This window comes from Candidatus Shikimatogenerans bostrichidophilus, assembly GCF_033372575.1.
GTDB lineage: Bacteria > Bacteroidota > Bacteroidia > Flavobacteriales > Blattabacteriaceae > Shikimatogenerans > Shikimatogenerans bostrichidophilus_L.
In genome coordinates this window covers 57,672-115,342 of the sequence record NZ_CP104094.1, presented here as the reverse complement: position 1 = coordinate 115,342, position 57,671 = coordinate 57,672, and the positions used below count along the sequence as shown (strand labels likewise).

Annotated in this window: 50 protein-coding genes, 11 tRNA genes, 3 rRNA genes and 1 other RNA gene (2 of these 65 cut by a window edge); 26 read left to right on the top strand and 39 right to left on the bottom strand. The window is 16.5% G+C overall.

What is annotated here, in order from left to right; translation table 11 throughout:
* Positions 1–16, bottom strand: partial view of a proline--tRNA ligase gene (gene proS / locus N2590_RS00650; protein ID WP_318165740.1) — the 5' end (the start) only. 1,415 nt of this gene lie to the left of the window's left edge; 16 of the gene's 1,431 nt are visible here — the first part of the coding sequence; the start codon lies at positions 14–16; its stop codon lies off the left edge, out of view.
* Positions 17–56: 40 nt separating this feature from the next.
* Between proS and N2590_RS00645 the strand changes: the two genes are divergently transcribed.
* Positions 57–1,490, top strand: a complete 1,434-nt coding sequence (locus N2590_RS00645) for a cysteine--tRNA ligase (RefSeq protein ID WP_318165739.1) — start codon at positions 57–59, stop codon at positions 1,488–1,490.
* Here N2590_RS00645 and N2590_RS00640 read toward each other — a convergent pair.
* Positions 1,487–2,122, bottom strand: a complete 636-nt coding sequence (locus N2590_RS00640) for an O-methyltransferase (RefSeq protein ID WP_318165738.1) — start codon at positions 2,120–2,122, stop codon at positions 1,487–1,489. The two genes, N2590_RS00645 and N2590_RS00640, sit on opposite strands and share 4 nt — an antisense overlap.
* Before the next feature lie 57 nt (positions 2,123–2,179).
* Here N2590_RS00640 and N2590_RS00635 point away from each other — a divergent pair, with 57 nt between their 5' ends.
* A complete protein-coding gene (locus tag N2590_RS00635; protein ID WP_318165737.1) occupies positions 2,180–2,455 on the top strand; it encodes a DUF3127 domain-containing protein in 276 nt (91 codons plus the stop codon).
* Positions 2,456–2,518: 63 nt separating this feature from the next.
* Here the strand turns inward: N2590_RS00635 and N2590_RS00630 are convergent, their stop codons facing one another.
* Genes N2590_RS00630 through aspS form a run of 4 tightly spaced genes read right to left on the bottom strand, consistent with a single transcriptional unit; the run spans position 2,519 to position 7,392 of the window.
* The gene (locus N2590_RS00630) at positions 2,519–3,397 is read right to left on the bottom strand and encodes a sigma-70 family RNA polymerase sigma factor (protein WP_318165736.1); all 879 of its coding nucleotides are present in this window, start codon (positions 3,395–3,397) and stop codon (positions 2,519–2,521) included.
* Positions 3,378–5,471 (bottom strand): polyribonucleotide nucleotidyltransferase, encoded by a 2,094-nt coding sequence (locus N2590_RS00625; protein WP_318165735.1) that lies wholly within the window; start codon positions 5,469–5,471, stop codon positions 3,378–3,380. Before N2590_RS00625 ends, N2590_RS00630 begins: the two co-directional genes overlap by 20 nt.
* Entirely contained in the window at positions 5,472–5,696 is a 225-nt protein-coding gene (locus tag N2590_RS00620; protein ID WP_318165734.1) for a 30S ribosomal protein S15, read from the bottom strand.
* A gap of 16 nt (positions 5,697–5,712) precedes the next feature.
* A complete protein-coding gene (gene aspS / locus N2590_RS00615; RefSeq protein ID WP_318165733.1) occupies positions 5,713–7,392 on the bottom strand; it encodes an aspartate--tRNA ligase in 1,680 nt (559 codons plus the stop codon).
* Between the two features lie 54 nt (positions 7,393–7,446).
* Between aspS and N2590_RS00610 the strand changes: the two genes are divergently transcribed.
* Positions 7,447–7,520, top strand: a tRNA-His gene (locus N2590_RS00610).
* A gap of 6 nt (positions 7,521–7,526) precedes the next feature.
* Here N2590_RS00610 and mutL read toward each other — a convergent pair.
* Entirely contained in the window at positions 7,527–9,113 is a 1,587-nt protein-coding gene (gene mutL, locus N2590_RS00605; RefSeq protein WP_318165732.1) for a DNA mismatch repair endonuclease MutL, read from the bottom strand.
* Between the two features lie 48 nt (positions 9,114–9,161).
* Between mutL and def the strand changes: the two genes are divergently transcribed.
* Positions 9,162–9,602: a peptide deformylase gene (gene def / locus N2590_RS00600; protein WP_318165731.1), complete on the top strand. Its 441-nt coding sequence runs from the start codon at positions 9,162–9,164 to the stop codon at positions 9,600–9,602.
* A 32-nt stretch (positions 9,603–9,634) separates the two neighbouring features.
* A complete protein-coding gene (locus N2590_RS00595; RefSeq protein ID WP_318165730.1) occupies positions 9,635–10,699 on the top strand; it encodes a chorismate mutase in 1,065 nt (354 codons plus the stop codon).
* A 21-nt stretch (positions 10,700–10,720) separates the two neighbouring features.
* Here N2590_RS00595 and N2590_RS00590 read toward each other — a convergent pair whose 3' ends face one another.
* The 11 genes from N2590_RS00590 to argS all read right to left on the bottom strand — a co-directional run bounded on the left by N2590_RS00590 (position 10,721) and on the right by argS (position 21,119).
* A complete protein-coding gene (locus tag N2590_RS00590) occupies positions 10,721–11,149 on the bottom strand; it encodes an SsrA-binding protein (RefSeq protein WP_318165729.1) in 429 nt (142 codons plus the stop codon).
* 9 nt (positions 11,150–11,158) lie between these two features.
* Positions 11,159–11,232: transfer RNA gene (locus tag N2590_RS00585), tRNA-Arg, on the bottom strand.
* 15 nt (positions 11,233–11,247) lie between these two features.
* A tRNA-Pro gene (locus N2590_RS00580) sits at positions 11,248–11,323 on the bottom strand.
* A 2-nt stretch (positions 11,324–11,325) separates the two neighbouring features.
* A tRNA-Ser gene (locus N2590_RS00575) sits at positions 11,326–11,409 on the bottom strand.
* Positions 11,410–11,434: 25 nt separating this feature from the next.
* A complete protein-coding gene (lepA, locus tag N2590_RS00570) occupies positions 11,435–13,210 on the bottom strand; it encodes a translation elongation factor 4 (RefSeq protein WP_318165728.1) in 1,776 nt (591 codons plus the stop codon).
* A 95-nt stretch (positions 13,211–13,305) separates the two neighbouring features.
* Positions 13,306–14,919: a chaperonin GroEL gene (groL, locus tag N2590_RS00565; protein WP_318165727.1), complete on the bottom strand. Its 1,614-nt coding sequence runs from the start codon at positions 14,917–14,919 to the stop codon at positions 13,306–13,308.
* A gap of 55 nt (positions 14,920–14,974) precedes the next feature.
* A complete protein-coding gene (miaB, locus tag N2590_RS00560) occupies positions 14,975–16,330 on the bottom strand; it encodes a tRNA (N6-isopentenyl adenosine(37)-C2)-methylthiotransferase MiaB (protein WP_318165726.1) in 1,356 nt (451 codons plus the stop codon).
* Positions 16,327–17,487, bottom strand: coding sequence for a cysteine desulfurase family protein (locus N2590_RS00555; RefSeq protein WP_318165725.1), 1,161 nt, complete (start codon positions 17,485–17,487; stop codon positions 16,327–16,329). The genes miaB and N2590_RS00555 overlap by 4 nt, the downstream gene beginning before the upstream one ends.
* The gene (gene asnS, locus N2590_RS00550) at positions 17,477–18,823 is read right to left on the bottom strand and encodes an asparagine--tRNA ligase (RefSeq protein WP_318165724.1); all 1,347 of its coding nucleotides are present in this window, start codon (positions 18,821–18,823) and stop codon (positions 17,477–17,479) included. The genes N2590_RS00555 and asnS overlap by 11 nt, the downstream gene beginning before the upstream one ends.
* Positions 18,820–19,371 carry a ribosome recycling factor gene (locus tag N2590_RS00545; RefSeq protein WP_318165723.1) on the bottom strand — a complete coding sequence of 184 codons (552 nt, stop codon included), beginning with the start codon at positions 19,369–19,371 and terminating at the stop codon, positions 18,820–18,822. The genes asnS and N2590_RS00545 overlap by 4 nt, the downstream gene beginning before the upstream one ends.
* 2 nt (positions 19,372–19,373) lie before the next feature.
* Complete coding sequence (gene argS, locus N2590_RS00540) at positions 19,374–21,119, bottom strand: arginine--tRNA ligase (protein ID WP_318165722.1); 1,746 nt, start codon at positions 21,117–21,119, stop codon at positions 19,374–19,376.
* On the opposite strand from argS, the gene N2590_RS00535 reads away from it, so the two are divergent.
* Together N2590_RS00535 and N2590_RS00530 are read left to right on the top strand one after the other, a co-directional pair.
* On the top strand, positions 21,120–21,596 hold the full coding sequence (locus tag N2590_RS00535; RefSeq protein WP_318165721.1) for a hypothetical protein: 477 nt from the start codon (positions 21,120–21,122) through the stop codon (positions 21,594–21,596).
* A gap of 194 nt (positions 21,597–21,790) precedes the next feature.
* Positions 21,791–22,591: a TrmH family RNA methyltransferase gene (locus N2590_RS00530; RefSeq protein WP_318165720.1), complete on the top strand. Its 801-nt coding sequence runs from the start codon at positions 21,791–21,793 to the stop codon at positions 22,589–22,591.
* Here the strand turns inward: N2590_RS00530 and clpX are convergent.
* Both clpX and N2590_RS00520 read right to left on the bottom strand, forming a co-directional pair.
* Positions 22,581–23,594, bottom strand: a complete 1,014-nt coding sequence (clpX, locus tag N2590_RS00525; protein WP_318165719.1) for an ATP-dependent Clp protease ATP-binding subunit ClpX — start codon at positions 23,592–23,594, stop codon at positions 22,581–22,583. The two genes, N2590_RS00530 and clpX, sit on opposite strands and share 11 nt — an antisense overlap.
* Entirely contained in the window at positions 23,569–24,123 is a 555-nt protein-coding gene (locus tag N2590_RS00520; RefSeq protein ID WP_318165718.1) for a ClpP family protease, read from the bottom strand. Before N2590_RS00520 ends, clpX begins: the two co-directional genes overlap by 26 nt.
* Before the next feature lie 11 nt (positions 24,124–24,134).
* Here N2590_RS00520 and N2590_RS00515 point away from each other — a divergent pair, with 11 nt between their 5' ends.
* Entirely contained in the window at positions 24,135–25,424 is a 1,290-nt protein-coding gene (locus N2590_RS00515) for an alanine--tRNA ligase-related protein (protein ID WP_318165717.1), read from the top strand.
* 3 nt (positions 25,425–25,427) lie between these two features.
* Here the strand turns inward: N2590_RS00515 and rrf are convergent.
* From rrf to N2590_RS00490, 5 genes are all read right to left on the bottom strand, one after another.
* Positions 25,428–25,540: ribosomal RNA gene (rrf, locus tag N2590_RS00510) — 5S ribosomal RNA — on the bottom strand.
* An 80-nt stretch (positions 25,541–25,620) separates the two neighbouring features.
* Positions 25,621–28,548 (bottom strand): 23S ribosomal RNA (locus N2590_RS00505).
* Between the two features lie 77 nt (positions 28,549–28,625).
* Positions 28,626–28,698: transfer RNA gene (locus N2590_RS00500), tRNA-Ala, on the bottom strand.
* A 23-nt stretch (positions 28,699–28,721) separates the two neighbouring features.
* A tRNA-Ile gene (locus N2590_RS00495) sits at positions 28,722–28,795 on the bottom strand.
* Between the two features lie 73 nt (positions 28,796–28,868).
* Positions 28,869–30,434 (bottom strand): 16S ribosomal RNA (locus N2590_RS00490).
* Together the 16S, 23S and 5S rRNA genes with 2 tRNA genes alongside form the textbook arrangement of a ribosomal RNA operon.
* 115 nt (positions 30,435–30,549) lie before the next feature.
* Here N2590_RS00490 and N2590_RS00485 point away from each other — a divergent pair.
* Both N2590_RS00485 and N2590_RS00480 read left to right on the top strand, forming a co-directional pair.
* On the top strand, positions 30,550–31,617 hold the full coding sequence (locus tag N2590_RS00485; RefSeq protein ID WP_318165716.1) for an S-adenosylmethionine:tRNA ribosyltransferase-isomerase: 1,068 nt from the start codon (positions 30,550–30,552) through the stop codon (positions 31,615–31,617).
* An 8-nt stretch (positions 31,618–31,625) separates the two neighbouring features.
* Positions 31,626–31,853, top strand: coding sequence for a 50S ribosomal protein L31 (locus N2590_RS00480; protein WP_318165715.1), 228 nt, complete (start codon positions 31,626–31,628; stop codon positions 31,851–31,853).
* On the opposite strand, the gene tsaD is transcribed toward N2590_RS00480, so the two are convergent.
* Positions 31,850–32,884 (bottom strand): tRNA (adenosine(37)-N6)-threonylcarbamoyltransferase complex transferase subunit TsaD, encoded by a 1,035-nt coding sequence (gene tsaD / locus N2590_RS00475; protein WP_318165714.1) that lies wholly within the window; start codon positions 32,882–32,884, stop codon positions 31,850–31,852. The genes N2590_RS00480 and tsaD overlap by 4 nt on opposite strands.
* Before the next feature lie 10 nt (positions 32,885–32,894).
* Between tsaD and tyrS the strand changes: the two genes are divergently transcribed.
* Both tyrS and N2590_RS00465 read left to right on the top strand, forming a co-directional pair.
* Positions 32,895–34,163, top strand: a complete 1,269-nt coding sequence (tyrS, locus tag N2590_RS00470) for a tyrosine--tRNA ligase (protein WP_318165713.1) — start codon at positions 32,895–32,897, stop codon at positions 34,161–34,163.
* Entirely contained in the window at positions 34,156–35,691 is a 1,536-nt protein-coding gene (locus tag N2590_RS00465; RefSeq protein WP_318165712.1) for a glutamate--tRNA ligase family protein, read from the top strand. The genes tyrS and N2590_RS00465 overlap by 8 nt, the downstream gene beginning before the upstream one ends.
* Positions 35,692–35,716: 25 nt before the next feature.
* Here the strand turns inward: N2590_RS00465 and N2590_RS00460 are convergent, their stop codons facing one another.
* Entirely contained in the window at positions 35,717–36,949 is a 1,233-nt protein-coding gene (locus N2590_RS00460; RefSeq protein ID WP_318165844.1) for a peptidase U32 family protein, read from the bottom strand.
* Between the two features lie 44 nt (positions 36,950–36,993).
* On the opposite strand from N2590_RS00460, the gene N2590_RS00455 reads away from it, so the two are divergent.
* From N2590_RS00455 to trmD, 5 genes are all read left to right on the top strand, one after another.
* A tRNA-Asn gene (locus tag N2590_RS00455) sits at positions 36,994–37,066 on the top strand.
* Positions 37,067–37,070: 4 nt separating this feature from the next.
* Positions 37,071–37,373, top strand: a complete 303-nt coding sequence (locus N2590_RS00450; RefSeq protein WP_318165843.1) for a hypothetical protein — start codon at positions 37,071–37,073, stop codon at positions 37,371–37,373.
* Positions 37,280–37,855 carry a DUF2797 domain-containing protein gene (locus N2590_RS00445; protein WP_318165845.1) on the top strand — a complete coding sequence of 192 codons (576 nt, stop codon included), beginning with the start codon at positions 37,280–37,282 and terminating at the stop codon, positions 37,853–37,855. Before N2590_RS00450 ends, N2590_RS00445 begins: the two co-directional genes overlap by 94 nt.
* 54 nt (positions 37,856–37,909) lie before the next feature.
* A tRNA-Met gene (locus N2590_RS00440) sits at positions 37,910–37,983 on the top strand.
* Positions 37,984–37,998: 15 nt separating this feature from the next.
* On the top strand, positions 37,999–38,652 hold the full coding sequence (trmD, locus tag N2590_RS00435) for a tRNA (guanosine(37)-N1)-methyltransferase TrmD (protein WP_318165842.1): 654 nt from the start codon (positions 37,999–38,001) through the stop codon (positions 38,650–38,652).
* Here trmD and N2590_RS00430 read toward each other — a convergent pair.
* A tRNA-Cys gene (locus tag N2590_RS00430) sits at positions 38,652–38,722 on the bottom strand. The genes trmD and N2590_RS00430 overlap by 1 nt on opposite strands.
* 28 nt (positions 38,723–38,750) lie before the next feature.
* Here N2590_RS00430 and gltX point away from each other — a divergent pair.
* A complete protein-coding gene (gene gltX, locus N2590_RS00425; RefSeq protein WP_318165841.1) occupies positions 38,751–40,280 on the top strand; it encodes a glutamate--tRNA ligase in 1,530 nt (509 codons plus the stop codon).
* Between the two features lie 3 nt (positions 40,281–40,283).
* On the opposite strand, the gene mnmE is transcribed toward gltX, so the two are convergent.
* The 10 genes from mnmE to N2590_RS00375 all read right to left on the bottom strand — a co-directional run bounded on the left by mnmE (position 40,284) and on the right by N2590_RS00375 (position 49,746).
* Positions 40,284–41,669: a tRNA uridine-5-carboxymethylaminomethyl(34) synthesis GTPase MnmE gene (mnmE, locus tag N2590_RS00420; protein ID WP_318165840.1), complete on the bottom strand. Its 1,386-nt coding sequence runs from the start codon at positions 41,667–41,669 to the stop codon at positions 40,284–40,286.
* Positions 41,670–41,685: 16 nt separating this feature from the next.
* Positions 41,686–41,771, bottom strand: a tRNA-Leu gene (locus tag N2590_RS00415).
* Between the two features lie 3 nt (positions 41,772–41,774).
* The gene (locus tag N2590_RS00410; protein ID WP_318165839.1) at positions 41,775–42,863 is read right to left on the bottom strand and encodes a ribonuclease E/G; all 1,089 of its coding nucleotides are present in this window, start codon (positions 42,861–42,863) and stop codon (positions 41,775–41,777) included.
* A 42-nt stretch (positions 42,864–42,905) separates the two neighbouring features.
* Positions 42,906–44,609 carry a translation initiation factor IF-2 N-terminal domain-containing protein gene (locus N2590_RS00405; protein WP_318165838.1) on the bottom strand — a complete coding sequence of 568 codons (1,704 nt, stop codon included), beginning with the start codon at positions 44,607–44,609 and terminating at the stop codon, positions 42,906–42,908.
* Positions 44,584–45,453, bottom strand: a complete 870-nt coding sequence (locus N2590_RS00400) for a hypothetical protein (protein ID WP_318165837.1) — start codon at positions 45,451–45,453, stop codon at positions 44,584–44,586. Before N2590_RS00400 ends, N2590_RS00405 begins: the two co-directional genes overlap by 26 nt.
* 26 nt (positions 45,454–45,479) lie before the next feature.
* An RNA gene (rnpB, locus tag N2590_RS00395) (RNase P RNA component class A) lies at positions 45,480–45,797 on the bottom strand.
* Positions 45,798–45,805: 8 nt separating this feature from the next.
* Positions 45,806–45,970, bottom strand: a complete 165-nt coding sequence (locus tag N2590_RS00390; RefSeq protein WP_318165836.1) for a hypothetical protein — start codon at positions 45,968–45,970, stop codon at positions 45,806–45,808.
* Positions 45,971–45,978: 8 nt separating this feature from the next.
* Positions 45,979–47,229 carry a serine--tRNA ligase gene (gene serS / locus N2590_RS00385; RefSeq protein ID WP_318165835.1) on the bottom strand — a complete coding sequence of 417 codons (1,251 nt, stop codon included), beginning with the start codon at positions 47,227–47,229 and terminating at the stop codon, positions 45,979–45,981.
* The gene (gene der / locus N2590_RS00380) at positions 47,198–48,544 is read right to left on the bottom strand and encodes a ribosome biogenesis GTPase Der (protein ID WP_318165834.1); all 1,347 of its coding nucleotides are present in this window, start codon (positions 48,542–48,544) and stop codon (positions 47,198–47,200) included. The genes serS and der overlap by 32 nt, the downstream gene beginning before the upstream one ends.
* A 302-nt stretch (positions 48,545–48,846) precedes the next feature.
* Positions 48,847–49,746 (bottom strand): DUF3276 family protein, encoded by a 900-nt coding sequence (locus N2590_RS00375; RefSeq protein WP_318165833.1) that lies wholly within the window; start codon positions 49,744–49,746, stop codon positions 48,847–48,849.
* Positions 49,747–49,789: 43 nt separating this feature from the next.
* Between N2590_RS00375 and N2590_RS00370 the strand changes: the two genes are divergently transcribed.
* From N2590_RS00370 to N2590_RS00360, 3 genes are all read left to right on the top strand, one after another.
* Positions 49,790–50,443 (top strand): transcription antitermination factor NusB, encoded by a 654-nt coding sequence (locus N2590_RS00370; RefSeq protein WP_318165832.1) that lies wholly within the window; start codon positions 49,790–49,792, stop codon positions 50,441–50,443.
* Positions 50,409–51,161, top strand: a complete 753-nt coding sequence (locus N2590_RS00365; protein ID WP_318165831.1) for a pseudouridine synthase — start codon at positions 50,409–50,411, stop codon at positions 51,159–51,161. The genes N2590_RS00370 and N2590_RS00365 overlap by 35 nt, the downstream gene beginning before the upstream one ends.
* Positions 51,162–51,573: 412 nt before the next feature.
* Positions 51,574–52,599 carry an RluA family pseudouridine synthase gene (locus N2590_RS00360; protein ID WP_318165830.1) on the top strand — a complete coding sequence of 342 codons (1,026 nt, stop codon included), beginning with the start codon at positions 51,574–51,576 and terminating at the stop codon, positions 52,597–52,599.
* Here the strand turns inward: N2590_RS00360 and N2590_RS00355 are convergent.
* The gene (locus N2590_RS00355) at positions 52,578–53,573 is read right to left on the bottom strand and encodes a GTPase (RefSeq protein WP_318165829.1); all 996 of its coding nucleotides are present in this window, start codon (positions 53,571–53,573) and stop codon (positions 52,578–52,580) included. The two genes, N2590_RS00360 and N2590_RS00355, sit on opposite strands and share 22 nt — an antisense overlap.
* On the opposite strand from N2590_RS00355, the gene ybeY reads away from it, so the two are divergent.
* The 5 genes from ybeY to ileS form a co-directional block, all read left to right on the top strand.
* A complete protein-coding gene (gene ybeY, locus N2590_RS00350) occupies positions 53,572–54,015 on the top strand; it encodes an rRNA maturation RNase YbeY (protein WP_318165828.1) in 444 nt (147 codons plus the stop codon). The two genes, N2590_RS00355 and ybeY, sit on opposite strands and share 2 nt — an antisense overlap.
* Positions 54,012–55,832, top strand: a complete 1,821-nt coding sequence (gene mnmG / locus N2590_RS00345) for a tRNA uridine-5-carboxymethylaminomethyl(34) synthesis enzyme MnmG (protein ID WP_318165827.1) — start codon at positions 54,012–54,014, stop codon at positions 55,830–55,832. The genes ybeY and mnmG overlap by 4 nt, the downstream gene beginning before the upstream one ends.
* Positions 55,833–56,050: 218 nt before the next feature.
* Positions 56,051–57,088: a 3-phosphoshikimate 1-carboxyvinyltransferase gene (locus tag N2590_RS00340; RefSeq protein ID WP_420095088.1), complete on the top strand. Its 1,038-nt coding sequence runs from the start codon at positions 56,051–56,053 to the stop codon at positions 57,086–57,088.
* Between the two features lie 40 nt (positions 57,089–57,128).
* Positions 57,129–57,200 (top strand) — tRNA-Glu (locus N2590_RS00335).
* Between the two features lie 29 nt (positions 57,201–57,229).
* Positions 57,230–57,671 carry the beginning of an isoleucine--tRNA ligase gene (gene ileS, locus N2590_RS00330; RefSeq protein WP_318165826.1) on the top strand. The gene runs 2,768 nt beyond the window's last position, so the window shows 442 of its 3,210 coding nt (coding positions 1–442); the start codon lies at positions 57,230–57,232; its stop codon lies beyond the right edge, outside the window.

Genomic DNA, 57,671 nt, shown 5'->3' with positions numbered 1-57,671 from the left:
ATTTTTTATTATTCATTTTATTTATAAAAAATAATTTTATTTATATAAAAATAAAAATGAAAAATATTAAAAATTATGCAAAAAATAATATATTTATATATAATTCTTTAACTAATAAAAAAGAAAAATTTATTCCTATTGAATATAATAAAATTGGAATGTATGTATGTGGACCTACAATATATAACAATATTCATTTAGGTAATTTAAGAACATTTATATTTTTTGATATATTATACAGATATTTAAAACATTTAAATTTTAAAGTAAAATATATTAGAAATATAACTGATATTACTCATTTAGAATTTAAATTTAATTTGGGTAATAAACCAATGGAAATAATACAAAAATATTTATTAAATTTTTATTTTATTTTAAATAAATTTAATATTTTATCCCCTAATATAGAACCTAGAAGTACTGGGCATATAATAGAACAAATTATAAATATTAAAAATATTTTAAAAAAAAAATTTGCTTATATAAATAAGGGATCTATTTATTTTGATATAAATTATTATAATAAAATTTTTGGAAATTATGGCAATATATTAAACAATATAGATATAAATAAAGAAGTTAATTTAAATAATAAATTTCTTGAAGAAAAAAAAAATTATTATGATTTTGCAATTTGGAAAAAATCAAATTCTGGTATGAATTGGGAATCTCCATGGGGAAAAGGAAATCCAGGATGGCATATAGGTTGTTCAACAATGAGTAATAAATATTTAGGCAATTATTTTGATATTCATGGAGGAGGAATAGATTTAAAATTTCCTCATCATGAATGTGAAATTACACAATCTAATATTATTAATAATAACCACTACAATTTAGCTAAATATTGGATACATACTAATTTGTTAACTATTAATAATAAAAAAATGAGTAAATCTTTAAATAATTTTATAATTCCTAATGATATAATTAATGGAAAATTAAAAATTACTAATTATAAAAAAATAAATCCAATAATAGTTAGATTATATTTTTTACAAACTCACTATAGAAAAATAATTAATATATCAAATAAATCATTAATTAATACTGAAAAAAATTATAAAATTTTATTTAATATTTTAAATAATATAAAAAAAATAAAACCAAATTTAAAAACATCCTCAGAGATAAACATTAATAATATATACAAAATATTTTATTTATCAATTAATGAGGATTTTAATATCCCTTTATTAATCTATAATTTATTTAAAATTAATAAAATAATAGAAAAATGTATTAATAAAAAATTAAATATTAATTTAAAGGATATTAAATTATTATATTCATTAATTAAAATATTTTTAATTGATATTTTAGGATTAAAATTTAAAAAAAAAAATAAATCTATTAATTATAATAAAATTATAAATAAAATTTATGATATTAGAAATGAAATGAGAAAAAATAAATTATATTATTATTCAGATAAATTAAGAAATATATTAAATAATTATTTAAATATAAAAGATAATAAAATTTAATTTTTAATTATTATATTTAATCCATCTCTTATTGGAATTATAATACTATTTATATTTTTATATTTTTTAATAGTATTATTAAAGTGTTTAATTGATTTTGTTATATTATCTTTATTATAATTATATATTATATTACCTTTCCATAATACATTATCGCATATAATTAATCCATTTCTTTTGACTTTATTAAATATTAATTTAAAATAATTTAAATAATTTTTTTTATCTGCATCTATAAATACAATATCAAAATTATATTTTAATTTTGGAATTACATTTAAAGCATTACCATATAATATTTTTATATTTTTATTATATTTAGTTGTTTTAAAATTGATTTTTGCATATTCTATATATTTTTTATTTTTTTCTATTGTAATTAATAATCCATTCTGTTTTAACCCTTCTGATAAACATAATGTAGAGTATCCTAAAAAAGTACCAATTTCTAAAATATATTTAGGATTTTTAAGTCTAGATATTAAGCTTAAAAATCTACCTTGTAAATTATCAGACATCATTTTAATATTCTTTTTGTTATTATAATATTTTTTTATATTTTTTAAATAAACAGGTTCGTAATTTTTTATTAAATTATTTATATATTTATATATTTTATTATTAATTATCATATTAATAATAAAAAAATAAAATAATTTTAAAAATAATTTTTATTATTATATTAATATATGTATTTAATTGGTAAAATAAAAATAATATTTGATATTCAAAGATTTAAAAATAATTTTAAAAAAAGAAGTATAATTTTAGAAACTGAAGAATTATATCCACAAAAAATTTTAATTGATTTTATCCAAGATAAAATAGATTTATTGAATATTATAAATATAAATGATAAAGTAAAAATTTATATAAATATTAGAGGTAAAGAATGGGTAAATAAAGATGGAATAACTAAATATATTAATTCTATACAAGGTTGGAAAATTGAAAGTGAAATATAATAATAAATTAAATTAAATTAAATTAAATCAGGGGAAGGTAAAAAAAATTCCCCTGTAAATTATTTAATCACCTCCTAAATATGATTTTAAAATATTACACATATTATATTTTCTTAATTTTTTTAAAGAATTAATTTGAATTTGTCTTACTCTTTCTCTAGTTAATTTTAATAATTTAGAGATTTCTTCAAAAGTCATTTTTTTATTACCAAATAATCCACAATAAAATATTATTATATTTTTTTCTCTTTTAGATAAAATCTTAAAACATTTCTTAATATCATTATTAAATGATTCTTTTTTAATTTTATTGTCAGGATTAGGAAAATCTTTTGATATAATAACATCATATAAATTAATTCCTTCACCTTCAATTAAAGGTGCATCTAATGAAATAGGTTTACTAGAATATTTTAATACATTTTCAACATCTTTTTCTTTAACTGATAAATAATTAGCTATTTCTTTTGTTGTTGGAGTTTTATGTAATTTTTGTTCTAAAATAAGAAATGCTTTATTGATTTTATTTAAAAAAGCTATTTTATTTGTAGGGGATCTTACACATTTTGAATAATCCGCTATAGCTTGTAAAATACTTTGTTTAATCCACCATACTGCATAAGATATAAATTTATATCCTCTATTAACATCAAATCTTATTGCTGCTTTAATTAATCCTAAATTACCTTCATTAATTAAATCTAATAAACTTAATCCTTGATTTTGATATTTTTTAGCAACAGAAACTACAAATCTTAAATTAGATTTAATTAATATTTTTAATGCATTTTTATAATTTTTATTTTTTATATTATTACAATTTTTTATTATATTAGTTAATTTTATTTCTTTTTTATAATTTAATAAAGGAATTTTACTAATTTCTTTTAAATATTTATTTAAAGTTTCAGATTCGTCATTATTAATTTTTATTTTTTTCATAATTTAATGATAATTTTATTTTTCCAGTATTTTTATCTATTCCTAAATATTTTACTTTTATTATATCACCTATATAAATATTAAAATTAATTTCTGAATAATGTAATAATCCTTCTACTCCTTTTGATAATTCTATAAATACTCCAAAATTTTTTATACTTATTACTTTTCCTTTATATATATTTCCTATTTTAGGAATAAAAATTATATTTTTAATAATTTTAATAGCTTTATCAATATTTTTTTTTTTACCAAATATTTCTATTATTCCTTGATTATTTTTTTCTGTAATAATTATATTAGTATCTGTTCTTGATTGTATATCTTGTATTGTTTTACCTCCTCCTCCTATTATAATTCCTATATATTGTTTAGGAATTTTAATTAAAGTTAATATAGGTGATGTAGATTTAATGTTATTTCTAGGTTTAGATAAAATATTATTCATTATATTTAAAATTTTTAATATTCCTTTTTTAGATTTTTTTAAAATTTTTTTTAATATATTTATATTCACAATATTTATATTTTTTATATCCATTTGACAAGCAGTTATTCCTTTTATAGTTCTAGTTATTTTAAAATCCATATTTCCATAATGATCCTCTTCCCCTAATATATCATATAATATAATATTTTTTTTTTTATTTTTTATTAATCCCATAGATATACCTGCCACTGGATTTTTTATTTTTATACCAGCATCCATTAATGCTAAAGATGCTGCACATACAGTTGCCATAGAGGATGATCCATTAGATTCTAATATATCTGATACTATTCTTATTGTATATGGATTATTAAGTGGAATAATATTTTTAAATGCTTTTTTAGCTAATGTTCCATGTCCTATTTCTCTTCTAGATATACCTGTTATTAATTTTACTTCTCCAGTTGAAAAAGGATGAAAATTATAATGTAAATAAAATTTTTCATTAGATTCTATTACTACATTATCAATTTTATTTACATCTAATGAAGAACCTAAAGTAACAGTAGTTAATGATTGAGTTTCACCTCTTGTAAAAATTGCTGAACCATGTACTCCTGGTAAATAATTTATTATTCCCCATATATTTCTTATATCTTTTGGGTGTCTTCCATCTAATCTAAGATTTTCATTAATTATTAATTTTATAATTATTTTTTTTTTAAAATAATAAAAATATTTTTTTATATAATACTCATTGTAGTTATTAAATAAATATATTATATACTTTAATAAAATTTTTAATTTTTTATTTCTATCTTTTTTCTTTTTATATTTTTTAATAATTTTATAAATTTTGTAATATATTAAATATTTAATTTTTTTTTTAAATATTGATTTTTTATATTTATTTAACTTATTTTGTTTAAAATTAAATAATTTTATTTTTTTAATTGTTATATATTTTTTTACTTTTTTTAAAAATTTTATTTGTAAATTAATTAGTTTAATTATTACTTTATGAGCAAATTCAATAATTTTTATTAATTCCTTATTAGTAATTTCTTTCATTTCCCCATCTATCATTATTATTGATTTTAAAGTTCCACCAATAATTAAATTTATATCTGATTCTTTAATTTGATTTATATTAGGATTAATTATAAATTTATTGTTAATTCTGGCTAATCTAATTTGAGATACTGGTCCTTTAAAAGGAATTCCTGAAATTAATAATGCGGCAGATGATGCTAAACCAGCTAATCCATCTGGTAATACTTTATAGTCATATGATAATAATGTTATTATTATTTGTATTTCGTTAATTATTTTTTTAGATAAAAAAGGTCTTATTAATCTATCTACTATTCTCATAGTTAATATTTCTTGATCTGATGGTTTTCCTTCTCTTTTAATAAAACCACCTGGTATTTTTCCTATAGCAAAATATTTCTCTCTATAATCAATTGTTAAAGGAATAAAATCACTATTTTTTTTTATTCTTTTACCTAATACTACTGTAGATAATAAAATAGTATTTCCTATTCTTAATAAAACAGAACCATCTGATTGAGTAGCAATTAAACCAGTTTCAATTATAATTGGTTTTCCTTTACCTAATAAAATTTTTTCTTGTATAAACATTTATTCTTTTATTTTAAGTTTATTTTTAATTGTTAAATAAATTTTATAATATTTTTTTTTTATATAAGTAAAAATTTTTTTTCTTTTATAAACTTTTTTAATTAAAATTCTTTCAGAATTATAATCTTTATTATTATTATTTAAATGTTTATTAATATTTAAAATTTTATTAGTTATTAAATTAATTTGATTTAAATAATAATTATATAAATATTTTTTTTTCATATTATATATATATTAATTATATATTAATTCCTAGTTGAAATAATATTTTATCATTAATTATTGATGGACAATTTAACATTATATCTTTATTATAATAATTTTTAGGAAATGGTATAATATCTTTAATATCTTGTTTATTTAATAATAATAATATTAATCTATCTATTCCTATTCCTATACCTCCATGAGGAGGAGTACCATAATCTAAAGCATTTAAAAAAAAATCAAAATTATTATTTATATCTTTTTTATTAAATTTTAATAAATAAAAAATTTTTTCTTGTAATTTTTTATTATTTATTCTTATTGATCCACTTCCTATTTCTATACCATTTATAATTAAATCATAAGCTTTTGATAATGATTTATAAGACAATTTATTATTTTTTTTTGGTGATGTGAATGGATGGTGAAAAGAATAATATTTTTTATTATTAATATCATATTTAAATAAAGGATAATCAATTAGCCATATTGGAATTAATATATTTTTTTTATATATTGCATTAAATAGTAATTTATTAATTTTATTAAATATTTTATTACAATTTATATTAGAATTATTATGTAATAATATTATTAATATATCGTATTCAGAAAAAAATTTTTTTTTAATAATATATTCAATAATTTTATTATTTTTAAAAAAATTATTAATTTTATTATTATTATCAATAATAAATATTTTATTAATTTTAATATATATTAATATTATATTTATTATATCTTTAAAATTTACATTTTTTATATTTAAAAAATTAGGTAATATAAAACTCAATATATTATAATTATTATATAATTTATTAATTATATTTTTTTTTATTTTTATTTTATATATTTTATTTGTTAAATCTGGTTTATCGGTTTTATAATATTTAATAGATTTATTATACTTAATAATTTTGAAATTTATTATTTTTTGATTAAAATATTTATTTACTAAATATTTAATTAATTTTTCTATTATATTAATTATATATTTACTTTTATTAATAAAAGACATTTCTATATCTAATTGTAAAAATTCAGGTTGTCTATCTTTTCTTAAATCCTCATCTCTAAAACATTTTACAATTTGAAAATATTTATCTATCCCACCAATCATTAATAATTGTTTAAATATCTGTGGTGATTGAGGTAAAGAATAAAATAATCCTTTATAATTTCTAGAAGGAATAATAAATTCTCTAGCTCCTTCTGGAGTACTTTTTACTAAAAAAGGTGTTTCTAATTCAATAAATTTTTTTTTAAAAAAAAATAATCTAATCTTATTAAGAATAGTAGATTTAAAAATTAAATTATTTTTTATTTCTTCTCTACGAATATCTAAATATCTATATTTTAATCTTATTTTTTTACTTACTTTAGGATTATTTTCAATATTAAAAGGTAATATATTAGATTTATTAATTAAAGTAACATAATTTACTTTTACTTCTATTTCCCCAGTAGATAATAATAAATTTTTTTTTATTCTTTCATTTACAATACCTTTTACTTTTATTATAAATTCATTATTTATTTTAAATAAAATATATTTAATATTTATAAATAATTGAGTAATGCCATAAAAATCTCTTAAATCAATAAAATAATATTTACTAAATTTTCTAATATTTTGTACCCATCCGGATAATATTACTTTTTTATTAACATCTTTTATATTTAATTCTCCACAATTATGGGTTCTATACATTTTATTAAATTTATATTATATTTATATATAAAATATAATTATTATATGTTAATGGTAGACGTAGCTCAATTGGTTAGAGCATCAGATTGTGGTTCTGAAGGTTGCTGGTTCAATTCCAGTCGTCTACCCATTTATTAATTTTTATTAAAAATATAAAAAAGTTTTTTATTATTTATAGAAATAAAATAATTTTTACATCTAAATAGTTTAAATAATAAATATTTAATATTTTTATTTTTAAAAAAAAATTTTTTATTTTTACATAAAAATAATAAATTTAATTTATATAAATTTATAATTTTATTATTTTTTAATAATAAAAAAATAATATTAAAATAATTAAATAGATTATTGTAATTTAAAAAATATGGAATTGAATAAATAAATAAATATTTTTTTTTAAATTTAATATTAAAAAATTTACTAATTTTATTATTTAATATATTAAATTTTTTAATATTAAAAGGAATTTTAAATTTAATAGGAAATAATAATAATTGTTTATAATTAATTTTAATTTTTGATTTTAAATAATAATTATAAAATATTTTTTCTTTAGCTTTTTTAATATTAAAAATTAATAATTTATTCTTTATAATTAAAAAAACATAATTATTATTTATTTTTAATGTTTTAATATTTTTTTTATTAAAATTAAAAAAAAAATTATTAATATAATTAATTTCTTTATTATTATATATATATAATTTTTTTTTTTTTTGTTTTAAATTAAAATAATTTATTATTTTTTTATTATAAAAATAATTTTTATTAATAAAAAATTTTAAAAATAATTTAATAATTTTATTAATTTTAATATTATAATTAAATAGAACTTTATTTTTTTCTGAATTAATATTAAAATTAACATATTTATTATTAATTGATATAAATAATAAAAAATTAATTGTTTTTTTATTATAATATTTTAATAAATAATTATTTATAATTTTATAATATTCATTATTATTAATAAATTTATTATTTACATAAATATATTTATTATTTTTAGAAAATAATAAAAATAATTTTAATTTTAAATATTTATATTTTTTTTTATAAGTTAAAATATTATTATTATTATTTTTATAATAAATATTATATATTCTTTCTAATTTAGAAGAACTTTTAAAAATAAAAATTAATTTATTATTATGATATAATTTAAAATTTATTTTATTATTTCCTATTATTAGTTTTTTTATTTCATATTTAATTTTTTTATATTCTTCTTTATTAGATAATAAAAATTTAATTTTATTATGATAATTAAAAAATATATTTTTTATTGAAATACTACACCCAGTGTTACAATAATAAGGAATTTTTTTTATAAGTTTTCCATATTCTATTATAAGTTTTAATCCAATTTTGTTCTTTTTTGATTTAGTAATTATCTCCATTCTAGATATATTAGATATACAATATAATGCAATGCCTCTAAATCCTATACTATTAATATTTAATAAATCTTTTTCATTTTTTATTTTTGAAGTAGTTCCTTTTAAATAACTTATAATAGCATCTTTATAATTCATACCACAACCATCATCTTTAACTGTAATATTATTTACATAATTATCTATATATATAGATATATTTTTAGCTTTTGCATCTATTGAATTTTCTATTAATTCTTTTATTATTGATGAATAACTTTTTATTACTTCATCAGATAATATTAGTTTTATTATTTTTTCAGGTAAAATATTAATTTTCATTTAATATATTAATATTAATTACATATTATTGTCATATAAAATTATATTATGATACTACCTATTTTATTATATAAAAATAAAATATTAAGAAATAAAAATAAAAATATTAAAATTAAAAGCAATTTAAATAATATTATAAATAATATGTTTGATACTATGTATTATTATAAAGGTATAGGATTATCAGCTCCTCAAATAGGAAAAAATATTAATTTATTTATTATTAGTATTAATAATAAAAAACTGATATTTATTAATTCTAAAATTAAAAGTTATAGTAAAAAAAAAATTATCAGTAATGAAGGATGTTTAAGTATACCTAATATTTATGTAAATATAAAAAGAAAAAAATTAATTAATGTAGAATATTATGATAATAAATGGAAAAAACATAAAAAAATATTTAATAATTATCTATCTATTATTTTTCAACATGAATATGATCATATAAGAGGAAAATTAATTATAGATTATTTAAAAAAAAATTAATTATTTTATTATTAATAAATAAAATTAATTAAATGGATTTACTTAAAAAAATTAAAAATAATTGGATAAAAAAATTTTCTTATCCTTTTATAATTGCTGGGCCATGTAGTGCAGAAAATGAAAAACAAATAATTAATATTACTAAAAAATTAAATAAATCATATGTAGAAGTGTTAAGAGCAGGTATTTGGAAACCTAGAACTAAACCAGGTATGTTTGAAGGTAATGGTGAAGAAGGTTTAAAATGGTTGGTAAAAGCTAAAAAATTATATAATATATTATTAGCCACTGAAGTAGCTAACAAAGAACATATAAAATTAGCATTAAAATATAATATAGATATTTTATGGATAGGAGCAAGAAGTACTTGTAATCCTTTTACAATTCAAGAAATTTCAGATAGTTTAAAAAATAGTAATAAAATTATTTTAATTAAAAATCCTCTTAATTTAGATATTGATTTATGGAAAGGAGCAATAGAAAGATTAATAAGAAATAATATAAAAAATATAGGAATTATTCATAGAGGATTTACAATATATAAAAATTATAAATACAGAAATCAACCATGTTGGTTAGAGGTATTAAAATTAAAAGAAAAATATCCTAATATTCCTATTATATGTGATCCTTCACATATATCAGGTAATTCAAAATATATATATGAAATATCTAAAAAAGCTATTAATTATGGTTATGATGGTTTAATGATTGAAATTCATGATAATCCTAAAGAAGCTTTAAGTGATGCACAACAACAAATTACACCTAAAAAATTAACTGAAATATTAAGTAAAATATTATTAAATAAACCTATAATTAAAAAATATTTAAATTATTTAGATATATATAGAACTAATATTAATGAAATAGATGAAAATATTTTACATTTATTAAAAAATAGATTTTTATCATCTTATGAAATAGGAAAAATAAAAAATAAATATAAAATTGATATTTTACAAAAAAATATAATGTTAAAACAAAAAGAAAATTATAAAAATATAAGTAAAAAATTAAATTTAAATGAAAGATTAATACAAAAAATATTTGATAAAATACAAAAAGAATCTATTAAAATGCAATTAAAAAGTTAACTTAAACAGTTAACTTTTTAATTAATTAAAATTATTATTATAATATTTATTTATATTATCTTTTTCTAATTTTTCCCTTTTTTTTATTATTAATCTTTTATCGTATATTTTTTTCTTTTTTGATAAATAAATTTCTAATTTAGCATAACCATTATTAGAAAAAAATATTTTAGTTGGTATAATAGTAAAATTATTATTTTTTAATTTTTGTTTAATTCTATTTATTTCTCTTTTAGTTAATAATAATTTAATTTTTTTATTTTTATTATTTAATTTTTGTTTAAAATTAATTATATATATTTCATTATTATAAATTTTACAATAAGATTTATATAATTCAAAATTATTATTTCTAATTAATTTAATTTGTTTTCCGGTTAATACCATTCCAGCATTATATTTTTCTATTAAATAATATTCATAATAAGCTTTTTTATTAATTATATTCATTTTAATGAATGATCACGACAGGATTTGAACCTGTGACCGACTGCTTAGAAGGCAGTTGCTCTATCCATCTGAGCTACGTGACCATAATACTGATGATATCGGAGTGACAAGATTTGAACTTGTGATCTCCTGGTCCCAAACCAGGCGCGATAATCCAGACTACGCTACACCCCGTACGGAGAGTATGGGATTTGAACCCATGTAGCAAAAATACTGACAGTTTAGCAAACTGTTCCGTTTAACCACTCCGGCAACTCTCCCTTTATAATAATATAAATAAATATATTATTTAATATTAATAAGAGAAAAGAAAATATTTTGAGGTAAGTCAATTTTACCTATTTTACGCATTTTTTGTTTACCAATTTTTTGTTTATTTAATAATTTAATTTTTCTTGATATATCGCCTCCATAACATTTTGAAGTAACATCTTTTCTAAAAGGGGATATATCTTCTCTTACAATAATTTTATTATATATATAAGCTTGTATAGGTATTTTAAATTGTTTTTTAGGGATTAATTCTTTTAATTTTTTACATAATTTTTTAGCTTTTATAAAAGCTTTATCAATATGATCAAAAAATGAAAAACCATCAATTATAATATTATTAATATATATATCTACTTTAACAATATTAGATTTTTTATATCCAATAAATTTATAATTAATTGAAGAAAATCCTTTAGTAATAGATTTTAATTTATTATAAAAATCATATATTATCTCTGAGTATGGAATATAAAATTTTAATTTAATTCTTTTAAAAGATTTATATATTTGATTAATTAATATTCCTCTTTTATTTATACAATAAGATAATATATCTCCTATATATTTAGTATATGTTAATATGGTAATTTTTATATATGGTTCTTCAATATAATTAATATCATTTTTATTAGGATAATCTAATGGATTATTAATAATTTTTTTTTTTTTATTTTTTAATATAATTTTATATTTAACATTAGGAATTGTAGTAATAATTTTTATATTATATTCTCTTAATATTCTTTCTTTAATTATTTCAAAATGTAAAATTCCTAAAAAACCACATCTAAAACCAAAACCAAAAGAATTTGAAAACTCTTTAGAATAAGAAAATGAATAATCATTTAATTTTAATTTTTTAATTGCATTTTCTAAATTGTTGTAATCTTTGTTCTCTATAGGGAAAACACTAAGAAATACCATTGGTTTAAAGTTATTTATTTTTATTATTGATTTAGTTTTTATATCATGACTAGATACTATAGTATCTCCAATATTGATATCTTCTAAATTTTTAGTTTTATATATAAAATATCCTACATTTCCGGCATATATTTTATTATTATTTTTTTTATTTTGTAATAATCCTAAATTATCTATTTTTATTATTTTTTTATTATATAACAATTTTATTTCATCATTTTTTTTTAATATTCCGTTAAATATTCTTATATATACTTTTATACCTTTATAATTATCATAATATGAATCAATAATAAAAGCTTTTAATGGTAATTTAATATTTCCATTAGGTGAAGGGATTTTTTCTATTATTAATTTTATTAATTTTTCTATTCCTATTCCTTTTTTAGCACTTATATGTACTATATCTTTTTCTGAACATTTTAATAATTTTTTTACATCTTTTATTACATTATCATAATTTATATTTAAATCAATTTTATTTAATACTGGAATAATACATTTTTTATTTTTTATAGCAAAATTAAAATTAGATATAGTTTGCGCTTGAATATTTTTTGATATATCTATTAATAATAAAGCTCCTTCACATGCTAAAATTGATTTATATACTTCATATGAAAAATCTACATGTCCTGGAGTATCTATTAAATTTAAAATATATTTATTATTTTTATATTTATATTTTATTTGTACTATATGATTTTTTATTGTAATACCTTTTTCTATTTCTAACTCCATGTTATCTAATAATTTTTTTTTATCATTTTTAATTGTTTTGGTAAATTTTAATAATCTATAAGCTAAAGTACTTTTCCCATGATCTATATGGGCTATTATACAAAAATTTCTTATATTTTTCATTATTTTATTTCCTATAGTTTTATATGTTTTAAAATTATATAAAATTAAATATTTAATTTATAAAATATTTTAATTTTATATAATTTTATATAATTTTACATCATTCCTCCTGTATTAGGCATTTGAGGGTAATCGTAATCTTCTTTATCTTTTTTTATTTCTGTTATTACACATTCAGTTGTTAAAAACATACCTGCTACAGAAGAAGCATTTTCTAATGCTACTCTTGTAACTTTAGTAGGATCAATAATTCCTGAAGATAAAAGATTTTTATATTTTCCTATTTTAGCATCATATCCATAATCTTCTTTTCCTTCTAATACTTTTGCTACTACTACTGAACCTTCGGCCCCTGAATTAGCTACTATTTGTCTTAACGGTTCTTGTAATGCTCTTTTTATTATTTTAATACTAGTTTTTTCTTCATTATTATCTACTTTTAATTTTTCTAATACTTTTATAGAACGTAATAATGCTACTCCACCTCCTACTACTATTCCTTCTTCTACTGCAGCTCTTGTAGCATTTAAAGCATCTTCTACTCTATCTTTTTTTTCTTTCATTTCTACTTCTGAAGCGGCTCCTACATATAATACTGCTACTCCACCTGAAAGTTTTGCTAAACGTTCTTTTAATTTTTCTTTATCATATTCCGATGTACTTGTTATTATTTGTGAATTTATTTGTTTTATTCTCTCTTCTATTTTTATTTTATTTCCTAAACCATTTACTATAATAGTATTTTCTTTTTCTATAGTGGCTTTTTCGCATTTTCCTAAATATTCTTTTTTAAAATTCTCTATTTTATTTCCCTTTTCTTCTGATATTACTGTTCCTCCTGTTAATATTGCTATATCTTCTAACATTTCTTTTCTTCTATCTCCAAAACCTGGTGCTTTTACGGCTACTACTTTTAATGATATTTTATTTACTACAAGAGTTGCTAACGCTTCCCCTTCTACTTCTTCTGATATTATTAATAATGGTTTAGTTGATTGAGCTATATATTCTAAAATTGGCATTATCTCTTTCATAGAGTTAATTTTTTTATCACATAATAAAATGTATGGATTTTCTAATTCAGAAATCATTTTTTCAGTATTAGTTACAAAATAAGGTGATTGATAACCTCTATCAATTTGCATTCCTTCTACTACTTCTACTGTTGTTTCTATTCCTTTAGCTTCTTCTACTGTAATTACTCCATTTTTTCCTACTCTTTCAAATGATTTAGCAATTAATTCTCCTATTTCTTTATCATTATTAGCGGATATTGAAGCTACTTGTTTTATTTTTTCATTACCTACTTTTTTAGATATTTTTTTTAAATATTTTATTACTTCTTTTACTGCTTTATCTATACCTCTTTTTAAATCTATAGGATTAGCACCAGCTGCTACATTTTTTAAGCCTTCTCTAATTATTGATTGAGCTAATAAAGTTGCTGTTGTTGTACCATCTCCTGCTACCTCATTAGTTTTAGATGCTACTTCTTTTACCATTTGAGCTCCTAAATTTTCTATTGGATCTTCTAATTCTATTTCTTTTGCTACTGTAACTCCATCCTTAGTTACTTGTGGTCCTCCAAAAGATTTTTGTAAAATTACATTTCTACCCTTTGGACCTAAAGTGATTTTTACTGCATTAGCTAATATATCTACACCTTTTATTAATTTATATCTAGCCTCAAATTTTATATTTTTTGACATATTATTATATAATATATAATTTTATTCATTAATTAATATATTATTTGATTTTGTATTATTTATTTTCTACGTTATCACCGATTAATGTTGCAGAAGTATTATTAATTATTTTTACATTTACTAACTCTCCTATATTTTCGTTTGTTTTAGGAAATACTATAATTGAATTTTGTGAATTTCTTCCATACCAATAATTTTTATTTTTTTTTGATATTCCTTCAATTAATACTTCTTGTATAGAATTAATATTTTTTTTTAATCTATAATATGAATGTTTTCTTTGTAATCTTATTATTTCTTTTAATCTATATTTTTTAATTTTTATAGGTACATTATCTTTTAATATTTTATATGCGTAAGTTCCTTTTCTATGTGAATAACAAAACATATATCCAAAATCAAATTTTATATATTTCATTAAATTTAATGTATCTTTATGATCCTTATTAGTTTCACTACAAAATCCAGTAATTATATCATATGATAATGAACAATCAGGAATAATATTTTTTATTTTTTCCACTAAATTTATATATTCTAATCTAGTATATTTTCTTTTCATTAATTTTAAAATTCTATTACTACCTGATTGAAAAGGTAAATGTATACTTTTACATATATTATTATATTTTTTTATTATTTTTATAACCTCTATTGACATATCCTGAGGATTAGATGTAGAAAATCTTATTCTTATATTAGGTAATGATTTAGCAATCATTTCTAATAAATTTGTAAAATTAATTGATTTTTTTTTATTTATAATATTTTTTTTTATAAATGATTTTTTATTCCATAAATATGAATTTACATTTTGACCTAATAGTATTACTTCTTTATAACCTAAATCATATAATCTTTTACATTCATTTAATATTCTAATAGGACTTTTGTTTTTTTCTCTTCCTCTTGTAAATGGTACTACACAAAATGTACACATATTATCACATCCTCTTGAAATAGTTACAAATGATGATACTTTGTTATTACTATATAATTTATTAGGTATTATATCATTATAATTTTCATCATTAGATAAAATTACATTATAAGAATATCTATTATCATTTAATGATTTTATTATATTAGGTAATTGTCTATATTGATCAGGACCAATAATAAAATTTAACATATTTTTTTTAAAATAATATTTATAATCAATCCTATTAGCCATACAACCAATTAATCCTAATACTTTTTTTTTTTTAATAGAATTAAAAAATAATAATCTATTATATATTTTAGTTTCTGCTTTTTCTCTTATTGCACATGTATTAATTAATATTAAATCTGCTTTATATATATTATCTACATATATAAAATTATTATTAGTTAATATAGTAATTATCAATTCATTATCATATATATTCATTTGACATCCATAACTTTCTATATAGAAATATTTTATCATATTATTATTAAATAATTATAATAATTATCTACTATTTTTCTTAATTCATATACAAATAATTTTATATCTAATATACTATTATAAATACTATATGAAATTCTTATAGAAGTAGTAGTGTTTAATTCTTTTTTATTTAATATATTTTTTAATACATGTGATTTATTTTTTATATTACATGAACTTCCTTTAGAAATCATTATTCCTTTTAAATCTAACTTAATATGTAATAAATCATCTTTAATTGGTAATCTTATATTTAAAATATAAATAGAACTTTTTTTTAAATTATTTGATAATCCATTGAATTTTATATTATAAATATTTTTTTTTAATAATTTTATACATTTTATTTTTAATTTTTTTATCTTTTTTTTTTCTTTATTATAATTTTTATTATTTATTTCTAATGTTTTATATAATGATAAAATACTATATATATTTTCTGTTCCTGCTCTTATTCCTTTTTCTTGTAATCCACCAATAATAAATTTTTTTAACTTTATTTCTTTTTTTATATAAATAAATCCTATTCCAAAAGGCCCATAACATTTATGTGAACTTGCAGTTAAAAAATCACATAATATTTTTTTTAAATTTATTTTAAAATGACCTATATATTGTACACAATCAGAATGAAAATAAGCATTATATCTTTTACAAATTTCTCCTATTTTTTTTATATTATTTATATTTCCTATCTCATTATTAACATACATTATACTTACTAAAGTATTATTATTTTTTTTTAATATTTTTTTTAATTGTTTTAAATCTAAATTTCCTTTATTATCATTCTTTAAATAAAATTTTTTTATTTTTTTTTTAATATCTAATATTGTATTTAATACTGATAAATGTTCTAATTTTGATGATATTATATTTTTTATTTTAAATGTTTCTATTACTGATTTAATAATTAAATTATTTCCTTCAGTTCCACCAGAAGTAAAATATATTTCTGATGGATTACAATTTATTATTTTTGATATTTTTTCTCTTGATATTTCTATATATGATTTTGATTTTCTTCCATAATAATGAAATGAAGAAGGATTAGAAAAATATTTATAATCTAAATATTTTTTATAAATATTTATTACTTCATTTCTCATTCTACAATTAGAGGCACTATCTAAATAAATTAATTTATTTATCATTTTTATTATTTCCTGGATATCTTGGATAAGGTATTACATCTCTTATATTTTTCATTCCAGTTATTAATTGTACTAATCTATCAAATCCTACTCCAAATCCACTATGTAGTATATTTCCTAATTTTCTTAAATTTAAATACCAATTAATTTTATTTCTTTTTATTTTTTTTTCTTTTATACTTTTTAATAATTTTTTATATGAATCTTCTCTTTCTGAACCACCTATTATTTCCCCTATATAAGGAAATAATATATCAAACGATTTTGTTGTTATATTATCTTTGTTAATTTTCATATAAAAAGGTTTTATTGTTTTTGGCCAATTATATATTATTAATGGTATTTTTTTTTTAAATTTTTTTTTGAATAAAATTTTTTCATTTTTTGAATTAATATCCTCTCCCCATGAAATTTTATTTTTTTTATTTATTTTATTTAATATTTTAATTATTTTATTATAACTTATTATTATAAATTTATTTTTATAAATATTATATAAATTTTTTATTATTTTTTTATTATTATAATTTTCTAAAAATAATAATTCATCTTTACAATTTTTTAATATTTTTTTAATTAAATATTTAATAAAATTCTCTGATAATTTAATTATCTTTTTTAAATTATAAAACATTATTTCTGGTTCTATCATCCAAAATTCAGATAAATGTTTATTAGTATTAGAATTTTCTGCTCTAAATACTGGTCCAAAGGTATATACTTTACATAAACCTATCATAGCACTTTCAGCTTCTAATTGACCAGATACTGTTAAATTAGCTTTATCACCAAAAAAATCTTTTTTATAATTATAATATTTATTATGTATATCTAAAGTAGTTACTTTAAACATATTTCCTACTCCTTCAGTATCATTATAAGTAATAATAGGAGTATGAATGTAATAAAAATTTTTTTTATGAAAATAATTATGTGTAAATATAGATAAATTATGTCTAATTCTCATAATTGTTGAAAATATTTTAGTTCTAAATCTTAAATATTTTTGTTTTCTTAATGTATGTAAATTATGAAATTTATTTTGTAAAATACTATTATTAAAATAGTTTTTATTTATATTACCATATTTTTTTATATATAATGGTATAATTTCAACTTTATTATTTAATAATATTAATTTTCCAAATACTTTTAATGTAATTCCAATATTTATATTTTTTATTTTTTTTTTAAAGACTATTTGTATATTATTAATAGTTGAGCCATCATTAATATCTAAAAATAAATTATTTCTTAAATATTTAACCCAACCTTTAATCCAAAATTTTTTATTAATTAATTTTTTTTTATTATTTATAATATATTTTATAGTCAAATTTCTAATATATTTTTTTTTTTTATATTATAATAATCATTTATTTTTCTTATATTGTTATTTAAAATTTTTTGTATTAATAATTTTATATTATTTTTTTCATCATTTGAAAATTTTAAATTTTTTTTTAAATAATTATTATATTTATTTCTTATTTTTCTTAAATTAATTTTTATTTTTTCTAATTCTAATTTAATTTTTTTTATTAATTCTAATCTTTTTTCTTGTGTAAAAGAGGATATTCTAATTATTATATCATTATTTTTATTAAATATTGATCCTCCTAAATCACTATATAATAATTGTTTTTTTATTATTTTTATATTTTTTTTATCATATGGAGTAATTTTCAATGTTATTTTATTAATTACATTAATATTAGATAATTCATAAATATTGTACATTTTATTATTAATATTAATATTTATATTTTTTATAATATTAGTATTAATTTTTCCATAATGGATATTAGACAAATATTTAACAAAATATTTTATACTTTTATTAAATTCATTATTTATAGTTTTTATTATTTTTTCCTTTTCCATAATTATATTTTATTTATTATTGGTATATTTAATATTTTCATTGTATTATATAATATATTTAATATTATTTTACATATATTTAATCTTATATTTTTTTTATATTTATTATTTGATAAAACTTTATTTTTATTATAAAAATTATTAATTTTTTTTGATAATAAAAATATATAATTAATTAAAATTGATGTATCAAAATCTTTAGCTGATTTTTTTAATATTTCATGATATTTAATTATATCTATTATTATATCTTTTTCATTTCTTTTAATTAAATATTTATATATATATTTTTTTTTTATTAAAAATATTTTATTATTTTTATTTTTTTTAAATATTGAATATATTCTTACATATGTATAATGTATATATAATGATGTATTACCTGTTAAATTTAAAATATTTTTAAAATTAAAATTAATAATTTTATTATATTTAATTTTTAAAAATTGATATTTTATAGTAGATATTGATATATTTTTTAATATTTTTTTATTTTTTATATTACTAAATTTATTTTTTACATATTTATACATTATTGTTATTAAATTATCTATAAATATTATATTCTTTCCCTCCCTAGATTTTATTTTTTTTCCTAATATATTTACAGTATTATATGATAAATGATGGATATTTTTATTTTTAATTGGTAATTTTAATATTTTTATTATATTAAATAATACTTTAAAATGAAAACTTTGTTCATTTCCTACAACATATATTAATAAATATATTTTTTTATATTTTTTTAATCTGTATAATAAAGTCCCTATTTCTTGAGTTATATATAAAGAGGTTCCATCACTTCTTAATAATATTATTTTATATTTTTTATTTAATAAATAATATATATATTTATTTTTATCTATTAAAAATATTTTATTTTTTATTCCTTCTTTAATTTTATTTTTACCTAAAATATATGTTTTACTTTCATAAAGTGTTTCATTAAATTTAATATTTAATTTTTTATAAGTTTTTTTAAAACCTTTATAAACCCATGAATTTATTTTTTTCCATAATAAAATACTTTTTTTATTATTATTTTCCCATTTTATTAATTCATTTTTTACTTTTTTTAATAACTTAGATTTTTTTTTTGCTCTTATTTTATCTATTTTATATTTTTTTGATATTATATTTATTTCTTTTTTTAATTCTTTTTCAAATTTAAAATATAATTTACCTACAAAATGATCCCCTTTTATTTTATTTAAATTTGGTTTTAAGCAATTATAATATAATTTCCATGATATTATTGATTTACAAATATGAATTCCTCTATCATTAATAATTTGACTTTTAATTACTTTAAATCCTAGATATTTAAATATATTTGATAAAGTATTACCAATTAAAATATTTCTTAAATGGCCTATATGTAAAGGTTTATTTGAATTAGGAGAGGAATAATCTATTATAATAATTTTATTATTTTTTTTAATATTATATATTTTATATATATTATATTTATATATTAAAAATTTATTAATTATTTTTATATAATAATAATTGTTTAAATAAATATTTAAATAATTTTTTTTTATTTCATAATTTAAAATATATTTATTTATTTTACTTAATAAATTATCAATAATATCATAATTGTAAATATTATTTGATAATATAATAGTTATATCTCCATATTTATTATTTTTATTATATAAAATTTTAATTTTATCTTTTATATTATTTTTAATTTTATATTTATTATATATTTTTTTTATTTTATATATTAAATTTAACATATGACTTATATTTTAAATATTAATGAAAATAATAATTATATATTTTCTAATATTTCATATAACGGAAAATTGTTATATTTAATAAAAAAAACTTATAATTCAATTCATAAAAATATAAATAATTGTTTATTAAATTATAATTTTAATTTAAATAAATTAAATGCAGTATGTGTTAATTTAGGACCATCAATATATTATTTTAAAATAAGAAGTTTATTATCTACTGCCAAAGGGATATGTTTATCTTTAAATATACCATTAATAATTGTAAACGAATTTTTATTAATTAATAATAAAAAGTATTTTATTAAAAATTATAATAAAAATAAAATATTTTTTATATTTTTTTCATATAATAATAAACAAATAATATATATAAAAATTTATGATTTTAAATATTTTAAAATATTAAAAATAATTAATAATCTATATAAATTCATAAATAAAAATAAAAAATTTTTTTTTTTTTATAAATAAAAAATATAAAAAAATTATTAAATATAATTTATTAATTAATAATAATTTTTATTTTTATAAAATTAATTATTTAAATATTATTAATTTATCTTATTATTATTATAAAAAAAAAAAATATATAAATAATAAAAAGATTAATTTATGTGAACCTATATATATATAAATTATATTTAATATTTTAATATCTATTACATATGTATATAAAAGATATAATAAAATTACAAAAATCAAATAAAAAAAGAATTAAAAATAATTATATAATTGTTGAAGGTAATAGAGAAATTAAAATGGCATTAAAAGGAAATTTTAAAATATATAAAATTTTTATATGTAAAGAAATATTTAATAAAATTTATCATGATTATTGTATATTTAAACAATATATTATTTATATAAATAAAAAAAAATATAAAAAAATTTCTTATCGTAATAAAACAGAAGGTATATTAGGAGTATTTAAAAAAAAAAATAATTATTCTTTAAAAGAATTTAAAAAATATATTAAAAATAAAAACAATAATAGTATTGTTTTAATAATAGATAATATTGAAAAACCTGGTAATATAGGATCTATTATTAGAACCGTAGAAGCTACAAATATTATAAATTTTATTATTTTTATAAATAAAAAAGATATATATAATCCAAATATAATAAGATCAAGTTTAGGGTGTATATTTATTGTTCCTATTTTAATATTAAATTTTAATGATTTTAAAAAATATATTATTAATAATTATTATATATTAGGAACCTCAATATATAAAAAAAATAATTTATGTTTATATCAGAATAATATAAATATTTATAATAAAGATATAGGGATTATTTTGGGTAATGAACATAATGGAATTTCTAAAATTTTTAAAAAATATATAAAAAATTATATACATATTCCTATGTATGGTGAAATAAATTCATTAAATGTTAGTAATTCTTTCGCCATTATAATATATGAAATATTAAGAATTAAATTATTTAATATTAAAATTTAATATTAATTTTAATTGTTCTTTTTTTTTTATTTTCTTTAATTTCTTTATAAGCAATATTAATAAATATTTTTTCACATATATTTTTTAATCCTCTAGCACCTAAACGTAATTTTATACATTTATTAACTATATAATTTAAAAAAGATTTATATATTTTAATATTTATATTATCTATTTTAAATAATTCTATATATTGTTTAATTAATGAATTTTTAGGTTTTATAAGTATTTTTTTTAAATTTTTTTTATTTAGTTTATCTAAAGTTATAATAATTGGTAATCTACCTATTATTTCAGGGATTAAACCAAAATTTTGTAAATCTTTTGTATTAATATATTTAAAAATTTCTTTTTTTTTATTTTTTTTAATTAAATTTTCATACCCTATTTTGTTAACATTAATTCTATTATTTATTATATTTTTAATTCCTTCAAATGTACCTCCTACAATAAATAAAATATTATCAGTTTTAATAGGTATCATTGTTTGTTCCGGATGTTTTCTTCCTATATAAGGAGAAATATAAACTATAGAATTTTCAAATAATTTTAATAATGATTGTTGTACACCTTCCCCTGATACATCTCTAGTAATTGAAGGATTTTTACTTTTTCTTGATAATTTATCAAATTCATCTATATATACTATTCCTATTTCAGCTAATTTAATATTATAATTTGATACTTGTAATAATCTAGTTAAAATACTTTCAACATCTTCTCCTACATACCCTGCTTCAGTAAATACAGTAGCATCTACCATTACAAATGGGACTTTTAATATTTTTGATATTGTTTTAGCTATTAAAGTTTTTCCAGTTCCTGTATCTCCTATTATTAAAATATTTGATTTTTCAAATTCAATTTTATTATTTTTATATAATATTTTTTTATAATGATTATAAATAGTTACTGATAATACTTTTTTAGCATAATTTTGGCCAACTATATATTTATCTAATATTTTTTTTATATTTTTAGGACTTTTTAATTTCTTTAACATTATTATATAATATTTTATCAATCATTCCATAATGTTTTGCTTTTTCGGAATCCATCCAATAATCTCTATCTGCGTCTTTTTCTATTTTTTCTAATGTATTATTTGTATGTAAAGATATTATACTATATAATTCTTTTTTTATTTTTTTTATTTCTTTTACTTTAATTTCTATATCTGATTCTTGTCCATTTAAATTTTTAATAATTGGTTGATGAATCATAATTCTAGAATGTCTTAAACAATATCTTTTTCCTTTTTTTCCTGAACATAATAATATAGCTGCTATAGATGCTGCTATACCTACACAAGTAGTAGATATATCTGAATTTATTATTTGCATTGTATCATATATTCCTAATCCAGAATATACATCGCCACCTGGAGAATTTATATATATTTTAATTGTTTTATTATTTATTGAATCTAAATATAATAATTGAGATTGGATCATATTAGCCATTTCACTATTAATTTCAGTACCTATAAATATTATTCTTTCATTTAAAAGTTTAGTTAATATATCATTCATATATATATAATATGAATAATAATAAAATAAAAAATATTTTTTTAAATTATTTTAAAAAAAAAAAACATAAAATATTTAAATCGTTATCTATAATTAATAAAAATAAAAAATATTCTAATTTAATGTTTATTAATTCTGGAATTAATCAATTTTTAGAATATTTTTTAAATAAAAAAAAACCTAAATATTTAAAAATAGCTAATATTCAAAAATGTATTAGAATAACTGGTAAAAATAATGATTTAAATATAGTCGGTTATGATAATTATCATCACACTATGTTTGAAATGTTAGGTAATTGGTCATTGGGGGAATATTCCCAAAATACTGCAATTAAATTGGCATGGGAATTAATAACTAAAAAATATAAAATATCTAAAAATAATATTTATGTAACTATTTTTAAAGGTGATAAAAAAAATAAATTAAATTTTGATAAAAAATCTTATAATATATGGAAAAAATTAATTAATAAAAAAAATATTTTATTTTTTGGTTTTAAACATAATTTTTGGAAAATAGACAATTTTAATTTATGTGGGCCTTCATCAGAAATCCATATTGATATAAGAAATAAAAAAAATAAAAAAAATAAAAATGGTAGATACTTAGTAAATAAAAATAATAATTATGTAATAGAATTATGGAATATTGTTAATATAAAATATATTATTAAAAATAATAAAATATTAAAAAATAAATATTTATTATCTAATAATTATATAGATACTGGAATGGGTTTAGAAAGATTATGTATGATTTTACAAAATAAAAAATCTACTTATGAAACTGATATTTTTTTTCCTATTATTAAAAAAATTGAAAATATTTTATGTATTAAATATGGTAAAAATAAAAAAATTGATATAGTTATTAAAATTATATCTGATCATATTAGAACAATTTTTTTTTCTATGTTAGATGGAGTAATTCCTAATAATAAAAAAGAAGGATATATTATTAGAAAATTAATTAGAAGATCTTTAATTTATTCTTATAAATTTTTAAATATTAAAAAACCATTTTTATTTAAAATAATACCTATTTTTAATAATAAAAATAAAAATATTATTAAACTTCTAAAACAAGAAGAATTAAATTATTTTTTTATTTTAAAAAAAAATATTCGTATAGTTAAAAATTTTATTAAAGATAAAATTATTAATTCTAATTTAAAATTAATTGACAATAAATTAATTTTATTTCTTTATGAAACATATGGATTATATTATTTTATTATAAAAAAAATAGCTAACAAATATAATTTAAAAATTGTTAATACTAAATTAATTGAAATTTAAAAAAATGGGCAGTACTTACTTTACCAATTTTTTCAAATTAGTATCATCAGTTATAATAATTTTAACTTCTCTGTTCGGAATGGTAAGAGGTGATTATTATTATTTTTACCACCCATTTTTTTATTTTTTTTATTTTTAATATTTTTTATAAAAGTTTTTATTTAAATTTAATAGCAAATTAAAATCTTATTAATATAAATCAAAGTTTACGGATAATTAGTACTATTCAGCTTAAAATATTACTATTTGTACACTTCTAGCCTATCAAAGTTGTAATCTTCAACTATCCTTAAAAGAAGTTTAATCTTGTGGTAAGTTTCGCACTTTATATGCTTTCAGTGCTTCTCTTTTACGAGCTTAGCTACTCAGCTATGCACTTGGTAGTACAACTGATGCACCATAGGCTCGCCCAATTCGGTCCTCTCGTACTAGAATTAGATCCACTTCAAACTTCTTACGCTCGCAATAGATAGAGACCGAACTGTCTCACGACGTTCTGAACCCAGCTCGCGTGCCACTTTAATGGGCGAACAGCCCAACCCTTGGGACCTTCTACAGCCCCAGGATGTGACGAGCCGACATCGAGGTGCCGAACCTCCCCGTCGATATGAGCTCTTGGGGGAGACTAGCCTGTTATCCCCGGAGTACCTTTTATTCTTTGAGCGATGGCCTTACCATACAGAACCACCGGATCACTATGCCCTACTTTCGTATCTGTTCGATTTGTATATCTTACAGTTAAGCGCTTTTATGCCATTATACTCTACACACGATTACCATACGTGTGAAAGCACCTTGAAGCACGTATACTTTTTAGGAGGCGACCACCCCAGTCAAACTACCTACCACGCATTGTCCTAATTATTTTATTAATTAGTTAGATATTTAATAAACAATGGGTGGTATTTCACTTTTGACTCCACATTACCTAGCGATAATGCTTCATAGTCTCCCACCTATTCTACACATTATTAATTAAAAATCAATACGAAGCTATAGTAAAGGTTCACAGGGTCTTTTCGTCCCATTGCGAGTAATCGGTATCTTCACCGATATTACAATTTCACCGAGCTCACAGCAGAGACAGTATTCAGATCGTTACACCATTCGTGCAGGTCGGAACTTACCCGACAAGGAATTTCGCTACCTTAGGACCGTTATAGTTACGGCCGCCGTTTACTGGGGCTTCAATCAAAAGCTTTATATAATAAATTATATTAACTCTCTCATTTAACCTTCCAGCACCGGGCAGGTGTCAGACCCTATACATCATCTTTCGATTTTAGCAGAGTCCTGTGTTTTTGATAAACAGTCGTCTGAATCATTTTACTGAGACCATAATATATAATATTATGGTAACTTTTCTCCCGAAGTTACAAGTTTATTTTGCCTAGTTCCTTAGCTGTGAATCACTCGAGCACCTTAGGATTCTCTCCTCAACTACCTGTGTCGGTTTTGGTACGAGTTATTTATTATTTAATTTAGAGACTTTTCTTGGAAGTTATTACCTATATTATCTATTTAATAGTACTATCATATTTCGGAAAATAATATGCATTTTACTATATTATTTATTCCTTTATATTTCAACGTAACAATCCATTATTACGCAATAGTTTCACTACTTCGTCCTCCCATCATTATTATAATAAATAAGTATCGGAATATTAACCGATTATCCATCAACTACACCTTTCGGTATCATTTTAGGACCCGACTAACCCTCAGTTGATTAACATTGCTGAGGAAACCTTAGTTTTTCGGTGTATAGGTTTTTCACCTATATTATCGTTACTTATACCTACATTTTCTTTTGTAAGTTCTCCATTATATTTCACAATATAACTTCTATGAATTTACAATGCTCTCCTACCGTATATTATATATATTAATAATTATTATTAATTTATAAAATATACCCATAGTTTCGGTAATATACTTATGCCCGTTTATTATCCGCGCTTAATTTCTAGACTAGTGAGCTGTTACGCACTCTTTAAATGATAGCTGCTTCCAAGCTAACATCCTAGTTGTATAAGATATTAAACTTCGTTATAACAACTTAGTATATATTTTGGGACCTTAACTGATGGTCTGGGTTGTTTCCCTTTTGAATATGGATCTTAGCACCCATATCCTCACTACTATGATAAATATTATAGTATTCGGAGTTTATTAAGATTCGGTAAGTTTTTAAACACCCTCCTCAAATTAGTAGCTCTACCTCTATAATACTATTAACATAATGCTGCACCTAAATGCATTTCGGAGAGTACGAGCTATCTCCGAGTTTGATTAGCCTTTCACTCCTATCCACAAATCATCCGAAGATTTTTCAACATCTACCAGTTCGGTCCTCCACTATATTTTATTATAGCTTCAACCTGTTCATGGATAGATCACTCGGTTTCGCGTCTAATTCTACTGACTATTTCGCTCTTTTAAAACTCGCTTTCGCTATGGCTACACAACATAATTGCTTAACCTCGCCAGTAAAATTAACTCGTAGGTTCATTATGCAAAAGGCAAGACGTCACTTCATTATTAGAAGCTCCGACTGATTGTTTGCATATAATTTCAGGATCTATTTCATATTTATTTTCTAAATTCTTTTCACCTTTCCCTCACGGTACTTGTTCACTATCGGTTTCTGAGTAGTATTTAGTCTTACCAGATGGGCCTGGCTAATTCAAACAAGATTTCACGTGTCTCGTTTTACTTAGGTAATTATTTCTTTTATTTAAAATATTTAATGTACTGGACTATCACCATCTTTGGTATATTTTTCCAAATATTTCTAATATACTTTAAACTAATGTTATTAATAATCCCTCTAACCCTATAATTAATATAGTTTAGACTGTTTTGCTTTCGCTCGCCACTACTTACAAAATCACTATTTGTTTTATTTTCCTCTGATTACTAAGATGTTTCAGTTCATCAGGTTAGCTTTATTTTTATAAATAAAAATAATATTATATTTTTGATATAATAGGTTACCCCATTCGGAAATTTGCGAATTAACTTTATCTTCCAAATACTCGCAACTTATCGCAGTTTATCACGTCCTTCATCGCCTCTCAGAACCAAGGCATCCATTATATGCATTAATAGTAACTTTTATTTTTATATTTTTAATCCTAATTTACTATTATTTTTAAATGGAACTTTTATAAAAAATATCAAATAACAAAATTCTTATGGAGAATATCGGATTTGAACCGATTACCTCCTGTATGCAAAACAGGTGCTCTACCAATTAAGCTAATTCCCCCTTTTTACTTTTATTAATTTTAATAGTCTCGCGTGGAATTGAACCACGGACCTCTACATTATCAGTGTAGCGCTCTTACCTACTGAGCTACGAGACTTTTTTATTCTTAATAAAAGTCTCTCTTATTTTTAATATAATTTTTTTTTATTATAAAATTTTTTTTAAATAAATACAGTTTATTTCCAACCACATCTTCCGATACGGTTACCTTGTTACGACTTAGCCCTAGTTATTAATYTTACTCTAATTAATACTTTTTACARTWWTTAACTTCAAATAATATTAACTTCCATGGCTTGACGGGCGGTGTGTACAAGACCCGAGWACTTATTCACCGCGTCATTGCTGATACGCGATTACTAGCGATTCCATCTTCATAAAGTCGAGTTACAGACTTCAATCCGAACTGAGATTGATTTTTTAGATTCGCTCYTAGTYACCTAWTTGCWACTCTTTGTATCAACCATTGTAGCACGTGTGTTGCCCAAGATATAAGAGCCATGATGATTTGACGTCATCCTCTCCTTCCTCTTAACTTACGTTAGCTGTCTCATTAGATTCCTCAGCATTATCTGTTAGCAACTAATGATAAGGGTTGCGCTCGTTAAAGGACTTAACCTTACACCTCACGGCACGAGCTGACGACAACCATGCAGCATCTTGTGTAACGTCCGTAGACTAATTTATTTCTAAATTATTCGTTACACATTTAAATCTTGGTAAGATTTCTCGCGTATTATCGAATTAAACCACATGCTCCACCGCTTGTGCGGATCCCCGTCAATTCCTTTGAGTTTCAATCTTGCGATCGTACTCCCCAGGTGGATCACTTATCACTTTCGCTTAATTACTGAATTATTTAAAATCCAACAATTAGTGATCATCGTTTACGGCGTGGACTACCAGGGTATCTAATCCTGTTTGCTCCCCACGCTTTCGTGCCTCAATGTCAGAATAAATATTAGTAATCTGCCTTCGCCTTTGGTGTTCCATGTGATATCTATGCATTTTACCGCTACTCCACATATTCCAATTACTTCATATTATCTCTAGATTTTTAGTATTAATAACATTTTTATAATTAAGTTATAAACTTTCATTATTAACTTAAAAATCCACCTACGCACCCTTTAAACCCAATTATTCCGGATAACGCTTGCATCCTCTGTCTTACCGCGGCTGCTGGCACAGAGTTTGCCGATACTTATTCGTATAACATTCAATATATTTTACTTTTAATAAAATTTTTTATTATTATACAAAAGTAGTTTACAACCCATAGGCCTTCATCCTACACGCGAAATAGCTGGTTCAGAGTTGCCTCCATTGACCAATATTCCTCACTGCTGCCTTCCGTAGAAGTTTGGTCCGTGTTCCAGTACCAATGTGGGGGTACACCCTCTCAGGCCCCCTACTGATCTTTGTCTTGGTAAGCCATTACCTTACCAACTAACTAATCAGACATATGCTTATATATTGTCATTCATTTATATATTTAATAAATTAAACATATAAAAAAACTTTCACAATAAATCCTAGTAATTTATTGCATTATAAAGTATTACTCTTAAATTAATAAGACTATTCTTCAACAATATGTAAATTACATATGTTTTACTCACCCGTTCGCCGGTCGTTATAAAATAAATATTATTTANTCTATATTACCCCTCGACTTGCATGTGTAAAGCTAATCGCTAGCGTTTATCCTGAGCCAGGATCAAACTCTTTATAATTAAATATTAGAAATAATAAAATTTCTAATATTTTATTTTTAACTTATTAATTTTCAATTAACAAATTTATTCTTATTAATATTATATATATTTTTATTTAAATATCCAAATCCAAATGACATTTTATCCTATTAAATTTAATATTCCTAAATATTGTTTAAATATTTTTCCAACTTTTGGTCATGATAATTGTAAACTTCTTGTTTTTGATAAAAAAAAAAAAAAATTATATCATAAAAATATAAACTATTTAATTGATCATTTTAAATATAAAGATATAATTATAAGAAATAACACTAAAGTTTTACCTTGTAAATTAACTGGTTATAAAAATAAATCTAAAATTTCTTTAATTTTATTAAAAGCTATTGATAAATCTAATAATATTTGGGAAACTTTAATTAACAATGCTAGAAAAATAAGAATTGGTAATACTATTAATTTCTTTTATTATAATTATAATAATAATAAACAAATTATTTCTTCTAATATATTAGAAAATACTTCTTCTAGAGGTAGACTTATAAAAATTTTAAATATTGATTATAAAACTTTTATTAAAAAATTAAATTTAATTGGTAATCTTATATTACCTAAAATTTTTAATTTTATTAATTTATTTAAAAATTTTACTTATTATCAAAATTTTTACGCTAAAAAGGAAGGCGCTTTATTTATACCTACCTCTGGTATTCAATTTTCTAAACAATTTTTTCTTAAATTAAAATATAATTTTGTAAAAATATTAGATATTACTAATCATTTTAATTATTATTTATACAATTTATTAAATTTAAATGATTTTAATAAATTTCTATATAATCCTGAATTTATACATATTTCTTCTTATAATGTTCATTATATTTTAAAGGCATTAATTAATAATTCTAATATTTGTGCTATTGGTTTAAATACATATCAAACTATAGAATCATGTCAGAAATTTATTATTAATAATAAACATTTTAAAGGTTATTTTAATAATTTTATTGATCTACCTAATAAAAATAAATCTTATATTATTAATAATTTATTAACTTTTTTCCCTTATCCTAATACTTATTATTTTCATTTATTAGCTGATTATTGTGGATATAATAATATTATTCATATTTATAATGAAGCTATTAAATATAAATATTGTTTATTTAATTATGGTGATTTATTATTTATTAAAATATAATATTATTTATGAAAATTAATTATAGATTAATAGTATTTCAAGATATTAATAATAAAAAATATTTCTTCTGTAAATCTACTTTAAATACTAAACATAAAATTAAAATTAATAATAAATCCTATGATTTATATAAAATGGAAATTTCTAGATTTTCTCATCCTTTTTATATAGGACACAGAACACATAATAAAATAACTGGTAGAATTGATAAATTTAATAAAAAATACAATTATTAATAATTTTCTATTTTAAATTTACTATTACTTTTAATATTTAAATCATCATAAATTTTATAATAATCTTTTAAATATCCTACCAATGCTATCATTGCTCCATTATCTCTTATATATTTTTTTTTTTTTAAATAAAATAAATTTATTTTATTTTCCTCACTATATTTTTTTATTTTTTTTATTAAATATGTATTACATGATACTCCACCACATATTAATAATGTTCTTATCTTCGTTTTTTTTATTAATTTATCTATTTTTTCTATTAATATTTTATAAATAGTTATATGAAATGATTTTGATATATTTTTTATATTATTTTTTATATATTCTTTTTTTTTATTTTTTATAAAATTAAATAAATATGTTTTTAAACCACTAAAACTAAAATTATAATTTTTTACTCTAGGTATAGGAAATTTATATTTATTTTTTCCTTTTTTACAATATTTATTTAACATCTCCGCTCCATCACAATAATTAAATCCTAATTTATTCGATATTTTATCTATTAAATCACCTAACGAATCATCTAATGTTTCCCCTATTATTTTTATTTTAAAAAAATCCTTTACTATTAATAATTTAGTATGTCCTCCACTTATACTTAAACATATATAAGGAAATTTTGGATATTTTTTATTTTTTAAAAATATTGATAATATATGAGCTTGTACGTGATTTACCCCAAATAATGGTATATTTAACGCTAAAGCCATTGATTTTGCAAAAAATTCCCCTATTATTAAACTATTTATTAATCCTGGACCACATGTAAAAGCTATTCCATTTATTAAATTATTATTTTTTATTTTAGACTTTCTAATTGCTATATTTACTACATTATATATATTTTTTAAATGATAATTAGATGCTATATTAGGTATTACTCCATTATATTTATTATGTATTTTTTGAACTTTTATAATATTTGATAATACTCTATTTCCCTTTATTATTGATGCAGATGTATCATCAAAAGATGTGTCAATTCCTAATATTATCTTTTTTTTTTTAAATATTTTTTTTATCATTTTTATTATTATGAATAATATTATAAAATTATTTAAAGATTTAAAATGGAGAAAATTAATATTAAATAAAACTAATAATATTATTAAATACTTTATTAAAAATAATAATATTATTTTATATATTGGTTTTGATCCTACTTATGATTCTTTACATATTGGTCATTTATTACCAATATCTATTATTTATCGTTATTATAAAATTTATAAATTTAATTTAATATTAATTGGTGAATTTACTGCTAAAATTAATTTAAATAAAAATAAAATTAAATTAATAAAAAAAAATATTAAAAATATTAAAAAACAAATATATAATTTATTAAATATTAAAAATATTAAAATTATTAATAATAATAAATGGTTAAATAAACTTAATTTATATAATTTTTTAAAAAAAATATGTAAATATATAAATTTAAATTTTATGTTAAAAAAAAAAATAATTTATAATAAATTAAATAATAATAATAATATTAAAATTACAAAATTTTTATATCAATTATTACAAGGTTATGATTATTATTATTTATATAAAAAATATAAATGTAATTTACAAATTGGTGGATCTGATCAATGGAGTAATATATTAACTGGAATAAAAATAATAAAAAAAAAATATAATAAAAATGTTCATGGATTTACATTTCCTTTATTATTAAATAATAATAATATAAAATTTAGTAAAAGTAATAAAAAAAATAATAATATTTGGTTAAATAAAAAATATACTTCAGTTTATTACTTTTATCAATACTTTATTAATTTATCAGATAAAAATTGTATTAAATATATTAAATATTTTTCTTTTAAAAAAAAAAAAATAATTAAACAAATTATTTCTAATCATATTAAAAATCCTGAAAAAAAAATATTACAAAATAAAATTGCTAAAGAAATTACTCAATGGGTACACAATAAAAAAAATTATAAAATATCAATTATTATTTCAAAAATATTATTTAATAATAAATTTAATATTAAATTAATTAATAAATATATTAATATTATTAAAAATAATATTAAAACTTATAATTATTATTATAATAAAATAAAAAATATATATATTTTTAATTTTATTAAAAACAAAATATTTTTTAATTCTAATTCAGAATATAAAAAATTTATTAATAATAATGGTTTATTTTTAATTAATGGATTAAAAATAAATAATAATTTAATTACTAATTTTAATAATTTAATTAAAAATAAATATTTAATTATTCAAAAAGGTAAAAAAATACATTTTTTAATTAAATTAATTAAAAATTTAAATGAATAATTTTATTACTAATATTATTGATAATGATATAAAAAACGGATTATCTATTAAAAATATTAAATTTAGATTTCCTCCTGAACCTAATGGTTTTTTACATTTAGGACATATTAAATCTTTATATATAAATTTTACTTTAGCTAAAAAATATAATGCTAAAATTAATTTAAGATTTGAAGATACTAATCCTAATAATATTAATATTAAATATATTAATCAAATTATTAAAAATATTAAATGGTTAGGTTTTAAATATACTAAAATTACTTATATATCTAATTATTTTAATATTTTATATAAATGGGCTAAACAATTAATAATTAAAAAAAAAGCTTATATACAAAAAATATATAATAATAAAATATATAATATAAAAAATATTGAAAATAATTTATTTCTTTTTAAAAATATGAAAAATGGTAAATATAAAGAAAATTCTTATATATTAAGAGCTAAAATAAATAATAATTCACCTAATTTTTATTTAAAAGATCCTATAATGTATAGAATTATTAATAAAAAACATTTATTTACTAAAGATAAATGGTGTATTTACCCTACTTATGATTGGGCACATGGACAATCAGATTATATAGAAAAAATTTCACATTCTTTATGTTCTATTGAATTTCAACACCATAAACCCTTATATGATTGGTATATTAATAAAATATATAATAAAAATTTTAATATAATAAAGCCTAAACAAATTGAATTTTCTAGATTAAATATATCTAATACTATTACTAGTAAAAGACAAATTAATATTCTAAAAAAAACAAAAATTATTAATAATTTATGTGATCCTAGATTATGTACTATTACTTCATTTAAAAAAAAAGGTTATGATGCTAAATATATTATTAATTTTATTAAAAATATAGGATATTCTAAAAGAAATAATAATATAAATATAAAAAAATTAGAATTATATATTAAAAAAAAAATAATTAATAAATCACCTAAATTATTAGTTATATTAAATCCAATTAAATTAACAATTATTAACTTTCCTAAAAACTCAATTGAATGGATTTATATAAATAATAAAAATTATTATCCTAAATATAAAATTATTCCTTTTACTAAAACTATATACATAGATAAAAACGATTTTAAAGATATTTATGATAAAAATTTTTTTAGATTATCATTAAATAATTATGTAAGACTTAAATATTCTTATATTATAAAAATATTTAAAATTGTTAAAATTAATAATAATATAAAAAAAATATATTGTAAAATATATAATACTATTAAAAATAATAAAATTAAAAGTACTATTCAATGGGTTTCTGTTAAATATAATACTAAAATTAATATTACTTTATATAATTATATTTATTTTAAAAATAATAATATTATTAATAAAAATTCTTTAAATTCTATTAACGTATATGGAGATATATCTATTAATAATATTAATTTATATAATATTTATCAATTTCACAGAATAGGATTTTTTTATTTTTTTAAAAAAAAAAATAATATATTTTATTTTAAAAAATTATTTTTTTTAAATCCTTAATATTAATTAACTTTTATAAATACATTTATTTATTTATAATTTTATATATTTTATTATTTTTAAATACTTTAAAAGGTACATAAGTAGTACATATATTACCTTTTTTTATTTTATTTTTTATTTCTTTATTTTCATTTTTTAATAATTTTATTTCTATTTCTTTTACCCCCAAATTATTACCTATAATTAATATTTTATCTTTTTTTTTTATATTATTAGATTTTACTTCAATTTCCATTATTTTTTTTTTATTATAATATTTTTTTACAAATCCTATAAATATTTTTTTTTTTATTGCTTTTGAACCATAACAATTATTCCATTGTCCTATTTTTTCCCCTAAATAATATCCACTCCAAAAACCACGATTATATACTTTTTTTAATTCATTTATCCATCTTAATATTTTTTCTTTATTATAAGTTTTATTATATATAGATTTTATAGCTTCTTTATAATATTTAGTACATTTACTTATATATTCTGGTGATTTATTTCTTCCTTCTATTTTTAATATACTTACCCCTGAATCAATTATTTTATCTAAAAAATTTATTGTACACAAATCCTTAGAAGACATTATATATTCATTATCTACTTCCAATTCTATATTTGAATCTTTATCTTTTACTAAATATTTTCTTCTACAATTTTGTTTACATACTCCTCTATTTGCTGATGAATTATATGTATGTAAACTTAAATAACATTTTCCTGATATTGCCATACATAAAGACCCATGACAAAATATTTCTATTTTTATTTTTTTTTTTGAAAATCCTTTTAAATTATATATATTTATCTTATTAGTTATATATTTTATTTGATTCAAATTTAATTCTCTACTTAATACAAATACATCTGAATATTTTGAATAAAATTTTAATGATTCAAAATTAGTTATATTTAATTGAGTAGAAATATGAATTGGTAATTTTAATTTATTAGAATATTTTATAACGAAACTATCCATTGCTATTATTGCATCTATTTTATATTCTTTTGCTTCATATAAAATTCTTTTTACCATATTGATATCATGATCATATATTATAGTATTTAATGTTAAATATTTTCTTATTCTTTTTTTTTTACATATTTCATTTATTTTTTTAATATCTTTTATAGTAAAATTAATTTTACTAGCTCTCATATTTAATTGTTCTATACCATAATAAATTGAATCAGCTCCTGATTCTATAGCGGCATATAAACTATCATAATTACCAACTGGTGATAATAATTCTATTTTTTTCATTATTATATTTTTAATATATTATTAATATATTATTAAATTAATTTTCCTCAATAGCTCATCAGGTAGAGCATCTGACTGTTAATCAGAAGGTAGCTGGTTCGAATCCAGCTTGAGGAGTATTATGTTAAAATTTAAAAAAATTATAATTTTAGATAAATTATTAATAAAATATAATTATACTTTATTATATTATTTAAACATAAATAATAAATTATTATTATTAAATAATTATATTAATAAATATTTTATATTTAAATTTTTAAATAATAATTGTTTATTATGTAAAAAAAAAATATTTTTAGAAATGGATATTGTAAAAACTGTTATTTTATCAAAATATTTAATATTAAAATATTTAATCCTATTTTATGTTCATCAAATAATAATAATAAAATTAATAATTTCGAATTTAAAAAACATATAGTTTATTTATCATTTACAAGTAATTTTAAAATAGGTGTAACTATAAAATCAAATTTTATCAATAGATTAATGGATCAAGGAGCAATTAAAGCTATTATAATTGCTTATACTCCTAATAGATATATAGCTGGTGTAATAGAAAAAATAGTAAAACAATATATATCGGATAAAACTAATTTCAGAATAATGTTAACTAATAAATTTAAAAAAAAAATTAATATTTTAAAAATTAAAAAAAAAATTATTAATATTTTAATTAAAACTAATTATTATAAATACATTATTAATAATAATAAAATATTTTATTTTAACTATCCAATTATTAAATATCCAAAAATTATTAAAATAATAAAATTAAATAAAATTAAAAATATTACTCTTAAATTAAAAGGTATAAAAGGCCAATATTTAATATTTAACAATAATTATGTTTTAAATATTATTAATCATATTGGTTTTATTTTTAATTTATATATTTATTAATAATTTTAATTATATTATTATTAATTAATAATTCATTATATTAATTATTAATATTGCGGAGTAGAGCAGGCTGGTAGCTCGTCGGGCTCATAACCCGAAGGTCACAGGTTCGAATCCTGTCTCCGCTATTTTTTATTTGTTTAATGTTTATTAATATTATTACTTTATTTCCACAATTTTGGATAAATTTTTTATCTTATCCAATTATTAAAAAAGCTATAAAAAAAAAAATTTTAAAATTTAAAATACATAATTTAAAAAATTATGTTATAGGTAATAAAATTGATGATTATCCATATGGTGGAGGACATGGAATGATCCTAAAAATTGAACCTATATATAATTGTATTAATAAATTAAATATTAATTTTAATGAAATTATTTTTTTAACTCCTGATGCTAAATTATTTAATCAACAAATAGCTATAAAATTATCTAAATTAAATAATATATTATTTATTTGTGGACATTATAAAGGAATTGATCAAAGAATTAGAGATTTTATAATTACAAAAGAATATTCAATTGGTAATTATGTATTATCAAATGGAGAAATCTCTACTTTAGTAGTAATTGATTCAATAATTAGATTAATTCCTGGTGTATTGGGTAATATAAAATCTGCATTTACTGATTCATTTTATAAAAATAATTATGATTATGAATATCCTTTATATACTAGACCATATAAATTTAAAAATATGAAAGTACCTAATATATTATTATCAGGTAATCATAAAAATATTATAAAATGGAGAAAATTAAACCAATTTATAAAAAAAATAAAATATTTATAAGGCACTAAGTAGATTCGAACTACTGTAAAAGGTTTTGCAGACCCTTGCCTAACCTCTCGGCCATAGTGCCATTATTAATTTATTTTTATTATTAATATATGAAAAATAAATTTAATAAAATTATTAGAGTAAGATTTGCCCCTAGTCCAACAGGCCCATTACACATTGGAGGTTTAAGAACAGCTTTATATAATTATATATATGCTAAAAAAAATAATGGAAAATTTATATTAAGAATTGATGATACTGATAAAAAAAGATTTATAAAAAATTCTATTAATTATTTAATAGATTCATTAAAATGGTGTAATATAAATTATGATGAAGGTTATGGAAAGAAAGGAAAATATAAACCTTATATTCAATCTAAACGTTTAAAAATATATAAAAAATATATAAATAAATTAATTAAAAATAAATTAGCTTATTACGCTTTTGATAAAAAAAACAAATTAAAATTATATAAAAAAAAATATAAAAATTTTATTTATAATAGTTTAACTAGAAAAAATTTGAATAATTCATTAAATATTAATAATAAAAAACTAACTAAATTAATTAAAAAAAATAAATATGTAATTAGATTAAAAACACCTTATAATAAACAAATTACATTTTATGATAAAATCTATGGAAAAATTACTATTAATTCTAATCAATTAGATGATAAAATTATTTATAGATCTAATAAAACTCCTACTTATCATTTTGCTAACGTTATAGATGATCATTTAATGAATATTACACATGTAATTAGAGGGAAAGAGTGGTTATCATCTACTCCTTTACATATTATTATATATAATTATTTAAATTGGAAAATACCTAAATTTGTTCATTTACCATTACTTTTAAATAATAAAGGTAAAATAAGTAAAAGAAATTTTAATAATAATAATAACCCTATTTACCCTATTAAATCTAAATATAAAAATATAAAGATTAAAAATAGTTACGAAGAATTAGGTATATTACCTGAATCATTAATTAATATAATAGCTTTATTAGGTTGGAAACCAAAAATTAACAATGAAATTTTAAATATCAATACTATTATTAAATTATTTACATTAAAAGATATTAATAAATCTGATGTACATTTAAATTTTAAAAAATCATGTTGGATAAATAAAAAATATATTAATAATAATAATAAAAAAATATTAATTTTATTAAAAAAATATTTAATTTTTAATAAAATTTATCATTATTATAATGATAAACTACTTAATACAATTATTAATTTAATAATTAATAGAATTAAATTAATAAATATTAATGATATATGGTATAATTGTTATTATTTTTTTATTAGACCAAAAAAATTTTATATTCCTTTAAAAATTAAAAAATATATTATTTATAATAAAAAAAAAATTATTAATTTATTTTTTAAAATAAATATTTTTTTAAAAAAAAATCATAATAAAAATAAAATTATTTTATTATTTAAAAAATTACAAAATAATAATAATGATTATTATTTAATTTTAAAAATTATAAGAATATTAATTATTGGTGAATTAAAAGGAATTTATTTATTAGATATATTAAATATATTAAATTATAAACAAATTATTTTTCGTATTAATTATTTTAAAAAAATTATTTTTAATTATTATAAATAATAATTATTTACCTATACAAAATTTAGAAAAAATATTTTCTAATATTTCATTAGAAGTTAAATTATAACCATTTATATAATATAAATGTTTTAAAGATAATTTTAAATCTATTGTAATAAATTCATAAGGAATTTTATTTAAATAATCTTTTTTAAATTTTTTAATATATTTTAAACTTTTTTTTAATTCTTCATAATGTCTTAAATTATTTATAAAAATATTATTTCTTATTTGTTTTTTTGGTATAATTTTATATAAATATTTATATATTTTTTTTATTCCTTTCTTTTTTTTTGCTGATATAAAAATAATATTATAATTTATAATTTTTTTTTTTTTTAAATTAATATTATTTTTATCTATTTTATTAGCTATTAATAATACTTTTTTTTTTTTAAATATTTTCTTTTTTAAATATTTTATTTTTTCTTTAAATTTTAAATAATTTTTTAATTTTAAAATATCAAATACATATAAAATTATATTAGTATCATTAATTTTTTTAAATGTTTTTTTAATTCCTATTTTTTCTATTTTTGAATTAGTTTTTCTTATACCTGCAGTATCAAATAAATTTAAATTTAAATTATCAATTATTATTTTACCTTCTACTATATCTCTTGTAGTACCTGGAATATTAGATATTATAGATTTATCTTCTTTAATTAATACATTCATTAATGTAGATTTTCCTGAATTTACTGGTCCAATAATAGAAATATTTAATCCTTCTTTTATTATATTATTAATATTATAAGATTCTATTAAATTTTTTATTTTATTTTCTATATATATTATTTTATTATATATTTTTTTTTTATCAATTGTTATATCTTCTTCTGAAAAATCTAAACTAATTTCTATATAAGATAATATATCTAATATACTATTTTGTATTTTTAATATATTTTTTGATAATTTATTATATATTAAATTATTTATTGCTATATCATGATAAATTTTATTTTCAGAGTTTATTAAATCATATATTGATTCTGCTTGTAATAAATCTATTTTTTTATTTAAAAATGCTCTAAAAGTAAATTCTCCATTTTTTGCTAATCTACCTCCATTTTTTATTATTATATTTATTATTTTTTTTTGTATATAATTTGATCCATGACAATTTATTTCTACTAAATTTTCTCCAGTATAAGAATTTGGTTTTTTATAAATTATAATTATTACTTGATCAATTATTTCTTTTTTATCATAAATAATTCCTATATTTACTTTATTATATTTTATTTTTTTTTTATAAAAAATTTTTTTTATAATTTTTATTGATTTTTTTCCTGATATTCTAATTATTGATATTGCTCCTGTTCCTAATGGAGTTGATATTGCTGTTATAGTATCTTTCCTAGATATATAATAATTATTTAACACTTTTAAAAATTTTTTATGCGGATGAAGGGATTTGAACCCTTAATTCTATTAATATAGAACTAGATCCTAAATCTAGCGTGTTTACCTTTTCACCACATCCGCCTTTTAAATACTTTTTTTATTTAAAATTATTTGAATAATATTTAATTTATTAGGAGGTAATATAATATTATCTTCAATTATATTTTTTTTTAAATATTCATATATTATATTATTATATTTTTTTTTTTTCATATTTATACAATCTATTATTATTATACCTGCCATATTTCTTAATTTTATTTGTCTTATTATTTCCTTAATTGCAATTAAATTTATTTCTAATAATGAATTTTTATTATTTCTTATCATATTACTATTTATATCTATTACATTTAATGCTTCTGTTTTTTCTATTATCAAATTAGATCCATCTAATAAATATACTTTTTTACCTAATAATATTTTTTTTTGTAATTCAATTCCATATTTTTTAAATATTGGTATATTACTATTATATAATTTAATTTTATTATTATTATTTAAATTTAAATAATTAATTATTTTTTTATATAAACTTAAATTATTACATATTATTATTTTTTTTTCTTTTAATATATAATTTAAAATATTATTATTTGTATATTTTTTATTATTTTTATTATTTTTTTTTATTAAATTATTTTTTATTTTTAAATATTTTATTTCATTTTTTATTACCTTTATATTATTTTTTTTACATAATGTTCTTATTATTATTCCATATTTTTTCTTATTTTCTACTTTATCTATTATTGTTTTTATAATATTATTATTTTTTATTTTTCTTGATATTAAAATTTTTTTTAATTTAGGTATTAATATTATATATTTACCTATTATTTTTATTTTACTTGTTAATTTAGGTCCTTTATCATTTATTGGTGTTTTTAATATTTGTACCAATATATTATTACCTATTTTTAATTCATTTTTTTTTAATTCATTTTTTTTTAATAAATCTTCAAAATGTAAAATTCCATATTTTTTATATCCTATATCTATAAATGCTACCTTCATCCCTTTTGATATATAATTTATTTTTCCATTAAATATATCACCTACTGATAATAATTTTTTATATTTATATTCCCTATATTCTAATAATTTATTTTTTTTTAATAAAGCTATTTTAATAATTTTATTAATTACATTAATTACTAATACTTTATTCATAAAAAATAATTTTTATTAAAAATTATTAGGTATGCATTTATTTTATATATTTTTATTATTTACTATTATATTCTCTATTATATCATTTACTTTTATTTCTTCTTTATTATTTATAATTAATCCAAATTCATTATTTTTTTTTACTTCATTAACATTTTTATTAAATATTTTAATTGATATTATTTCACTTATTAATATTATTTTGTTATTTCTTATAATTCTTATTTTATTAAATTTATTAATTTTTCCATTTATTACTTTACATCCCATAATTAATATTTTATCTTTAATAAAGATTTTTATTACTTTTGCTTTCCCTAATATTTTTATATTTTCTTTATTTTTATTTTTATTTTTATTAATTAATAATTTTATAATATTATAAATAACTTTAAAATTATATATTTCAATATTTTTATTATTTATTTTTTTTTTATTTATAATATTTTTTACATTAAAACCTATTATTATACAATTAAAAGTATTAGCTAATAAATAATCAGAATATTTTATATTACCTACTTTTTTCTTTATTATATTTATATCAATATTTAATTTATTTATTTCTTCTATAATCGCTAATAAACTATTTTCTACATCTACTTTTAATATTATATTTATTTTTTTTTTTTTATTTTTATTTTTTTTATATAATTTTTTTTTTATTTTTATTTCTTGTTCTTTTATTATATTTTTTCTATCTATTACTATTTGTTTAATCTCTATTTCGTTTTTTAATACTTTAAAATCATCTCCTGTATACGGTACACCATTAAATCCCACTATATTTACTGATAAACCTGGATAAACTACATTTATATTTATATTATTTTCATCTATTATTTCTTTTATTTTTCCATAATATATACCTGATATTATATAATACCCTCTTTTTAAAATTCCTTCTAATACTAATATTCTTACTATATATCCTTTATTTTTATTTATATATGAATATATTATTTTTCCTGTACATAATTTATTTATATTTGTAAATAATTTTTTTTTTTTTGTTAAATTTAAAATTTTTTTTATTATTTCATTTATTCCATATCCTGTTTTAACAGATATTTTTTGATATAAATATTCTCCTCCCCAATCATCTACTAAAATATTAATATTTGATAATTGTTCTTTTATTTTATTAATATTATTATTTTTATCTATTTTACTAATTCCAAATATAATAGGTAAATTATCTGATTTAGCATTATTAATAGCTTCTATTGTTTGTTCCATTACACCATTTTCTGATGAAATTATTATTAACGCTATATCTGATAATTTTATACTTATACGCCTAATAGATAAAAATGATTCATGGCCTGGAGTATCTATAAATGTTATACTTGGTTTTAAATTAACATTATATATACCTATATGTTGAGTAATATTACCTTCTTCTATTATATTTATATTTGATTTCCTTATATAATCTAAAAATGAGGTTTTCCCATGATTTACATGACCCATTATTGAAACTATTGGAGATCTTTTAATATATATATTTTTTTTATATATTTTTATTTTTTCTTTTTCATTTAATAATAATGAATCTAAAAATTTTACTTTATATCCTAATTCATCACTTATTAATAATATTAATTCTTTCTCTAATATTGTATTTATATTTACTATTATTCCTAAATCTTTACATATATTTATTATTTCATTATTATTTATATTTAATAACAAAGATAAATCATTAATATTAAGATAATTATATAATTCTATTACTTTCTTCATATTCCTTTACTATTATTTTTTTCATTAATAATAATGAATATAATTTTATATTATAACCTTTTTTCCCTATTATTTTACCTATTATTTCTTTATTAAAATATAATATTATTAATTTTTTAAATATTTCTATTTTTTTTATATTTTTTCTTTTAAATATCTCATTAATATATTCTAATTTATTACTATTATATTTATATATTTCAATTATTTCATTATTTAATTCTTTTTTTATATTATTTAATCTTATATTTTTTATTCCTATACAACATCCTACAGCATTTATATTTTTATTTTTTGAATAAACTACTATAATAGTTTTTATACCTGATATTCTTACTATTTTTTTTATTTTTACTATATTATCTTTAATTTCTAATATTTCTTTTTTAAATAATAGTTTTACAAATAAACTATTATTTCTTTTTAAGATTATTATTTTTTTTTTATTTTTATTTAAAAATATTTTTTCTACTAAAAAATAATAGTAATTATTTTTTTTAAAAAAATTATTTTCTTTTATATCTTTATCTTTTATATCTTTTATCTCTTTATATTGTCTATCATAATTATTATCTTTATTAAATATTAATTCATTATTATTTTTATCTGTTAATATTAATTTATTATTATATACATTTATTACTTTTAAACGTACTAATTTTCCTTCTTTTTTTTTATAATTTTTATAAATTTTTTTTTCTTTTATTTCTATTATTTTATTTTTTATTTTTATTATTTTTTTTCTATTTATTTTTTTTAAATTAATCTTTTTTTTTATTTCTTCTTTTATTTTTTTTTCTTCTTTATTTTTTTTTAATATTTCTAATATTTTTTTTATTAACATATTATGAATATGCATTTTTTTTTTATTATTTAAGTTAATATATAAGCCGGATTCTGTATATATTATTTTATTTTAAATAATATATTTTTATCATTTATCTAGTATATATGTTACCATATATATCATATCTGTTTACCATCCATAATAATCGAGACAATCTATGGATATTTAACATTTCACTATACAGAGTTTCCATGATTTCACTATAATATTTAATATATTATACTTTCTTTCTGTTGTACTATTCATCATCTTTCGATGTAAGGATGTTATCCTTTGTATTTCTCTTTAGTGTCCGGACTTTCCTCATTAATTCTCATTAATGCGATAAAACTATTAACTTATTTATATTTTAAATATTTTTTTTATTAAAAAAAATTATAACATTTTGTTTTAATTTTTTTGACAAATTAAAACAAAAATTATTTATAAATTTTATTATTTTATTATAATTTTTCTTATAAATAAAAGATATAATTATTAATTTTTTTTTATATAATAAAATTTTATATTTCATAAAAATTATTATTCATTTTTATAAAATGGTATTAAAACCTTAGGTATTTTAATTTTATTTTTTGTTTGATACATTTCTATAATTGTTAATAATAATCTAGGAATTGATATACAACTACCATTTAAAGTATGACATAATTCTTTATTATTTTTATTTAAATAATATATATTTAAATTATTTGATTGATAATCTAAACAATTAGATAATGAACTAACTTCTATCCATTTTTTTTGACCAAATGAATATACTTCAAAATCATATGTTATTGATGAAGTTAATCCTATATTATTACATGATAATAATATTATTCTAAAATATAATTTTAATGTTTTTAATACATATTTTATATGTTCTAACATTTTAAATAATCTTAAATTAGAATTTTTATTATCCATAATTTCAATTATTTCTACTTTTCCAAATTGATGTAATCTATTTAAACCTTTTACATTTTTACCATATGATCCAGCTTCTCTTCTAAAACAATTAGTATATGTTTGAGCTTTTATAGGTAAATTATTTATTTTAAAAATTTTATTTTTATATAAATTTATTAATGGTACTTCTCCTGTTGGTATTAAATATAAATTATCTTTTAATATATTATATAATTGATTTTTTTTATCTGGATATTGTCCAGTTCCATATATTGATTGTTCATTTACTAAATAAGGTAATTTATATTCTTTATAACCTTTTTTTTTATTTATAAATAACAAATATTTAACTAAAGAATTATATAATTTTAATCCTATACCTGAATATATAACAAAACCAGTACCACTTATTTTACTAGCAGTATTAGTATCAAATAATTCAAATTTTTTAGATAATTCTATATGTGATAATAATTTATTTTTTTTTAAATATAATTTATATTTTTTATTCTTATAAATAATTTTATTATTTTTAATATTTTTATATTTTTTAAAATATAATTCATTTATAATATTTGGTAATTTAATTTTAATATTAAATATTTTTTCTTTAATTATTAATAATTCATTTTTAAGTTTTTTACTTTTATTTTTTATATTTAATATTTTTTTATATTTTATTTTTATTTTATTTTTTTTAAAAAAATTTTTTGAATATTTATTTATTATTCTATTATATTTTTCTAATAATATTATATAATTTTTTTGTTTTTTATATAAAAATAATATTTCTTTTATTATATTAATATTTTTAAATTTTCTTTTTTTTAAACTTAAAATATATTTTTTTTTATTTTCTTTTATTAATGAATCTGTTAACATTATTTTTATTTTTTTTAAATGATATTTCTATTGGTACACCATAAAAATCAAATAATTTTATTATAATATTTTCTATATATTTTTTATAATTTAAATTAATATTTTTTTCTAAATTAGATATTAATACGAAACTAGGAAATTTTTTATTTTTTAATTGATAACAAAATTTTATTTTTAATATTTTATTATTTATTTTTATTTTTTTATTTATTTTTAATAATAATTTATTATTTAATAAACTTGTAGAAATTTTTTTATTTCTATTTTTATATATCATATTTATTATATTATTTATTTTATTTATTATATTTTCATTTAATTTATTTTTATTTGATATTAATAAATATGGAAAATTATTTTTTATTAAATTTTTTATACTTAAAATAATTTCTTTTTTTTCTTTATTATTAAATAAATCTATTTTATTAAATAAAATAATTAATCCTTTTTTATATAATAATATTTTATTATATATATATATATCATTTTTTGTTATTTTACTATCTATCATTAAAATACATATATCTGATTCCTTTATTATATTAATTGTATTTAATAAATATTCATTTTGAATTTTTTTACTAAATTTAAATTTTTTTATTATTCCTGGTGTATCTATTATTATAAAATTTTTTTTATTATTTTTTAAATAAAAAAATAATGTATCTATTGTTGTACCTTCAATATTAGATACAATACTTTTATTATAATCTTTTAAATAATTATTTATAAATGTTGATTTTCCTGTATTAGGTTTTCCTACTACTGAAATTTTAAAATTATTATTATATTTATTAATATTATTTTTTTCTTTAATAAAAAAATTATATATATTCTTATATAATTTTTTTATTCCAATATTATGTGTACAGGAAATAGTAAATATTTTATAAAATCCTAATTTATAATATTCATAATATTTATTTTTAGAATTATATTTTTTTATATCTATTTTATTAATTAATAAAAATGTAGGTTTATTATATTTACGAATAATTAATGATAATTTTTTATCTAAATATGTTATACCATTAATTACATCTATAACATATAAAATTAATAATGATTCTTTTATACCATATAATATTTGTTCAATAACTTTTTTTTTTAAAACATTATTTTTATATTCTTCATAATATCCCCCAGTATCTATTATATAATAAATTTTTTTTTTTATTTTTAAAATACCATAATTTCTATTTTTAGTTGTATTTTCATTCTTATTAATTATAGATTTTTTTTTTTTAATTAATAAATTAAATAATGTAGATTTACCTACATTTGATTTACCTACTATACAAATTTTTAAATCCATAATATTACATAAATAAATATTTATTATTTATTTATGTAATATTTTTTAAATTTTTCTTACTTATCTTTTATTTATTTTTTTATCTTTATTTATTTTTTTATCTTTATTTATTTTTTTATCTTTATTTATTTTTTTATCTTTATTTATTTTTTTATCTTTTATTATTTTTTTATCTTTTATTATTTTTTTATCTTTTATTATTTTTTTATCTTTTATTATTTTTTTATCTTTATTTATTTTTTTATCTTTATTTATTTTTTTATCTTTTATTATTTTATTATCTTTATTTATTTTTTTATCTTTTATTTTATTTTTTTATCTTTTATTATTTTTTTATCTTTTATTATTTTTTTATCTTTATTTATTTTTTTATCTTTATTTATTTTTTTATCTTTTATTATTTTATTATCTTTATTTATTTTTTTATCTTTTATTATTTTTTTATCTTTATTTATTTTATCTTGATTAATCCCTTTATTTATACCTTTATTAAGATCTTTTTTTATATCTTGATTAATATCTTGATTAATATTTTTTCCTTTATTTTTACCTCTATTTATACTTTTATTTATACTATCATAAAATTTTTTATTTATTTCTGGATTAATATCTTGATAGTATTCATCATCATCATAAATTGATTCTAATTCTCCTTTTTTTTTATTATAAAAAAGTTTTTCTTTTTCTTCTAATAATTTAATATTTTTTTTTAAAATTTCTTTATCATAAATAACTTCTTTACCTTTTTTACTATAAATAAATTTTATAATATCATCTAAATGTTGTTTTAATAATTCTAAATTTTCTTTATATATATAAATTTTTTCTTTTTTAAAAAAATTATTATTATCTTTTAATAACATTTTTTTACTTTCTGTTAGGCATAATAAATAATCCCCTGTTATAGTATCTAATACATCCAAAAAAAATATTTTTTTTCTTGATTTTAAAGTTTTACTATATATTGGTTTAATCTCCTCCTCTTTATCCTTTAAATAATCATAATATTCTTTATTATAAAAACTTCTTTTATTAAAAGGTTTATAAAAACTTCTTTTATTAAAAGGTTTATTAAAACTTCTTTTATTAAAAGGTTTATAAAAACTTCTTTTATTAAAAGGTTTATTAAAACTATTATTTAAATTTTTATTGTCTTGATTATAAATTTTATTTTTTATAATCTCTTGATTATATTTATTCATTATTAATAATTTATTTATTAATAATAATAAAATAATTATTCAATTGAAATTTATAAAAATAAAAAATTATTTTAGAATAAAAATAATGAAAATATTATTTATTATTAACTACAATAATAAATTTAATTATTTATATTATTTAAATAAAAATTTTAAATATTTAAATAAAAAAATTAATAAAATTTTTAATAAAATTAATAAAATTAATAAAATTAATAAAATTAATAAAATAAATATAATTAATAACATAAATAAAAATATAAATAAATTAAATGAAAATTTTTTTTTACAATATGAAGATAAAGAAATTATTAAATATATATTATTTTTAAAATTAAAATATAATATATTTATTAATTTTTATGATTATTTAAATTTTATTATTAAAATAATAAATTATATAAAAAAAAATGATAAAATATTATTAGATATTATTAAAAATTATTTAGTAAATTGGAGTATAAATAGAATAAATATTATTGATTTAATAGTAATTAAAATAGCTATTTGTGAATTTATTATTTTCTATAATGAAATAAATATTAAAATTATTATTAATGAATATAAATTAATAATATTAATTTTTTCATCTAAAAATAATATTAATTTTATAAATGGTATATTAAATAATATTTTAAAATCTAAAAATATATTATTTTTATATGAAAAATATAAAAAAACTAATAAGATTAAATAAATATATTGCTTATAGTGGAATATGTTCTAGAAGAAAAGCGGATAAACTAATAAAAATTGGGTTAATATCAGTAAATGGAAAAATTATTAAACAATTAGGTTATAAAGTTAATTATGATGATAATATTAAATATGTTAATTCTAATTTAAAATTTAAAAATAAAATATATATTTTATTTAACAAACCTAAAAATTGTATTACTACAGTAAAAGATAATAAAAATAGAAAAATTATTATGGATTTTATTCCTAATATATACAAAAAATTAGGTATTTTTCCTATTGGTAGATTAGATAAAAATACTACTGGTTTATTATTATTAACTAATGATGGAAAATTATCTCAATATTTAACTCATCCTAAATATAAAATAAAAAGAAAATATAAAATATATTTAAATAAAAATTTAAATAAAAAAGATTTATTAATTTTAAAAAATGGTATAAAATTAAAAGAAGGTAAAATAAAAATTAATAATATAAAAATATTTAATAATAATAAAAAATCATTAATTATTACAATTACTGTAGGATGGAATAAAATTATACATAGAATATTTAATAAAATAGGTTATAAAATATTATATTTAAATAGAATATATTTTGCTGGATTAAAAATTAATAATAATATTAAACTAGGACAATATAAAATATTATCTAAAGATATTATTAATAATATTAAAAATATAAATAATATACATTATAATGAAGATTGCTAAGTTTAATAATATTTATTATATTATTAATAAGGGGTTGTAAAATTGGATTTGACATATTAAAAGATATTAAAATATTCATATAGTGTTTTTTATATTACACTTTAAAAAAATATTATAATAAATACAAGGAAAAACTAATTATTATAATCTTGCTGCTTAAATGATTTAAGAGCAAGATATTTATTAAATTAAATATTTAATAAATTAAATAAATTAAGATTTTTACAAAATATAAAATCATTTTTTCTATTTTAGATTTTATATTAATAACATAAAATAGAAGATTTTTTTTTATTAATTTGCTAATTTATTAAAAAAAATCTTATTAAAATTAGATAAATATGTAAAAAATATTTAATATTTTTATTATGGACGCGGGTTCAAATCCCGCCAACTCCATATTAAATTTAAAATGTTAAAAAAAAAAATAATATATATAAATAAAAAATATTTTACAAAAAATATAAGAATTGATAAATATTTATTTAATTATTTTAAAAAAAAAAAAATTTCAAGAAAAAAAATACAAAATAATATAAAAATTGGTAATGTATTATTAAATAATAAGAAAATAAAAAAAAATAATAAATTAAATATTAATGATAAAATAATTTTTTTTTATATAAAAGATTTTTTTTATAAAAAAAGAAAAAATTATATTTACAAAAATAAAAATATTAAAATAAATATTCATTATGAAGATAATGATATATTAATTATTAATAAACAACCTGGTTTAATTGTACATCCAGGACATGGAAATTATAAAAATACTTTAATTAATTGGTTAAAATATTATTTTTTAAAAAAAAAAATAAATAATTTAAATTATTTAAATTATAGATTCGGTTTATTACATAGATTAGATAAAAATACTTCTGGTTTGTTAATAATTGCTAAAAATATTAATAGTTATAATAATTTAAGATTACAATTTTTAAATAAAAAAATAAAAAAAAAATATATAGCATTAGTATGGGGTAAACCAAGAAAAAATAATAATATAATAAAAAATTATATTGGAAGAAATATTAAAAATAGAATTAAAATGAGAGTTTATTCAAACAAAAAATATGGTAAATTAGCAATTACTAAATATAAAATAATAAAAAATTATAAGTTTTTAACTTTAATAAAATGTATTATTAAAACTGGAAGAACTCATCAAATAAGAGTACATTTTAATTATATTGGAAATCCTATATTTAATGATGATATATACGGAGGAAATAAAATATTATATAATTTTAATAAATTTTATAATAAATTTAAATATACTAATATTATTAATAATTGTTTTAATATTTTACAAAGACAAGCGTTACATGCTTATTCTTTAACAATTAAACATCCAACTACTAAAAAAAAAATTAAATTTATTACTGATATACCTAATGATATAAAATATTTAATTAATTATTTAAATTTAAAAAAATAATTAATTTTTTTAATTAAATTTAAATATAATTTTTTTTTTTTTTTAGAAAAAAAACAATAATAATATTTATTTTTTTTTAAAAAATTACTAACAATATTAATTAATTTTTTATTTAATTTATCAGATTTAGATAAAATAATAATAGTTTTTTTTTTATTAATTTTTACATTACTTTTATATAATTCTTTTTTTAAAGTTATTAATTGATAAATAAAATCTTTTATTGAAATATAATTAATTACTAATAATAATAATTTATAATTTTTTATATGTCTTAAATATTTATTTCCTATTCCTTTACCTTTATAAGATTTTTCTATAATAGCTGGTAAATCCATTATAATAATATTATATTTTTTATAATTATTATATATACCTAAATTTGGAGTTATAGTAGTAAAATTATAATTATCTATATTAGGTTTATTATTAGTTAATAAAGATAATATCGTAGATTTTCCAGTATTTGGAAATCCTACTATTCCAATATCAACTTTTATATTTAAAATTAATTTTATATTTTTATTAATTCCCTTTTTACCATTAGTATATTTTTTAGTTTTTTGATCATTAGATTTTTTATAAAAATAATTACCTTTTCCTCCGTTACCTCCTAATAATATTATTTTTCTTATATTATTTTTATTAAAATTTATTTTTTTTATTTTATTTTTATCAATATAAATCAATTTTGTACCTATTGGAATTTTTATTATACAATTTTTACCATTTTTACCAGTTTTACAATTATTTTTACCATTTTCTCCATTATAAGCTTTATAAATTTTTTTTATATTAAATAATGTAAAAATATTTTTATCACTTATAAATATTATATTTCCACCATTCCCTCCATTTCCACCATCAGGTTTACCTATTTTTTTATTTTTATAAGTAAAATGTACTTTACCATTTCCACCATTACCACTTATACAAATTACATTAATATTATCTATTAAATTATTAAATAACATGATTAAATTTTTTATTTATAATAAAAAAATTACTATTTATAATATTAAACAAATTAAACAAATTATTAAAAAAATTATTTATAAAGAAAATAAAAAACTTTATAAAGTAAATTATATATTTTGTAATAATAAATATATATTAGAAATAAATAGTAAATTTTTAAATAAATCCTATTATACTGATACTATTAGTTTTAATTATTCGAATAATAAAAATATATTATACGGAGATATTTTTATTAGTTATGATCAAGTATTATATAATTCTATTATATGGAAACAAGGTTTTGATACAGAAATTAAAATAGTAATTATTCACTCTATATTACATTTAATTGGTTATAATGATATTGATAAAAAATCTTTAAAAATTATGAATTATAAACAAAATTTTTATTTTTATAAATATTTTTTTAAAAAATCAAAATTAAATTTTATATGAATAAAAAATATGATATTATAATAGTTGGTGGTGGACATTCAGGAATAGAAGCTATATTAGCTTCCTATAAATTAGGGGCTAATTCTTTATTAATTACTATGAATATTAATTCTATTGGAAAAATGTCATGTAATCCTTCTATTGGTGGTATAGGAAAAGGTCAAATAGTAAGAGAAATTGATGCATTAGGTGGTTATATGGGAAAATTAGCTGATAATTCTATGATACAATTTAGAATGTTAAATAAATCTAAAGGGCCAGCAATGTGGAGTCCAAGAGCACAAATAGATAGAAAATTATATATTAAAAATATTTTAAAAATATTAAAAAAAAAAAAAATAAATATTTTACAAGATATAGTAATTAAATTAATTATTAAAAATAAAATTATTTTAGGTGTAATAACTAAAAATAATAATAAAATATTTAGTAAATCAGTAATATTAACTAATGGTACATTTTTAAATGGTAAAATATGTATTGGAAATAAATCTTATAATGGGGGTAGAATAAATGAAAAATCTTCTATAGGTATTAGTGAACAATTAAAAAAACATGGTATTATATATAATAAAATGAAAACAGGTACATCACCTAGAATTTTAAAAAATACTATTAATTTTAAAAAATTATTAAAACAAAAAGGTGATAAAAATAATAATAATTTTTCATTTTTTAAAAAAAAAAAATTAAAAAAACAAAAAAAATGTTATATTACATTTACTAATCCTAAAACTCATAATATAATCATTAAAAATATTCATAAATCCCCTATTTTTAATGGTATTATAAATAATAATGGCCCTAGATATTGTCCTTCTATTGAAGATAAAGTATTAAAATTTAAAAATAAAAATAAACACCAAATATTTATTGAACCAGATGGATGGAATAGCAATATTATTTATATTAATGGCTTTTCAACTAGTTTACCTAAAAATATTCAATATAAATCAATAAAAACTATAAAAGGATTAGAAAATGTAAAAATTATACAATATGGTTATGCTGTAGAATATGATTACTTTAATCCTATACAATTAAAATTAACATTAGAAACAAAAAAAATTAATAATTTATTTTTTGCTGGTCAAATAAATGGAACTACTGGTTATGAAGAAGCAGCATGTCAAGGTTTAATAGCAGGTATAAATTCTTATTTAAAAATAAATAATAAAAAACCTTTTATATTAAAAAGAAATGAATCTTATATAGGAGTTTTAATTGATGATTTAGTAAATAAAGGTACTAAAGAACCTTATAGAATTTTTACTTCTAGAGCTGAATATAGAATTTTATTAAGACAAGATAATGCAGATATTAGATTAACTAAAAAAGGTTATAAATTAGGACTTATAAAAAAAAAAAATTTTAAAAAAGTAATTAAAAAAAAAAAAAAAATAAAAATAATTATTAATTATTTAAAAAATAAAAATATTATTTTTAATAATAAAAAAATAAATATAAAAAAATTATTATTAATACCTAAAATTACTATTGATTATATAATTAAATTATTAAAAAATAATAAATTTATTAAAAAAAATATTAAATATATTATTAAATATAAACATATAATCTCTAATTATATTAAATATGAATATTATATAAAAAAAGAAAAAAAAATAGTTAAATTAATGAAAAAATTAGAAAATTTTAAAATTCCTAAAAAATTTAATTATTTTAAAATTAAATCATTATCAAAAGAAGCTCAAGAAAAATTAAATTATTTTCGTCCTTTATCAATAGGTCAAGCATCTAGAATTAGTGGTATTACACCATCTGATATAAATATATTAATAATATATATAAAATAATGATTTATTTAAAAATTAAATATAATAAACCTAAAAATAAAAATATTAATATTAATATTAATGGTTCTAAAAGTGAATCTAATAGATAATTAATAATTAATAAATTATTTAATAATATTAAATTATTTAATTTATCTAATTCTAGAGATACTAAAATTTTAATTAATTCTTTAAAATCAAATAAAAAAATAATTAATATTAAAGATGCTGGAACAGTAATGAGATTTTTAATATCTTATTTCGCAATACAAAATAATAAAAATGTTATTTTAACTGGTACAAAAAGAATGAAAAATAGACCTATTTTTCATCTTGTTGATGCTTTAAATAAATTAGGAGCAAATATAAAATATATTGAAAAAATAGGTTATCCACCAATCAAAATAATTGGAAAAAAATTAAATAAAAATGAAATTAGTATTAATTCAAATATTAGTAGTCAGTATATTACTTCTTTAATTTTAATAGGTCCAAAATTAAAAAAAGGATTAAAAATAATTTTAAAAAATAATAAAACTTCATTTTCGTATATTAATATGACTATAAAAATTTTAAAAAAATTAAAAATAAAATTAAAATTAAAAAATAACATTATATATATAAAAAATATTAAAAATATTAAAAATAATATAAAATATTATATAGAATCTGATTGGAGTTCAGCATCTTATTTTTATTCTATAATTACATTTTTAAAAAATATTACTTTAAAATTAAAAAAATTTTATAAAAATAGTTTACAAGGTGATAGTAAAATAGCTAATATATATAAAAAATATTTTGGAATTAATACTAAATTTAAAAATAAAAGTATAATAATTAAAAAAAAAAAAAACTTTAAATTTCCTAAATATATTAATTTAAATTTAAAATCTACTCCTGATATAGCTCCTACAATTATATTAACATGTTCTTTATTAAAAATAAAATGTTTATTAACTGGATTAAACACTTTAAAAATTAAAGAAACTGATAGATTAATAGCTTTACATAATGAATTAAAAAAAACTGGAACTATTACTTATATTACTAATGATTCTATAGAAATAATAAAATTTATAAATATTAAAAAAAATAATATTATTATAAAAACTTATAAAGATCATAGAATAGCTATGGCATTTTCTATTTTACCTATAAAATATAAAAATAAAAATATAATTATTAAAAATCCTAATACTGTTAATAAATCTTATCATAATTTTTGGAAAGATTTAAAAAAACTAGGTTATTATTATAAACATATTAAAAATTAAAAATTATCCATATTTATTTTTTATATATATTTTATAATATAGCCCATTAGTCTATTGGTTAGGACGTCAGATTTTCATTCTGGAAAGAGGGGTTCAATTCCCCTATGGGCTATAATAAAAATTTTATATAATTATAATATTGTGAATTTATATAAAATTTATAAAAAAATATTTAATAATTGGAAAAAAAAAAAAATTTTATTTTATTCTAAAAAAAATAAAAAAAAATTTATTATATTGGATGGTCCACCTTCAATGAATGGAAAACCAGGAGTACATCATATATTCGCTAGAATAATTAAAGATATTATATATAGATTTTATACAATGAATAATTATAAAGTAATATCTAAATTAGGATGGGACACTCATGGTTTACCTATTGAAATAGAAGTTGAAAAACTATTAAAAATTAAAAAAAAAGATATAGGAAAAAAAATTACTGTTAAATTATTCAATAAAAATTGTAAAAAATTTATAAAAAAAAATTTAATTATATGGAAAAAATTTACTAATAATATTGGTTATTTTTTTAATAAAAAAAATTATTATATTACTTATTCTAATAAATATATAGAAAGTA

Coding starts and splice junctions, on each gene's coding strand:
- N2590_RS00405 (WP_318165838.1), bottom strand. CDS start 44,609: ATGAAGAAAGTAATAGAATTATATAATTATCTTAATATTAATGATTTA.
- clpX (WP_318165719.1), bottom strand. CDS start 23,594: ATGTTAAAGAAATTAAAAAGTCCTAAAAATATAAAAAAAATATTAGAT.
- serS (WP_318165835.1), bottom strand. CDS start 47,229: ATGTTAACAGATTCATTAATAAAAGAAAATAAAAAAAAATATATTTTA.
- N2590_RS00410 (WP_318165839.1), bottom strand. CDS start 42,863: ATGAATAAAGTATTAGTAATTAATGTAATTAATAAAATTATTAAAATA.
- miaB (WP_318165726.1), bottom strand. CDS start 16,330: ATGATAAAATATTTCTATATAGAAAGTTATGGATGTCAAATGAATATA.
- trmD (WP_318165842.1), top strand. CDS start 37,999: ATGTTTATTAATATTATTACTTTATTTCCACAATTTTGGATAAATTTT.
- N2590_RS00645 (WP_318165739.1), top strand. CDS start 57: ATGAAAAATATTAAAAATTATGCAAAAAATAATATATTTATATATAAT.
- gltX (WP_318165841.1), top strand. CDS start 38,751: ATGAAAAATAAATTTAATAAAATTATTAGAGTAAGATTTGCCCCTAGT.
- N2590_RS00555 (WP_318165725.1), bottom strand. CDS start 17,487: ATGATAAATAAATTAATTTATTTAGATAGTGCCTCTAATTGTAGAATG.
- N2590_RS00640 (WP_318165738.1), bottom strand. CDS start 2,122: ATGATAATTAATAATAAAATATATAAATATATAAATAATTTAATAAAA.
- mutL (WP_318165732.1), bottom strand. CDS start 9,113: ATGAAAATTAATATTTTACCTGAAAAAATAATAAAACTAATATTATCT.
- lepA (WP_318165728.1), bottom strand. CDS start 13,210: ATGAAAAATATAAGAAATTTTTGTATAATAGCCCATATAGATCATGGG.
- N2590_RS00400 (WP_318165837.1), bottom strand. CDS start 45,453: ATGTTAATAAAAAAAATATTAGAAATATTAAAAAAAAATAAAGAAGAA.
- der (WP_318165834.1), bottom strand. CDS start 48,544: ATGGATTTAAAAATTTGTATAGTAGGTAAATCAAATGTAGGTAAATCT.
- N2590_RS00625 (WP_318165735.1), bottom strand. CDS start 5,471: ATGTTTATACAAGAAAAAATTTTATTAGGTAAAGGAAAACCAATTATA.
- N2590_RS00355 (WP_318165829.1), bottom strand. CDS start 53,573: ATGTTATTTAATAATTTAATAGATAATATTAATGTAATTTGTATAAGT.
- N2590_RS00340 (WP_420095088.1), top strand. CDS start 56,051: ATGAGATTTTTAATATCTTATTTCGCAATACAAAATAATAAAAATGTT.
- N2590_RS00590 (WP_318165729.1), bottom strand. CDS start 11,149: ATGAATATAATTAATAAAAAAGCTTATTATGAATATTATTTAATAGAA.
- N2590_RS00375 (WP_318165833.1), bottom strand. CDS start 49,746: ATGAATAAATATAATCAAGAGATTATAAAAAATAAAATTTATAATCAA.
- argS (WP_318165722.1), bottom strand. CDS start 21,119: ATGTTAAATTTAATATATAAAATAAAAAAAATATATAATAAATATAAA.
- N2590_RS00365 (WP_318165831.1), top strand. CDS start 50,409: ATGAAAAATATAAAAAAACTAATAAGATTAAATAAATATATTGCTTAT.
- N2590_RS00520 (WP_318165718.1), bottom strand. CDS start 24,123: ATGAATGATATATTAACTAAACTTTTAAATGAAAGAATAATATTTATA.
- tyrS (WP_318165713.1), top strand. CDS start 32,895: ATGAATAATATTATAAAATTATTTAAAGATTTAAAATGGAGAAAATTA.
- N2590_RS00460 (WP_318165844.1), bottom strand. CDS start 36,949: ATGAAAAAAATAGAATTATTATCACCAGTTGGTAATTATGATAGTTTA.
- N2590_RS00630 (WP_318165736.1), bottom strand. CDS start 3,397: ATGAAAAAAATAAAAATTAATAATGACGAATCTGAAACTTTAAATAAA.
- aspS (WP_318165733.1), bottom strand. CDS start 7,392: ATGTATAGAACCCATAATTGTGGAGAATTAAATATAAAAGATGTTAAT.
- N2590_RS00485 (WP_318165716.1), top strand. CDS start 30,550: ATGACATTTTATCCTATTAAATTTAATATTCCTAAATATTGTTTAAAT.
- N2590_RS00545 (WP_318165723.1), bottom strand. CDS start 19,371: ATGGAAAAGGAAAAAATAATAAAAACTATAAATAATGAATTTAATAAA.
- N2590_RS00450 (WP_318165843.1), top strand. CDS start 37,071: ATGTTAAAATTTAAAAAAATTATAATTTTAGATAAATTATTAATAAAA.
- N2590_RS00480 (WP_318165715.1), top strand. CDS start 31,626: ATGAAAATTAATTATAGATTAATAGTATTTCAAGATATTAATAATAAA.
- N2590_RS00530 (WP_318165720.1), top strand. CDS start 21,791: ATGTATATAAAAGATATAATAAAATTACAAAAATCAAATAAAAAAAGA.
- N2590_RS00515 (WP_318165717.1), top strand. CDS start 24,135: ATGAATAATAATAAAATAAAAAATATTTTTTTAAATTATTTTAAAAAA.
- def (WP_318165731.1), top strand. CDS start 9,162: ATGATACTACCTATTTTATTATATAAAAATAAAATATTAAGAAATAAA.
- groL (WP_318165727.1), bottom strand. CDS start 14,919: ATGTCAAAAAATATAAAATTTGAGGCTAGATATAAATTAATAAAAGGT.
- N2590_RS00465 (WP_318165712.1), top strand. CDS start 34,156: ATGAATAATTTTATTACTAATATTATTGATAATGATATAAAAAACGGA.
- N2590_RS00635 (WP_318165737.1), top strand. CDS start 2,180: ATGTATTTAATTGGTAAAATAAAAATAATATTTGATATTCAAAGATTT.
- ybeY (WP_318165828.1), top strand. CDS start 53,572: ATGATTAAATTTTTTATTTATAATAAAAAAATTACTATTTATAATATT.
- tsaD (WP_318165714.1), bottom strand. CDS start 32,884: ATGATAAAAAAAATATTTAAAAAAAAAAAGATAATATTAGGAATTGAC.
- mnmG (WP_318165827.1), top strand. CDS start 54,012: ATGAATAAAAAATATGATATTATAATAGTTGGTGGTGGACATTCAGGA.
- N2590_RS00595 (WP_318165730.1), top strand. CDS start 9,635: ATGGATTTACTTAAAAAAATTAAAAATAATTGGATAAAAAAATTTTCT.
- N2590_RS00390 (WP_318165836.1), bottom strand. CDS start 45,970: ATGAAATATAAAATTTTATTATATAAAAAAAAATTAATAATTATATCT.
- N2590_RS00360 (WP_318165830.1), top strand. CDS start 51,574: ATGTTAAAAAAAAAAATAATATATATAAATAAAAAATATTTTACAAAA.
- N2590_RS00535 (WP_318165721.1), top strand. CDS start 21,120: ATGACTTATATTTTAAATATTAATGAAAATAATAATTATATATTTTCT.
- N2590_RS00620 (WP_318165734.1), bottom strand. CDS start 5,696: ATGAAAAAAAAATATTTATATAATTATTATTTAAATCAAATTAATTTA.